The following is a 49571-nucleotide window of genomic DNA, read 5'->3' on the forward strand; positions in this document are numbered from 1 at the left end:
GGATCCCGAGCTCGTCGGCAACCTCGAGCACAGCACGGCGGGTGACCGACGCGAGGATGCCGAGCCCGAGCTCGGGGGTCTCGAACACGCCGTCGGTGACCCAGGCGATCGTGTTCGTCGGGCCCTCCAACACCGTGCCGCTGCGTCCGATCAGCAGCGCGTCGCCGTAGCCCTCCTCGATCGCTCGGCGCCGGGCGGCGATGTTCGGGCCGTAGGAGATCGTCTTGGCACCGGTCAGCTCGGAGACCTCGCCGTCCGGGTGCCACGGTGCATCGACCGGGAGCAGCGTGATGGTCGCCGGCACCTCCGGGAGCGGCTCGGCGAACACGATGAAGCTCGCATCGGTGCCGGCTGCGTCGAGGCCGCCGGTCATCACGACGCGCACCGTGCTGTCGCCGACCGAGGCCCGGTCCGACACCCACCGCTCCATGTCGTTGCGATCGGGGAGCGTGATGCCGAGCGCGGCGGCCGATCGCTCGAGCCGATCGAGGTGCTCGCGCTGGCGGAACGCAACGCCGGCGTACGAGCGGAGTGCCTCGAAGCAGCCGAAGCCTCGCAGGAGTGCGAGATCGAAGACCGAGATGGTCGCACTCGCCGGATCGGTCGGTCGTCCGTCGACGAGGACGTCGCCGAGCACCCTCATGGCGACGCGGTGTCGACGCTCGTGGCGTGGTTCATCGGTTCGATCGTACGTGGCGACGTCGCATCGCGTCCGGGTACGGGCCGCGGAATATCCGTGGCGTAGGCATTCGGGGCTGGGATACCGTCGCGGTGCTGATCGGCGCGGGTGTCCGGCGGGTGCTTGCACCACGGGTTGACGGGGGTTCCTGATGCGGCATCATGTTCAGCGAGGCGGGAAGCGACGGACGGCTGCAGCTCGAGTTGCGTCGATGGCGGCACTGGCGGCGGCGTGCTCGCTCGTGCTGAGCGGGTGCTTCTTCCGTTCGATCGTCGGCTTCGTCGACGAGCGCGGCGGCGTCTCCCTGAGCGGTAACGTCCAGGCCGGGTTCTGCGACTTCGGCACCGCGATCCCCGAGTTCTTCGGCTGCACCTACACGATCCGCGACGAGGACGGCCGGGTGATCGAGATCATCAGCTCGTTCGAGCTGGTCACCGAGAGCGGGTTCCTCGGGTTGCTCATCGATCCGCTCGTCCTCCAGGTGCCCGCCGACGCGACCAACGTCGTCGCCGTGTACAACAACGCCGGCAGCGATGAGCCCCTGGTCGTCACCGAGACCACGTCGTTCGCGGTGACGCCGGGCGTGACGGTGCAGTCGGAGGCGGGCACGAAGCTCCTGATCCTCGAGTTGCCGGACGCCGTCGTCGCGGCGCTGCCCCCGGGAACCACCGACTTCGACTTCAGCCTCGAGTTCGACGTCGCCGACCCGGTCGACCTGCGCGTGAAGCCCATGCTCACCGCCCGTGTGGACGACGGGGGGATGAGCTACTACGTGCCGGTGTTCCCGTGCGTCACCGACTTCGCCCAGGTGCCCGAGGTCCAGATCCCGATCGGCAGCTTCTTCGGCGACCTGCGGCCGCAGCTGTACGGGATCCCCGACGCGCAGCAGCTGGCATGCGATCAGGTCACCTACGACTTCACCGAGGGAATGACGCCGACCACGACGACCTCGACATCGACCACGACCACGTCGACGACCACCATCACGGTGCCGGCGACGACCGCGGCGCCGACGACCAGCCAGGTGGCTGCGGTGCCGACGACCGTCGGGACGCCGGTCTCGGTGCTCCCCGAGACCGGGTCGTCGACGACCGAGCAGTCGCTGATCGCCGCACTCGTCGTGCTGGCGGGCATCGCACTCGTGGTCGTGACCCGTCGCCGCGTCGTCGGCTGACGAGCCGGCGGACCGTCCAAACCCCGTCACACCCCTCCGTCACCATGGGCGGCATGCTGTTTCAGTCTCGTTGTGCAGGGTGTGGCCGGTCCGGCGGGGTGCTGTGTCGCACGTGCCGGTTCGCGTTGGCGGCGCCGCCGGCGCTGCCGACCACGAGCGACGTCGTCGCTGCGGTGCCGTTCGTCGGCCGTGCCCGCGACGTGCTGCTCGGCTTCAAGTACGGCAACCGGCGCCAGCTGGCTCACCACCTCGCCGGCCTGGTGGTGAACCGGCTGCTCGCCGCCGGGGTCGGGCCTGCCGACGTCGACGTCGTGACGTGGGCGCCGACCAGCCGGCGCCGGCGGCACGAGCGGGGGTTCGACCAGGCCGAGCTCGTCGCTCGTCGTGTCGCGGCCCAGTTGGGTCTGCCCTGCGGGCGGCTGCTCGAGCGCGACGGGCGCAGCGGCGCGCAGACCGGGCTCGACCGTGCGGCACGGCTGCACGGGCCGATCTTCAGGGCGAGCCCGGCCGTCGCCGGGCGGCGCGTGCTTGTCGTCGACGACGTGGTCACCACCGGTTCGACGTTGCGCTCCGCCGGCGCTGCACTGCGCCGGGCCGGTGCCGCGGCGGTGCGACGGGCCGCGGTCGCGACGACACCGGCGCTCGCGGCGAGCTCGCCCAGCACTCGCCCGCGCCCACGGCCCACGGCGTCCCGAACGGTCGTCCAGGGGCCGTGGGCAGCGTGATCCACCGCCTGTGATGGCTCGGCGTCATGTGGTGATCTCGAACAGCCGTGTGGTGCCGCTGACCTCGAACGACACGCCGCAGCCCCGCGGCCCGATCCCATTCCTGATGCTCATGGCGGGCAAGCCCACCACGACCAGATGTCGCGCACCGAGCCGGTATGTGTCGTGCCGCTGAGCCTCGGGTGATGCTCCAGTGGTCGTCGCGCGAACGCAGGGTGGCGGTGCGGCTGCGGCGCGTCGGAATCGGCGACGTGTCGGCGAACCGACCACGACTCGGCGGCGTTGCGACCGGCGGCCGCGGACCAGCGCCTCCCGCCCCCGGTAGGCTGGGCAGCCGCATGGGCATCCTCGATCGCATCCTCCGCGCGGGAGAAGGCAAGAAACTCAAGGCGCTCCAGGGCATCGTGCCCGACATCAACGCGCTCGAGGACGAATACCGTCGGCTCTCCGACGCCGAGCTGCAGGGCAAGACCGGCGAGTTCCGGCAGCGGCTCGACAACGGCGCGTCCCTCGACGACCTGCTCGTCGAGGCGTTCGCGGTGACGCGCGAGGCCGCCGACCGCGTCATCGGCCAGCGGCACTACGACGTGCAGATGATGGGCGGCGCCGCCCTGCACTTCGGCTGGGTCGCCGAGATGAAGACCGGCGAGGGCAAGACGCTCGTCTCGACGCTTCCCGCCTACCTCAACGGTGTCGGTGGCAAGGGCGTCCACCTCGTCACCGTCAACGACTACCTCGCCCGCCGCGACGCCGAGTGGATGGGTCGCATCCACAAGTGGCTCGGTCTCGATGTCGGCTTGATCATCCCGGGGTTCAAGGACCGCCCCGACGACAAGCGCCGCAACTACAACGCCGACATCACCTACGCCACCAACAACGAGGTCGGCTTCGACTACCTCCGCGACAACATGGCGCCTCGCCTCGACGCCAAGGTGCAGCGCGGCCACAACTTCTGCATCGTCGACGAGGTCGACTCGATCCTCATCGACGAGGCCCGCACACCGCTCATCATCTCGGGCCGCGTCGGCGACGCCGCCAAGCTGTACTACCGCTTCGCCTCGATCGTCCGGTCGCTCCAGCGCGACGTCGACTACGAGGTCGAGGAGGACAAGCGCGTCGTCGTCCCGATCGAAGCCGGCATCGAGAAGGTCGAGTCCGCGCTCGGTGTCGACAACCTGTACGACGACGTGTCGGCCAACCTCGTGCACCAGTTCCAGGTCGCGCTGAAGGCGAAGGAGCTGTACAAGCGCGACAAGGACTACATCGTGCAGGGCGGCGAGGTGAAGATCGTCGACGAGTTCACGGGCCGCATCCTCGACGGGCGGCGCTGGTCCGAGGGCATCCACCAGGCGGTCGAGGCCAAGGAGGGCGTGAAGATCAAGGAGGAGAACCAGACCCTCGCCACGATCACGCTCCAGAACTACTTCCGCATGTACGACAAGCTCGCCGGCATGACCGGTACCGCCCAGACCGAGGCGGCCGAGCTGATGAACACCTACGGGCTCGGCGTCGTGCCGGTGCCCACCAACAAGCCGGTCGCCCGCGCCGACCAGGCCGACCTGATCTACAAGGGCGAGATCGGCAAGTTCGGCGCCATCATCGAAGACATCGAGGACCGGCACCGACGGGGTCAGCCGATCCTGGTCGGCACGATCAGCGTCGAGAAGTCCGAGTTGCTCTCGAGGATGATGCAGCAGCGCGGCATCCCCCACGAGGTGCTCAACGCCAAGCAGCACACACGCGAGGCCGAGGTCGTCGCTCAGGCCGGTCGGCTGGGCGGGGTGACGGTCGCGACCAACATGGCGGGTCGCGGCGTCGACATCAAGCTCGGCGGTGATCCCGAGCTGATGGCTCGTCACGAGGTGTTGAAGGAGGGCTTCGCCGCCGAGTTGCTCGTCGACGACTTCGCGCTGCCGCGCCCGCTGAAGGAGATGCCCGACGACTTCCGTGAAGAGCGCGCCAAGGCGATGGCGCGGCTCGACGAGCTCACGCACGTGTTCGAGCGCGAGTGCTCGGCCGAGGGCAAGAAGGTCCTCGAGACGGGCGGGCTGTACGTCATCGGGTCCGAGCGCCACGACTCGCGGCGGATCGACAACCAGCTGCGTGGTCGCTCCGGCCGTCAGGGCGACCCCGGCGAGAGCCGCTTCTACCTGAGCCTCGACGACGAGCTGATGCGGCTGTTCGCGACCGGTGCCCTCCAGTGGGCGATGGGGCGCTTCGACGAGGACGAGGCGATCGAGGCGAAGATGGTCACGAAGGCGATCGAACGTGCGCAGACCACCGTCGAGACCAAGAACGCCGAGATCCGCAAGAACGTCCTCAAGTACGACGAGGTGATGAACGAGCAGCGCAAGGTCATCTACATGCGCCGCGACCAGATCCTCGAGGGCGAGGATCTCAAGTCGGCTGCGATGGAGTACCTCGCCGAGGCCGCCGACGCCCTGATCGAGACGCACTGCCAGTCGGTCGCCACGGACGAGTGGGACGTCGACGGGCTCGCCAAGGAGCTGACGTTGTTCTGGCCGACGACGCTCACAGCCGACTCGCTCGCCGAGACCAACACCAGCGACGAGCTCTACGACGTGATCATGGCCGAGGCCATGAACCACTACGAGGGCCGCGAGGCCGAGATGGGCGAGGACGTCATGCGCGAGGTCGAGCGCCAGGTCATGCTGCGCATCATCGACCAGCGCTGGCGCGAGCACCTCGAGGAGATGGACTACCTCAAGGAGGGCATCAACCTCCGCGCGATGGGCCAGAAGGACCCGCTGACCGAGTGGCAGCGCGAAGGCTTCGAGATGTTCGGCGGGATGATGAAGGGCATCGCGCAGGACTTCGTGCGCTACGTGATGCACGTCCAGGTCAAGGAGCAAGAGGAAGAGAAGCCGCAGCTCGCGCCGCAGGTCTTCAACATGCAGACCTCGTCGAGCGACGACGAGCCGGTCGCCAGCGGCTTCCAGGGGGCCGCCCGGCAGGCCGTCGCCGACGGCGACGTCGCGGCGGCCGCACCCGCTGCCGCGCCTCAGCCCGCCGCCACCGCCAAGCCGAAGACGGTGCACAAGGACGCCTTCGACAAGACCCCCCGCAACGCGCCGTGCCCGTGCGGGTCGGGGAAGAAGTTCAAGCAGTGCCACGGCGCTGCGTGATGTCCGGGCCGCGCCGACCGGCCGAGCCGGTTCGGCTCCGCCTGCCGAGCTCGCCGCCTCCGCTGCGCCGGCGCTGCGAGCCCTCCGGGCTCGGCCCGCTTCGGCGCTCGCCCGCACGCACGACCGGTCTCGGGCGAACCGTGGTGCCCGTCGGTCAGTAGGGGATTGCCGTGCGCGATTTCACCGATGACCTGCGCGAGCTGCGCCGCCGCCTCGACGAGGCTGCCGGCTACCTGAGGATCGACGAGGGTCGCGACCGCGTCGTCGAGCTCGAGGCCGAGATGCAACGGCCCGACCTCTGGGACGACGCCGAGCTCGCCAAGCGGGTCAACACCGAGTACGCGAACGTGAAGGACGACCTCGATCACTACGACGGGCTGTCGGGCCAGTTCGACGACGCCGAGGTGCTCCACGAGCTGGCGCGCGAAGAGGGCGACGAGTCGCAAGAAGCCGACATCGCCGAGCAGGTCGCGTCGATCTCCCACGCGCTCGACCAGCTCGAGCTGCGCAGCCTGTTCACGGGTGAGCACGACGACGCGCCGTGCATCGTCCAGATCAACGCGAAGGACGGCGGCGTCGACGCCCAGGACTTCGCCGAGATGCTGTTGCGGATGTACGCGCGCTGGGCGGAGAACCGGGGCTTCGACATCACGTTGAACTACGCGTCCGAGGGCGTCGAGGCGGGCATCAACTCGTGCGAGTTCACGCTGAAGGGCCGGTACGCCTACGGGCTGATGACCGGCGAGCGGGGCACGCACCGGCTCGTGCGCATCAGCCCCTTCGACAACCAGGGCCGCCGCCAGACGAGCTTCGCCGCCGTGCAGGTGTGGCCCGAGCTCGACGCGCCGGACGTCGACGTCAACGAGGCCGACATCCGGATGGAGGTCTTCCGGGCGTCGGGCGCCGGTGGTCAGCACGTCAACAAGACGTCGTCGGCCGTGCGGTTGATCCACGAACCGACCGGCATGGTCGCCAGCTCTCAGGAGGAGCGCAGCCAGCTGCAGAACCGTGAGCGGGCGATGACCCGGCTGAAGTCGCTGATCGCGGCCAAGATCGAGGAGGAGCACCAGGCCGAGCTCGACGCGATCGGCGGCAAGCAGGCCCAGGTGGGGTGGGGCAGCCAGATCCGTTCCTATGTGATGCAGCCGTACCAGATGGTGAAGGACCTCCGCACCGAGATCGAGACCGCCAACGTCGACGGCGTGCTGAGCGGCGAGCTCGACCAGTTCATGGAGGGCTTCCTCCGCTGGCGCCGAGCCGAAGCGGCCGCGGACGCTTGACGATCCGACCTCGGACCCGTCCGCCGCCCACACGGTCTGCGGGCGGCGGGGCGGGTCCGGTCGGTGGGTCAGCCGTAGCGTCGGACCGGCACGTAGCGCCACTCGCTGTCGACCGTCGACGACGGTGTCGACGCTGACGGCGATGCCTGGACCGAGCCGGGCTGGATGGGTTCGATCGGTTGCGATGGCGGCTCGTAGGTGTACCCACCGCCGATGACCGGCGCGACGACCACCGGATCCTCGGCGAGCGGATCGGGCACGGCGTCGCACCTCGCCGGCTCGGGTGCGCTCGACGGTGGCGGCGGCGAGCCGAACACGATGTCGTCGACAGGCTCGGGCGTCGTCTCCCAGCCGCAGCTGTTCGGGTGCACGAGGGTCTGCTCGTCGAGCGCGGCCGCCTCGAGCCATGAGACCCACTCCCAGCCGGCGGCGTCGCCGGCGGGATCGATCGTCGGGTCGTAGCCGTCGGCCGTGCGTGCATAAACATCGTGGAAGTTGAGCGGCAGCCCGCGGACCCGGTGGCTCGGCACGTCGTGGCCGCCGTCCTGGACGTGGATGTGCAGGTGCGGTTCGTGGGCGCCGCTGCTGCCGGCGTAGCCGAGGAACTGGCCTTCTTCGACCTCGACCGGCACGTGGTCAGCGACGGCGCCGCTACCGGGCGTCTCGACCGGGCAGAGCTCGGCCGGGATGGAGAGCTCCTGGAGGTGCCCGTAGGCGGCGTAGTCACCGTTGTCGTGCACGATGCCGAGCACGTTCGACGCGGTCTCGTCGCCCTTGGGCGGGTCCTGATCGGGGAGCGATCGACGGCACTTCACGATGACGCCATCGGCCATCGAGAACACCGGCTGCCCGAAGATCAGGAAGTGCTCGTCGAGGCTGCCGGGATCCTCGTGCTGCCAGCCCTCCTCCGTGAGGCGGGTCCAACGTCCCAGATCCTCGTCCCAACGAACCACGTCGAGGTCGTAGGCGTAGCGCTGCGACCGGCTGTGGCTGTGGAAGCCGAACGGCGACCAGAACGCGCCGGATGGCAGGTACTCGGCCCGAGCGGGGAAGCGATAGCCGCCCGTCGCCGTCGGATTGTCGCCGACCTGCAGGTCGTAGCTCGCCTGCGCGGGATACGGCGCGGAGGCGGGCGCGTAGACGTTGACGGTGAACATTGACGGCGGTGTCCCGTCGCCGGTCACGTCGTGCACGTTGAACGTGTAGGTCTCATCCGGCTCGACGAGCTGCGCCGGCACACCCGAGACGTTCAGTGCGCTCACGTCGGTCGTGATGCCGAGCGCCGTCACGGTGACCGGCTCGTCGCCGGTGTTGCGAACCCGCACGTCGAGGCGCAACCACCACCCGGGCGGCTCGAACGCGTCGTCGGCGAGCGTCTCCGCGAGCAACACGGTGCCCTGTGTGGTCAGATCCGCAAAGCTCGTGTCGGACTCGACGTGGATGACCTCGATGGTCGGCGTTTCACCGACCGCGATCACGCCTCGATCCGGCGGATCCGGCCGCTTGCCGGTCGTGATGTCGCCGGGAGGCGGCTGTGGCGAGTCGGCGCGCACGTGGCCGAGCGATGGCACGAGCGCCGCAGCGGCTGCCGTGGCGATGGCGAGATGACGTCGATGGAACATGATGGGACCTCCAGTGGTGTGTGACACCTGTCCAGAGCCCGTTCCGGCCGCGATCTCGCGCTTCCGCGCGTGGTCCAAGGGTGCCGTTCGATGACGGTCGCGTGACGATACGCTCGGGTCGGCCCTCCGTCGGGAGTGCGGCCAGGTTCCCCTCATGATCCGTCTCGAGAACGTCACCAAGAGCTACTCCGCGGAGGTCGTCGCGTTGCGCGACGCCAGCTTCGACGTGGCCAAGGGCGAGTTCGTCTTCCTCGTCGGCCCGTCGGGGTCGGGCAAGAGCACGATGCTGCGCCTGCTCAACCGTCAGGAGCGCCCCGAGCGGGGCGCCGTCTGGGTCGCCGGCCGCAACATCATCGACATGCCGCCGTCGCGGGTCCCCCATCTGCGCCGCAACATCGGCAACATCTTCCAGGACTACAAGCTGCTGTCCAACAAGACGGTCTTCGAGAACGTCGCGTTCGCGCAGGAGGTCATCGGCAAGCCGAAGCACGTCATCCGTCAGCAGGTGCCGGCGGTCCTCGACCTCGTCGGCCTGGCCGGCAAGGAGGACCGCTTCCCGCATCAGCTCTCGGGCGGCGAGCAGCAGCGCGTGTCGATCGCACGTGCGTTCGTCAACCGTCCGCTGATCCTGATCGCCGACGAGCCGACCGGCAACCTCGACCCCGGCACCGGCGAGGGCATCATGCGGCTGCTCGACCGGATCAACAAGACCGGCACCACCGTGGTGATGGCCACCCACGACCAGCGCATCGTCAACACCATGCGCAAGCGCGTCATCCAGCTCGATCGCGGCGTCATCGTCCGCGACCAGGCCCGCGGCGTGTACGAGTGACGCTCTGATGGTCGCACGCTGATGTTCTCGCGCCTCGCCTACACGCTTCGAGAGACGTTCGCCGGGTTCCAGCGCAACGTCACGCTCACGGTCGCCGCCATCATCACCTCGGCCGTCTCGCTCCTGATCTTCGGCCTCACGCTGCTGATCCAGCACGGCTTCGACAACCTGCTCGAGCGTTGGGAGGGCGGTGTCGAGATGATCGTCTTCGTCAGCCCCGGCACGCAGCCCGACGGGCTGCAGTTCATCGAGGACCAGCTCACCGAGCAGATCGGCACGACGATCGAACGGTTCGAGTACTGCGACGTGGAGTGCTCGCTGGCCGACGCCGACATCGTGCTCGCCGGCGACCCGACGACCCGCGAGCTGCTCGACGAGTCCAACATCCCGACCCTGTACAAGGTCGTGCCCACCGACTCGACAGAGGTGGCGTTCCTGCGGGGACTCAAGCAGGAGTACCAGACGTTCCCGAGCGTGCTCACCGTGACGTTGGCCGAGGACCAGCTCGATCTGATCAGCCGGCTCCAGAGCTTCGTCAGCACGTACACGACCGCGCTGTGGATCGCCCTGATGCTGGCCTCCGGGCTGCTGATCTGGAACACGATCCGCACCGCGATGTTCGCCCGCCGACGCGAGATCGAGGTGATGAAGCTGGTCGGCGCCACCGACTGGTTCATCCGGATCCCGTTCATGCTCGAAGGGCTGATCCAGGGGTTGCTGGGCGGCACCGCTGCGGTCGGCGCGATGCTGTTCATCAACTGGCGATGGTCCGAGGGTGTGAAGGACTTCCCCGACGAATCGGGCATGACGGCGCTCGTCGTGGTCGACGGGTACCAGTGGACCGTCGCACTCGTGATCCTCGCGTTCGGCGCGCTGGTCGGGATGATCGGCTCGGGTATCGCCGCCTCCCGCTTCTTGGACGTCTGAGCCGGGCCGATCGTCGCCGTGGCTGCGTTCCGTCTCGCCGCTCGCTGAGCAAACTCAGCTCGGGCTCGTCGCGCCTCGCCACGACGACGATCGGCTCCGGCTCAGGGGCAAAGGATGCGTCCGTGGTGGCATGGTCCGTTGGGCGGGTCTGCGGCTGGCGTGGGCCGTGCACCGTGTTGCGAGTGCAGTTTGGGCGGGCGCCTCGAGGCGGGGGTACGTTCGGCTCATGGCTGAGTTCTCGCAGGTGTTGTACGAGGTGTCCGATCACATCGCCACGATCACGATGCATCGCCCCGACAAGATGAACGCGTTCACGGGCACGATGATGCGCGAGATGATCGAGGCGTTCGACCTGGCCGACGCCGACGACGAGGTCAGGGCCGTGATCGTGACGGGCGACGGGAGGGCGTTCTGCGCCGGTGCCGATCTGTCGGCGGGCGGTGACACGTTCGCCCGCGGCGGCAGCGGTTTCGACACCGAGGCCGGCGTCCCTCGCGACGGCGGCGGCATGCTGGCGCTGCGGATCTTCGACTCGAAGAAGCCGGTCATCGGCGCGGTCAACGGTGCCGCCGTCGGTGTCGGCGTGACGATGACGTTGCCGATGGACATCAGGCTTGCGAGCACGGCTGCTCGGTTCGGGTTCGTGTTCGCCCGCCGTGGCATCGTTCCCGAAGCGGCCTCGAGCTGGTTCCTCCCGCGCGTGGTCGGGATCAGCCAGGCGCTGGAGTGGGCCTTCCGCGGGGACGTCTTCGACGCCCACGAAGCACTCGACGGCGGGCTGGTGAGAAGCGTTCACGAACCGACCGACCTGCTGCCCGCGGCTCGGGAGATCGCCACCGACATCGCTGCGCACGCCGCGCCGGTCTCGGTGGCGTTGACCCGCCAGATGATGTGGCGCATGCTCGGTGCCGACCACCCGATGGCCGCGCACCGGGCCGACAGCCGGGCCATCGCGAGCCGGGGCCGGAGCGCCGACACGCGAGAAGGCGTCGAGAGCTTCCTCGACAAGCGCGTCGCGGTCTTCACCGATCTCGTCAGCGCCGATCTCCCCGACGTCTTCCCGAACTGGGTCGAACCCGAGTTCGAGTGACGTATCAACGGGGCGGCACCGACCGGCCGACCCGGATCGGCGCCGCCTGCCGTGCTCGCCGTCTCCACAACGGCGCCTCCGGCGCCGCCGCTTCGAAGCTCGCCCACCGCGAGTTGGTGGTGCCGGCATCGACCGGCCGGGGTGTGGCATGCGACACACCGGCGTTCAGGAATGTCTCAAGCTCTGCGCGGTTGTTACCGATAGCAATCGTGAAGAGACGGCAAGGCGCCGTGAGACGGAGCACCACCATGACCACCCTGTTGAACGAGAAGATCGAAACCGGCGATGTGATCGAGATCGTCCGCGGCGACGACGTCGTCACGGCGCTCGTGCTCCTCGCCGCCGATCAGGCCGTCATCCTCGACGCCTGTGACGGTTCGACGCCGTTCGTCGTCAAGCACGACGAGCTCGTCGAGTACCGCAAGTTCGTCCCCACTGCCTGAGCAGCCCTTCCCTTCCCCCTAGGCTGAGCGCCGTGTCCGTCACGGCGCTCAGCCTGTTTTCGCGTGCCGGTGGCATGCCGTTCTTCGAACGGCTGGTGGCGGCGTTCTACGACGGCGTGGCCGGCGATGACGTCCTCGGCCCGCTCTACCCGGATTTCCCCGACTTCGAGCCCGCCAAGCACCGGCTGACCTTGTTCCTCGCGCAGTACTGGGGTGGGCCGCACACGTACATGGAAGAGCGTGGGCACCCTCGGCTCCGGATGCGCCACTTCCCGTTCCACGTCGGCCCCCTCGAGCGCGACCGTTGGCTCACGCACATGGCCGCGGCAGTCGAGCTGACGTGCGCCGAGGTCGACGACGGCGAGGCGATCGCCGGCGAACTGATGGCCTACTTCGTCCCGGCTGCCGAGCACTTGCGCAACGACACCGGGCTGCCGATCACGAGCGCCGGCTACGGGAAGGACTGACGATGGCAGTCGTCGAGGTACGGGACCTGGTGAAACGGTACGGCGAGCTCGCTGCTGTCGACGGCGTGTCGTTCGAGATCCACGAGGGTGAGGTGTACGGGCTGCTCGGGCACAACGGCGCCGGGAAGTCGACCACCGTCGAGATCCTCGAGGGGCATCGCGAACGCAGCGCCGGGGCGGTGACGGTGCTCGGCGTCGATCCGGCCGCAGGGGGGCGCGAGTTGCGCGATCGGATCGGCATCGTGCTGCAGACCTCGGGTGTCGAGACCGAGCTCACCGTCGTCGAAGCGATCGGCCTCTACGGCTCGGCGTACCGCCGCCGGCGGCCGACCGACGAGTTGCTCGACCTCGTCGGACTGGAGGACAAGGCCGGTGCACGGATCGGCACGCTGTCGGGTGGCCAGAAGCGACGGCTCGATCTTGCGCTCGGCATCGTCGGCTACCCCGAGCTCGTCTTCCTCGACGAGCCGACCACCGGGTTCGACCCGGCCGCGCGGCGCAAGTCGTGGGACATGATCCAGGGCCTCTGCTCGCTCGGCACGACGGTGTTGCTGACCACGCACTACCTCGACGAGGCAGAACGGCTGGCCGACCGGGTCGGCGTCCTCACCGATGGTCGCCTGGTGGCCGAGGGCACGCCGGCCGAACTGATCGGAAGGATCGCAGACACCGTGGTCTCGTTCTCTGCCGGCGATGACCTCTCCGGCCTGCGCGAGTTGCTCCCGCCGGATGCGATCGTCAACGGCTCCGCCGTCGAGTTCGCCACGTCGACGCCGACCGCTGACGTCCACGCCGTGACCAACTGGGCGATCGATCGCGGTGTCGAGCTGCACGGCCTGTCGGTCACCCGCCCGTCCCTCGAGGACGTCTTCCTGGGGCTCGCCCGCGACGAGGTCGAGCCGAGCACTGCCCGGGATGGTGCGGCATGAGCTGGCCCTCGACGTGGCGCCTCGTGCTCGGCCAGGTCCGCTACCAGCTCCTCACGTTCTGGCGGACGCCGGTCGCTCTGTTCTTCACGATCATGCTGCCGCTGATCATGCTGCTGCTGTTCAACTCGCTGTTCGGCGACGCAGAGGTCGACATCGAGGGCGGCGGGCAGTGGCCGGCCCGCCAGTTCTACACCGGTGGTCTCGCCGTGTTCACCGCGGTCTCGGCGACCTACACCAACCTGTCGAACCAGGTACCGATCCGGCGCGAGGAGGGTGTGCTGAAGCGTTGGCGCGGCACGCCGTTGCCCACGAGTGCCTACATCGCCGGGTTCATCGGGTCGGCGATCGTGCTGGCGTTCGCCGGCACGCTGCTGATGCTCGGCATCGGCGTGGTCGCGTACGACCTCGAGGTCGACGCGGCCAAGATGCCCGCCGCCGCGGTCACGTTCGTCATCGGCGTCGCCACGTTCGCTGCCTGGGGCATGGCGGTCGCAGCGCTCGTGCCGTCGGCGAGCTCGGCGGCCGCCGTCGCCAATGCGACCATCCTGCCGCTGGCCTTCGTGTCGAACGTCTTCATCGTCACCGACGACGCGCCCGAGTGGATCACGACGGTCGGCGACATCTTCCCGCTGAAGCCGTTCGTCGTGAGCTTCCAGGATGCCTTCAACCCGTTCATCGACGCCCCCGCGTTCCAATGGACGAAGCTCGGCTACATCGCGCTCTGGGGCCTCGTCGGCCTCGTGATCGCCATCAAGAACTTCACGTGGGAGCCGACGCCCGGCGGGCAGTCGACGCGCGGTCGGCGGGCCGCGCGCCAGGCAGCGATGTCCGAAACCGGGTGACCGTCGCTCAGGCGAGTGCGTAGCACGCGACCGCCGCAGCAGCTGCCGCGTTCAGCGAGTCGACACCGCCCGCCATGGGGATCCGGACCGGACGTGCCAGGTCGAGCAGCTCGGCGCTCAGCCCCGCCCGTTCCGAGCCGATCAGCACCGCGCGCCGCCCGTCGACGCGCACGTCGCGGATGTCCTCGGCGTGCTCACCGGGCGTGAGCGCCAGCAACGTCAGTCCGCGGGCGTCGGCGAGGACGCTCGACAGGGAGGCCGTGCGGGCGTGGGGGAGGCTGAACGCGGTCCCCATGGCCACCCGCAGTGCACGCCGGGCCAGCGGGTCGGCGCTGGTGTGGTCGAGGAGGAGCCCGTCCCACCCGAGCGCTGCCGCGTTGCGCACGACCGAGCCGACGTTCGCAGGATTGTCGACGCCCTCGATCACCACGAGGCGTTCGACGTCGGCGACCAGCGCAGCGGCTGACGGGCGTCGAGGTCGATGGAACAGTGCCACGATCGGGTGTGGCATCCCCAGGCCGGTCACGAGCCGGCGTACCTCGTCGCCGCCGACGAACACGTCGACGCCGGCGTCGCGGAGCCGCTGCGCGACTGCGGTGGGCCGGTCGGCGTCGGCGAGCGCACGGTAGGGCAGACAACCCGCCTCGAGCGCCCGTTCGACCACCAGGTCGCCCTCGGCGAGGAACAGCCCGGCGCCGGCGTCGTCGCGCCGGTCGGTGCGGCTCGCGAGTCCCCGCTCGTTGAGCCGGAACTCGGCCAACCGCGGGTCGCCCACCCGCTCGATCGAGATGAACCCGCTCATGCTCGACCGGTATCTCGCACCAACACCGTCCGATCGGAGTTGGTGTCGATGTGCTGTTCTGCGGCGTCGTGCCGGTCGGCGGCGGTCAGCGACCGCCAGGGAGCCCCGCCGCACGCGGCGCGAGGAGCGAGCGAAGCGAGCGACGAACGCGCCATCAGTAGTAGTACGGGAACGGCGACCAGTCGGGCGGTCGCTTCTCGAGGAACGAGTCGCGTCCCTCGGCGGCCTCGTCGGTGCCGTACGCCAGCCTGGTCGACTCGCCGGCGAAGAGCTGCTGGCCGACGAGGCCGTCGTCGACGAGGTTGAAGGCGTACTTGAGCATCCGCTGCGCGGTCGGGCTCTTGGCGCAGATCTCGGCGGCCCACTCGAGCGCCGTCGCCTCGAGCTCGGCGTGCGGGACCACGGCGTTCACGGCGCCCATCTCGTGCATCTGCTGCGCCGTGTACTCGCGGCCGAGGAAGAAGATCTCACGGGCGAACTTCTGGCCGACGAAGCGGGCGAGGTAGGCCGAACCGAAGCCGCCGTCGAAGCTGGCGACGTCGGCGTCGGTCTGCTTGAAGCGGGCGTGCTCCGCGCTCGCCAACGTCAGGTCGCACACCACGTGCAGGCTGTGCCCGCCACCGGCCGCCCATCCCGGCACCACGCAGATCACGACCTTCGGCATGAAGCGGATCAGCCGCTGGCACTCGAGGATGTGCAGCCGCCCGGCCCGCGCGGCGTCGATCGTCTCGGCGGTCTCACCCTCCGCGTACCTGTAGCCGTCCCTGCCGCGAATGCGCTGGTCGCCGCCCGAGCAGAACGCCCAGCCACCGTCGCGAGGGGAGGGTCCGTTGCCGGTGAGCAGCACGCAGCCGACGTCGGGCGACCTTCTGGCGTGGTCGAGGGCGCTGTAGAGCTCGTCGACGGTGTGGGGCCGGAACGCATTGCGGATCTCGGGCCGGTCGAACGCGATCCGGACCGCGGCGACGTCGTTGGCCCGGTGGTAGGTGATGTCGGTGAAGTCGAAACCAGCGACCTCGGTCCAGGCCGACGGGTCGAAGATCTCGGAGACGTCGCTGCTCATCACCCCATGTTGGCCCGCGCGTCGCGATCAGGCGGCAACCGCGCACACGGTGGCGCTGCGCAACCGGGCCCGCAGCGCCCAGGCGAGCAAGAGCAGCGATGCGGCGGCGAGGAGGGGCTGAGCCGGGGCGAACCAGTCGAGCGCGCCGGTCGAGCCGAGCGCGACGACCACCAGCTTGTTGCAGGTCGGGCACCCCACTGCGAAGAACGAGAGGAGACCGCCGGCGCCACCGGTGCGACCCGGTCGGTCGAGCTCGTCGACCGCATCGCCACCGGGTTCGCTCCGAACGTACGTGGCGATCAGCAGGCCGCCGAGCACTGCGGTCGCGACGAGCACCGGGTACGACCACCAGGTGACGTCGATCGGACGCCCGAACACGGGGTTGGGGATCACGTCGGTGGGGACGCCCACTGCTACGGCGACGAGGACGCCGGCCGCGAACGCGACGAGCCAGCGGCGGAGTGGCCAGGTCGCGAGGTCGTGCACGGGTGCGAGCGTACCGCCGGCGCCGAGGGCCGCTCGGTCACGAGCGGGCCGGGCCGTGCGGAGTCGATCGGGTGGCGCTACCGTGCCGCCGTGCCGAACGCGGTGACGATCATGCCGGTCGAGGGCTTGCCCGAGATCGTGGTCGACGACGACATCGCGTCGATGGTCGCCGATCGGGCGGAGCTCGTCGACGGCGACGTCGTCCTGATCACGTCCAAGATCGTGTCGAAGGCCGAGGGCTGCGCGATCGACCTGGTCGACATCGAGCCGTCCCGGTTCGCCGTCGACTGGGCGAGCCGCTGGGACAAGGATCCGCGCCTCGTCGAGGTCGTGCTCTGCCAGTCGGCGAGGATCGTCCGCCAGATCGGCCCGGTGCTCATCACCGAGACCCACCACGGCTTCGTCTGTGCCAACGCCGGCGTCGACCAGTCGTCGAGCGGTGCGCACGAACGGGTGCTGGTCCTGCCGGAGGACCCCGACGCCTCGGCGGTCCGCACACGGCAGCGATTCGGCCAGCTCGGCGTCGACGTCGCGGTCGTGATCACCGACACGTTCGGCCGACCGTGGCGCGAGGGCCAGACCGACGTGGCGATCGGCGTGGCCGGCATCAACCCGCTGTTCAGCTACATCGGCGAGCGCGATCCGCACGGTCACGAGTACCGGGTGCAAGAGCTGTGCATCGCCGACGAGCTGGCGGCGGCGGGCGAGCTCGTCAAGGGCAACACCAGCCGGGTGCCGGTCGCAGTCGTGCGCGGCTACGAGTGGACCCGCGACGACGAGTCGACGATGGCGCCGGTGCTCCGCGACACGTCGCGCGACCTGTTCCGCTGATCAGGCGAGCGGGTCGGGCCGGCCGATGGCCGTGACGACGGTCTGCCAGGCGAGATCGACCTGGGCGTCCGTCAGGTTGTCCTGCGGCAGCCCGGCCACCCAGTCCGTGATGGACCGCCCGGCGACGGCGGTCAAGCCGGGGAGGACGTCCAGCGCGTTCGGGCCACCCTCGACCGGCACGCCCCAGTGGATCCGGACGAGCCGATCGCTGGTCATCGCGCACCGCGCCAGCGCATCGTCGAGGCCGCCGCGCGCGATCGCCGGCTCGGCGATGGCACGGGCATCCGGGTCGGGGTCGGGTGCGCCCGGGAGCACGTCCATCGAGGTCTGTAGCGCGAAGATCCCGCCGGGCCCGATCAGCACGTGCTCGATGTCGCCCAGCTTGTCGTCGCCGATCTCGTAGACGACCCGCCACGGCGGCGACGGCACGTCGCGCAGGGCGTTGCTCGTGAGCCGGCCCCCGGGCGCCTCGACGGGTTCGATGGGCGAGGTGCCGGCGTCCTTCAGGTTGCTGCGGGCCCACAGGAACGCGAGCGGCATGATGACCGCAAGGATGACGACGGGGATGATGATGTCGAGGCCCATGAGACCGCCATGTTCGCAGTTCGATGATCGAGCAGGGTTGATCTGGGATCGGCGTCAGACGTCCGCGACTTGAACGATGGCCTGCATCCCGTGCACCGTCAGATGGTCGTCGACCGAGCAGTGCAGCCGGTAGAAGCCGGGCTCCTCGAAGAAGACGGTCAGGTCCAGTTCGTCGCCGGGCTGCACGGCGTCCGCCGCTGCGACGGTGCGCCCGTCCTCGTCGAGCACGCGCAGGTCGTGGTCGAGGGTGCCGGTGTTGCGCATCACGAACGTCACCTCGTCGCCGGCACGGAGGTCGATCACGTCCTCCGCGATGTACATGTACTCGTCGGTGCTGTCGTCGACCCGGAGCGGCAACTCGTACGAGCGCGTCGGTTCGGAGGTCGTGTTCCCGCCACATGCGGCGGCGAGGAGGGCGGCGCACGCGGCCAGGACTCGGCGCCGGCGTGCGGCGATCAGGTGCATGGTGATCAGGGTCGTCGCGCCTCGAGCGGCGGTTCCGCGATCAGCGCGGCACCGACGAACCGCCGAGGTCGCGCAGCAGCTCGAGGTTGGCGCTCTCGTCGTCCTCGCTGGGTCGGCCGCTGCCGGCGATGATCCGGCGACGAGCGAAACCCGAGATCGTGTCGATGATCAACACCATCGCGATGACCATGATGAGCACGGCGCCGGTCTCGGGGAAGTTGCGGAAGTTGAGCTGCGAGACCAGCTCGCCGCCGATGCCGCCGGCACCGATCAGGCCGAGCACGGCCGACGCCCGCACGTTGATCTCGAACCGGAACAGCCAGTAGCCGATGACCGTCGGCAGTACCTGCGGGATCATGCCCCACCGCATCTTCGACACCCACTGGCCGCCCGCTGCCGAGATGGCCTCGAGCGGACCCTCGTCGGAGGTCTCGATGACCTCGGTCGAGAGCTTGCCGAGCGTGCCGATCGAGTGCAGCCCGATCGCCAGCGCACCGGCCCACGGGCCGAGCCCCGTGACGGTCAGGAGCAACATGGCGACGATCAGCTCGGGGACGGCCCGGATCGCGTTGAACAGCTGCCGGATGGGTACGCGGACCGCGATCGGTGCGACGTTCGTGGCGGCGAGGAACGACAGCGGGAACGAGAGCAGCGCCCCGATGATCGTCCCGATCCATGCGACGTAGAGCGACTCGAAGATCTTGCCGACCGCACCGCGGTCGTAGACCGTGCGGAAGTCGGGGGGCCACATCTGCCTGACGATGTCCCAGCCCTTGCCGGGGGCCCGGACGACGTCGCCGAGGCTGGCATCGAGACCGGAGAACGACCAGACGGCGCCGACGATGAGCAGCACGGTGATGCCCCACCGCCAGTTCCTGGCCGCGACGGGGCGCTCCGGGCGGACGTTCGCCCCGTCTTCGTCGGGGATGATGTCGGGTTCGGTGACGGTGGCCATCAGACGAGCCGCTTCCGGATCGCGACGCTCACCTGCTCGATCGTGAACACGATGACGAACATGATGACGAGGATCCCCAGGAGCCGGTCGAAGTTGAACGTCGATCGCTGGGTCTCGACGACGCGGCCGATGCCGCCTGCGCCCACGAGGCCGAGCACGAGAGATGCCCGGATGTTGAGCTCGAACACGTAGAGCGCGTACGCGACGTATGCGGGGAAGACGTCGGGCAGCACGCCGGACCGAACGGCGGCGGTGTGTCGGCCGCCGGCCGCCCTCGCCGCTTCGAGCGGCCGCGGGTCGGCGGCGTCGACCGTCTCGCTGAAGAGCTTGACCATCACGGCCAGCGAGAAGATCGTCAGCGCCCACGCGCCGGCGAACGCCCCGATGCCGATCGCCGTCACGAGCAGCTTGCCCCACAGCAGGTCGGGGATCGCACGCACGACGCTCATCACCGTCCGGCTGAACCAGAACACCGGCGCGTTGGGACTGGTCAGCTTGGACATCGCGAACCCCACGGGCAACGCCAGGCCGCAGCCGATGATCGTCGAGAGGATTGCGATCTGGAAGGTCTCGACGAGTGGGCTCAGGACGTTGTCTCGGTCGAGCACCCAGTCCCACGGGATCGGCCAGAACCGGTCCCAGAGCGGGTTCGTCCACATGTCGACGAAGGAGCTCCACTTGAAGCCGATCTCCTGCGCCGAGAAGATCGTGAAGGCGATGAGCCCGGCTGTGATCACGTAGGACGTGGCATGCGGCCGCGGCTTGCGGGGCCTCGCGACCTGGTTGGCGGTGATCTCGCTCACGCGTCGGCGGACTCGTTGAGGAGGTCGTCGGGCGTGATCGCCCGGCCGTAGATGTCGCGGAAGGTGTCGTCGTCGACTTCGGCGATGTCGCCGTCGAACACCAACTCGCCGCCTCGCAGTCCGACCAACCGCCGGCCGTAGTGGCGGGCGAGGTCGAGGAAGTGGAGGTTGATCAGGGTCGTGATGCCGAGCTCGCGGTTGATCCGCTGCAGGTCGCCCATCACCTGGTGTGTGGTGACCGGGTCGAGCGCGGCGACCGGCTCGTCGGCCAGCATGATCGACGGCTCCTGGGCGAGCGCCCTGGCGATGCCGACGCGCTGCTGCTGGCCGCCCGACAGGTTGGAGGCGCGCACGTACGCCTTGTCGACGATGCCGACCCGCTCGAGCGCCTGGAACGCGGCTTCACGGTCCTCGCCGCCCCAGATGCCGAGCGTCGAGCGCCAGGCGGGCACCTTCGCCAGCCGGCCCATCAACACGTTGTTCATCACCGTGGTGCGATGCACGAGGTTGAAGGTCTGGAAGATCATGCCGATGCCCGAGCGGATCTCGCGCATCGTCTTGGGTGAGGCGCCGACGACCTCGGTGCCGTCGACCGTGATCGAGCCCGATGTCGCCGGCACCAGCCCGTTCAGCGCTCGCAGCAGGGTCGACTTGCCGGCGCCAGAGAGCCCGACGACGACGACCAACTCGCCGTCGTCGATGGTCAGGCTCACGTTCTTGAGTGCTTGCACCCCTCCCCGGTAGGTGACCGACACGTCGTCGAAGACGATCATCGATCGCCTCCGTTCGGTCGCGGTGCGGAGTGGGGTCCTCGAGACATGGCGAGATGCTGCACTGGTCGATGGGCGAGTGTCGAAGCGGAGCAGAGCCGCGGTGCAGCGGGGACACGAGCCCGGTGGGCGACGCCGATCCGGCCTGACCGGTCGGCGTCGCCCACGAGGGACGGATCAGTCGATCGGTTCGGTGATGCCGAGCGTGTTCGCAGCGGTGCGCACGATGTCGAAGTCGCTCTCCTCGGCGCGACGGACGTCGGTCCAGCCGTAGATCTCGTCGAAGATCGCCTCACCCTCCTCGGTCTCGAGGAAGCTCGACACGGTGTCGTAGATCGCGTCCTTGAGGTCCTGCGGGAGGTCGGAGCTGACGGCGACGACGTCGTTCGGGATCTCGTCGGTGATGCTGAACACGATCAGCTTCTCGCCGACGTCGGGCTGCTCGCCGCGGATCGTCCGACGGGCGTCGTCGAACGACAGGCCGATGTCGGCGTCGCCGTTGTACACGGCGGTGATCGCCGCGTCGTGGCCACCGGCGAAGACCGGGGTGATGTCGGCATCGGGGTCGATGCCCATCTCGGTCAGCTCGAGCGCCGGGAACAGGTAGCCCGACGTCGACGTCTCGGTCGTGAAGGCGACCGTCTTGCCGACGACGCTGTCGAGGCTGCCGATGCACGACGAGCCGGGGCTGATCTCGGCGCCGTCGTCGGTCGTCTCGCCCAGCTCGGGCCCGGCGTCGCCGAAGAACACGCCGACCTGCAGCGCAACGGCGTCGGTGGCTGCGACCTGCACGATCTCGCCGTCCTGGTTCTCGAGCGCCGTGGCGGCCACGGGCGGCTCGGTGCAGATGCTCGGGTCGTTGGTGTACCACTGGCCGTGATACGTGGCCGAGCCGAATCGGATCGACTGGATGAGTGCCTCGATGTTGCCGAAGTTGTCCTTGCCCAGCACGTAGCCGAACGGCCCGAACGCGCCGAGCTGCGCCTGCCCGGAGCCCATCGCGGTGACGAGGCCGGTGTAGTCGGTGGTCACGACGCCCTCGACGTCGATGCCGAGGCCCGCTTCGAGCACCTCGATGAACGGCTGGATGTCGTCTTGGAGGTCCTCCTGCTCCTGCGACGGCACGAATCCGAACACGATCGACTCGGGCCAGCCCTCGGGCACGCCGGTGTCGGGAGCCTCGGTCGTCTCGGTCTCGTCCTCGGCCGGCGCCTCGGTGGTCTCGGTCTCGTCCTCCGCCGGGGCCTCGGTGTCCTCGGTCTCGTCCTCGGCCGGCGCCTCGGTGGTCTCGGTCTCGTCCTCCGCCGGGGCCTCGGTGTCCTCGGTGGCGTCGCCGTCGTCGTCGTCACCGCACGCAGCGGCTACCAGACTGAGCGCGATGAGTGCGCCGGCGAATCGTCGTGATCGCATGGATCCTCCCATTTGGTGTGTTCACGTGCTGCCGCACGCATGACGTGCGGCTCGACCCGAGACTACTCGGCGGTAACAGCGAGGTGATAGTGATCGAGCTGCGCCTCGAAGTCCGACCAACCCGCGACATCGACCGCACCGGCGTGCGAGCGTGCCCACGGGCGGACGTACCGGCACACGAGCGCGTCGGGGCGCGCCGCCACCAGCGCCTCGATGTTGTGGTCGGCGTCGTCGAGGTACACGTCGCAATCGACCGTGGTCTTGTCGTCCACGATGTGCACCTCGCGGGTCGGGATCCGGTGTTCGGCGAGCCACTCGAACGTGTCGTGCACGGCGAACCGGGGCTTGGTGGTGACGATCACGATGTGGTGGCGGCGGTCGAGCCGCTCGAGGGCCTCGACGGCGCCCTGGTAGGGCTGCAGGATGCGGAAGATCGACGCGCCACCACCCGCGGTGCGCGCCCACGACCAGAACTCGCGCATGTTCGTGAAGTGGGTGAGCATCGTGGGCGCATCCCAGATGTCGACGTGCTCGGGCAGCAGCGACGCGCCGAAGTGTGCGTTGTAGCGCTCGATCCAGCCGGCGTTGAAGTCCGCGACGACACCGTCGAGGTCGATGCCGAGACGCAGCCGGTCACGTGGGCTCATGGGTCCAACTCTGGCAGGCTGGACCCGTGGCCACCGCTTCCGACACGTTCATCCTCGGCGTCGACCTCGACGGCGTCGTCGGCAACCACACCGTCCGGTTCCGCGAGATCATGGCCGAGTTGCGCGGCATCGACCCCGAGTCGTTGCCGCTCGACCGCTCATGGGACTTCCACGAGTGGGGCTTCGCGCCGAACGAGTACTCGCGTTACCACCGCATCGCCGTCATGGAGCACGATCTGTTCCGCACGATGCCGGTGATCGAGGGTGCCGCCGACGCGCTCTGGCGTCTCTCCGATGCCGGGATCTGGATCCGGATCATCACGCACCGCCTCTACGTTCACTGGGGTCACGAGAAGGCCGTCGGCGACACCGCGGCGTGGTTGGACACCAACAAGATCCCGTACCGCGACCTGTGCTTCCTCGGTGCCAAGCCGCAGGTCGAGGCCGACGCCTACGTCGACGACGCGCCGCACAACATCGAGGAGCTGCGGGCGGCGGGCAACACCGTGATCGCGTTCGAGCAGCCGTACAACCGGTCGATCGGTGGCCTTCGTGCGTCGTCGTGGCCCGACGTCGAGGAGATCGTCACCGAGCTCGCAGCCGCTCGCCTCGGGCGGTACGAGGCGCAGCTCCCCGGCATCGACGCGGGCGCCGACCGCATCGAACGCCGTCGAGGCTGACTGCGCCCGATCCGGCCTGTGCTCTTTCCTGGTGCGCTCGTACCATGAATAGTGCCGTAGAACACCGGCTCCGAGGGCGCGAAGCCGTTCTGCTACGGTGCTACCAATCGAGAACCGGTCGTGCGCGCCCGGTTGGGGGAGAACAGCATTGAGCGACAAGATCGAGCTCAAGGGCGTCTACAAGATCTTCGGAGACCAGCCACGCGGGCGAGCTCTCGAGCTCGCCAAGGCGGGCGTCCCGAAGGACGAGGTGCAGCTCCGTACGAACCACGTCGTCGGGCTCACCGACGTCAACTTCAGCGTGAGGGAAGGTGAGATCTTCGTCGTCATGGGCTTGTCGGGCTCCGGCAAGTCGACGGCGATCCGCACCGTGAACAAGCTGCACGACGTGACCGACGGCGAGGTGCTCGTCGACGGCGAGGACGTCCAGCAGATGACCGGCACGACGCTGCAGGCCTTCCGCCGAGAGAAGATGGGGATGGTCTTCCAGCACTTCGCGCTGTTCCCGCATCACACCGTCATCGACAACGTCGGGTACGGCTTGAAGGTCCAGAAGGTCGACCGCCACGTCCGGGACCAGGCGGCGCTCAAGGCGCTCGGCCTCGTCGGGCTCGAGCGGTACGCCGGGAGCTACCCGAGTGAGCTCTCGGGCGGCATGCAGCAGCGCGTCGGCCTCGCCCGGGCGCTGGCGAGCGACCCCGACATCCTCCTGATGGACGAGGCCTTCAGCGCCCTCGACCCGCTCATCCGCCGCCAGATGCAGGACGAGATGATGGCCATCCAGGACGACCTCAAGAAGACGATCCTGTTCATCACGCACGATCTGAACGAGGCGCTGCGGATCGGCGACCGGGTGTGCATCATGAAGGACGGCGCCGTCGTCCAGATCGGCACCCCCGAGGAGATCCTCACGCAGCCGGCGACCGGGTACGTCGCCGAGTTCGTGCAGGACGTCGACCAGGGCCGCGTCATCCAGGTCCACGAGATCATGGTCGAGCCGAGGCCGCTCAGTGCGACCGAGACGCTGCAGGAGGGCCTGCAGCACCTGGGTGATCGGGCCGGCGCCTTCGTGCTCGACGAGCGCGGCGCCCCGGTGGCCGTGCTGACCACCGGTGACGGCATCCGCGCCAGCGGGATGGGCAGCACCAACCTCCAGGACGGCCTGCGCTCGGACTTCGCGACGTGCAACCCGCACCAGACCCTGAACGAGGTCTATGCCGCCGCCGGGCGCGGCATCCCGATCGCCGTCGTGGACGAGGACGGCCGCTTGGTCGGCAACCTCGATCCACGCCACATCATGGAGGAGATGGGCCGAGTGGAATCACTCATCGACGATTTCGAGCGCGAGGTGTTCATGTGATGTTCGTGCAGGCACCTGACGATCCCGGCTTCGGCGACAACGAGGTCCTCGACGAGTTCACCATCCCGTTCGGCAGCTGGATCGAGCAGGCGGTCAACTGGGTCACGCTCAACCTCGACTGGCTGCTCGATGCGATCGCCTGGCCGTTCGAGTTCCTGCTCAAGAACATCGTCGACCGATTCCTGCTCGAGATCCCGTGGGTCTGGCTGGTCCTGATCATGTTCCTGCTCGCCTGGCTCGTCCGGAACCTGACGGTGGCGGTCGGTGCCGGCATCGGCCTGGTGATCTGCGGCCTGCTCGGCAACGAGTACTGGATCCAGACCGCGCGGACGATCGGCTTCATCGTCGTCGCGGTGGTGATCTGCGTGATCATCGGCATACCCGTCGGCATCCTCGCGGGACGGATCGACGGCGTCTGGTCGGTGATCAGACCGACGCTCGACGCGATGCAGGTCATCCACTCGTTCGTGTACCTCCTGCCCTTCATCTACTTCTGGGGGGTCGGCCGCATCGGGGCGACGATGGCCACGATGGTGTTCGCGCTCCCGCCCTTGATCCGCCTGACCAACCTCGGCATCAGACAGGTGCCGGAGGACGTGGTCGAGGCTGCGCGCGCCTACGGCGCACCCGAGCGACGCGTCCTCATCGACGTCCAGCTCCCGCTGGCCCGCGCCGCGATCCTCACCGGCATCAACCAGACGCTGCTCCTCGCGTTCTCGATGCTTGGTGTCGCTGCGATCATGGGCGCCGGTGGTCTCGGCCAGCTGCTGTTCCGGGCGCTCGGCCAGCAGGACGTGTCGCTCGCTGCGTCGAGCGGACTCGCGTTCTTCCTGCTCGCCGTCATCCTCGACCGCATCGCCCAGCCGACCGGCGCCGCCCAGGCCAACCTGTTCTCGCGCATCGTCGGTGCGTGGCGGGCGCGGCGCACGCCCGAGATGCTGCTCGACGATCCGACGTTCAACCCCGAGGCGCACCTGATCGAGCCGCCCGCCGAAGAGCCGGAGGACGAGCACGAGGGCCATATCGCCCCGGTCGCAGGGCGTGAGCGGCAGGCGATCATGGGTGTGATCGCCGGTGCCGTGCTCACGCTGGTGTCGGTGTTCCTCACGTGGAGCCAGGACTCGGGCCTCGTGACGGGCTACTCGCGACGCGACGACCAGGACCTCGCTGGCGAGTCGTTCAACGGCCTGGCGGCTTCCGGTGGGTCGTGGTTCGGCATCTTCATCGTGCTGCTCGCGCTCGTCGCGCTGGCGGGGGCGATCACGATGCTCGTCCGGCCCGGCGCCGGCGGTCGCTGGCTCGCACCCGACGGTGTGCTGTTCGCCGCGCTCGGGGCGCTCGGCACCGCTGTCGCGTACTGGCTGATCCAGCCGCCGGACCTCGCCGTCGGCCACAGCCACGGGCTCGGCGTGTACGTGGCGATCGTCGGCGGGCTCGGAATGACGGTCGCCGCTGCGCTGTGGGTGGCCGCCGCCCCGTACGGTCCGCGTCGACCGTTGAAGCCGAAGGTGGTCGCCGCGCCGATCGTGCTCGCCGTCGTCGCCGTCCTGCTGTCCGTGATCGCCATCTTCTCCTCGTGGACGCTCGACGAGCGCCAGGACGCCGTCATCACGCCCGAGATCCAGGCCGAGCTCGACGAGATCATCCGGCAGGAAGCGGCCGGCGAGATCGAGAGCGGCGTCGCCGCGTCGCGCATCCAGACCATCCGTGCATCCGCCGTCGCCGACGAGGCGATCGTCATCGACGGCATGTCGTCGGAGGGGTCGGGGCTCGGGATCTGGGCCCTGATCTTCACGGTGCTGGCCGCGGCCGGTGCGCTCGTCACGGCGGGTGCGGCCGGCCTCGACGACCGCCGGCAATGGATCGGCGGGATCGTCGCGATGGGTCTCGGCATGGCCGTCGTGGGCATCTTCGTCGGCTGGACCGGGTCCCTCGCCCGCGCCACCGATCCGAACTTCGCGAGCGGTGTCGGCACGATGGTCGCCGGTCTCGGAGGCGTGTTCGCGTTCCTCGCCGGCCGTCTGGTCGTCGGCGGCTTCGAACGGTCGCGGGTGTACGCGGACAGCCACGTCGACGCCGCCGCGCCCACTGGCGGATCAGGCGCTCCGCGCAGTATCGCCATCGAAGATCCCGTATCCTCAACGATCGCGCCGTGAGCAGCGTGAACTGCCGCAGCGTGAGCACACCACCCAGGGAGGGGTAACCAACACCATGATCAGGAACCACAAAGCGCTGGTCGCCACCGTGGTCGCGTTCGGGCTCGTCGCCGCAGCGTGCGGTGACGACGACGACAGCGCGACCGACGACGCCGCGACCGACGACGCCGCGACCGACGACGCCGCCACCGACGACGCCGCCACCGACGACGCGGCCACCGACGACGCCGGCGCCCTGCCTGGCACGGGCGTGTCGATCACGATGGCCAAGGCCGACTGGAGCACCGAGGACCCGAACGCCTACGTGGCGCGGGCGGTCCTCCAGGAGTTGGGGTACGAGGTCACCGATCCGAAGGAGCTCGAGCTCGGCCCGAGCAACGCCTACATCGCGATGGCGCAAGGCGACGCCGACTTCTGGATCAACTCCTGGTACCCGGGCCACAACAGCTGGCTCGAGAACGAGCTGCCGGACGGCTCGAAGGTGGGCGACCACCTGACCGTCGTCGGCGAGATGATGATGGCGGGCGGCCTGCAGGGCTACCTGATGACGAAGTCGTTCGCCGAGGAGTTCGGCATCTCGTCGATCGACGAGCTCAACTCGAACCCGGACGCACTGGCGGCCTACGACGCCAGCGACCCGGTCCCGGGCAACGGCGTCGCCGACATCTACGGCTGCCAGGAGAGCTGGACGTGTGACGACATCATCACGAGCCAGATCGCCTTCTCCGGTTGGGAGAACATCGAGCAGACGATCGCCGGCTACGACGCGATGTTCGCCGAGGCCGTCACGAAGGCCGACGCCGGCGAGCCGATGTTGATCTACACCTGGACGCCGAGTGCCTACATCACCCAGCTGCGTCCCGGCGACAACGTCGTCTGGGCGACGGTGAACGAGGTGGTGGACGACTCGAACCCGACGGGGGTCGAGGGCGGCGAGGAGCACGACCAGCGTCCCGGCATCGCCGGCATCGGGCCCGAGGAGTGCCCGGGTTCGACCGGCACCGACTGCCAGCTCGGTTGGGTCGCCGCCGACATCCAGGCCACGGCCAACTCCGAGTTCCTCGATGCCAACCCGGCCGTTCGCCAGTTCCTCGAGGACTTCCAGATGTCCGTCCTGCAGGTCTCGCTGATGAACGTCGAGATGGGCGACGGCACCGACGTCGAGCAGCTCGCCGCCACCTGGATCGAGGACAACCGCGCGACCGTCGACGGCTGGATCGCCAGCGCAGTCGCAGCCGCCGGCTGATCCACCCGATCACATCCGACTACTCACTGAACGGAACGGCCGGCCCGAACGGGCCGGCCGTTCCGCGTCCCCGGTCAGGGCAAGGGTTGTAGCGAGACGATCATGTCGCCGACCGATCGCGTCGCAAGCCGGAGGTGGGCGAGCGCCGAAGCGAAGCGGCGGCGGCGAGCGCGGGAGGCGAAGCAGCGCCGGTCTGGTCAGTCGAGTCTGCCGCGCTGGCCGCGCCCGGCGAGGAGCACAGCGCAGCGAGCCCGCAGCTCCCGGAGGCGAGGGCTGCTAGCCCGAGCCCGGCGAAGCCCGGACATTCGGAGCACCACAGCTCGGGAGGCGTCGAGCCATCAGCTCGACCCCGGCGAAGCCCGATCAGAACGGTTCTGCACGTGCTGGTAGCCGAAGCGACCCTTGATGCACAGGTTGCCGTGGGTGATCGGGCTGTCGGGCGGCGAGGAGACCTTGACGATCTCGTTGTCCTGCACGTGCAGGGTCAGGTTGCAGCCGACCCCGCAGAACCCGCAGACCGTGTCGGTCGTGGTCTGTCGCTGCTCGTCCCAGGTGCCGGCGGCGCGCATGTCGAACTCGCTCGTGAACATCAGCGCCCCTGTCGGGCAGACCTGGATGCAGTTGCCGCAGTACACGCAGGCCGAATCCGGGAGGGAGACGTCGTGCTCGGTGGAGACGTGCGCGTCGAAACCGCGCCCGGCGATCTCGATCACGAAGCTGTTCTGCCACTGCTCACCGCAGGCGTCGACGCACTGGTAGCACAGGATGCACTTGGCGTAGTCCCGCACGTACAGGTCGTTGTCGACCTTGACGGGCTGCGACACCGTCGCCGCTCGATCGCCGTAGCGATCCGGATCGGCGCCGTACTCGGCGTTCCACTCGTCGACTCGTTCGGTGAGCGAGAGGTCGACGGACGAGCCGAGGAACTCGAGCACCATCTTGCGGGCGTGGTCGACGCGCTCGCTGCGGGTCCGGACCGTCATCCCGTCCTCGACCGGGCGTGAGCACGACGGCACGAGCACCCGTGACCCCTCGACCTCCACCATGCACACCCGGCAGGCGTTCTTGGGCGTGATGGTCTCGCCGTAGCAGAGCGTCGGGATGTCGCATCCCCGCCCGCCGCACGCGTCGAGGATCGTCGTGCCCTCGGGCACGACGACCTCGGCCCCGTCGATCGTGAGGCGCACGTCGCGAGTTGTGCCTGACACGAGTCGCGACAGGTCGTCACCCATCGGCGAACACCCCCAGGCGATCGATGGCGGTTTCGATCGCGTTGAACGCGGTCTGGCCGAGGCCGCAGATGCTGGCGTCCTGCATGGCGGCGCCGATGTCGCGGAGCAGGTCGATGTCGCCGTCGCGGGCGCCCGCTGCGAGCCGCTCGACCGCCTCCTCCTGCCTGACCGTGCCGACCCGGCAGGGAACGCACTGCCCGCACGACTCGTCGCGGAAGAACGCCGCGATGCGGCGGATCTGGTCGACGAGATCGACGTGCTGGTCGTGCACCATCACGACGCCGGAGCCGAGCGTCAGCCCCGCCGCCCGGGTCGATTCGTGATCGAGCACCAGGTCGAGGTCGGCCGGGCCGGCGAAGCCGCCTGCGGCGCCGCCGAGCAGCACGGCCTGCAACTCGGCACCCGTGCGAAGCCCACCGGCGAGGTCGATCAGCTCGCCGAGGGTCAGCCCCAGCTCGACCTCGTACACACCGGGTCGCACGACAGCGCCGGAGAGGCAGAACAGCCGCCGGTTGGCCGCTGCGCGGTCGCGGATGATCGGCGGGACGTTCATCAACGTCTCGACGTTGTTGACGACGGTCGGCTTGCCGAACAGCCCGACCTCGAACGGGAACGGTGGCTTGTTGCGTGGCTCGCCCCGGTAGCCCTCGATCGAGTTGAAGATCGCGGTCTCCTCGCCGCAGATGTACGCGCCGGCGCCGCGCACGATGGTGATCTCGAAGCCGGAGCCGAGGTGGCCGACGTCGCGGCACCGTGCGATCGCCGTCTCGAGCATCTGCTCGGCACGGGGATACTCGCCGCGCAGGTAGATGTACCCGTGTTCGCAGCCGGTGGCCAGCGCCGCGATGCACATCGACTCGACGAGTGCATACGGGTCGTTCTCGATCAGCGTCCGGTCCTTGAACGTGCCCGGCTCGGACTCGTCGGCGTTGCAGACGAGGTAGTGCGGTGTCGCCGGCTGCGTGCGGACGGCTTCCCACTTTCGGCCGGTGGGGAACGCCGCGCCGCCTCGCCCGGTCAGGCCCGAGTTGCCGACCGCTTCGACCACGGCCTCTGGTCCCATCTCGCGAGCGGCGTGCAGCGCCTCGAACCCGCCATCGGCGACGTAGGCGTCGAGGTCGAGCGGATCGCTGCGGCCGGCGCGCCGGAGGAGCACCAGGGAGGGATCGCCCGCCTGGGGCACCGACGCCGCCGGGTCGACCTCGGGCGGTGGCGTGCCGCCACCGGCGAGCCCGCGCAGCTCGTCGGCGGTCGTCGAGCCCGCCGGCCGGCGGTCGGCCGGCGCGCCGGCGACGGTCACGTACGCGGCCGGCGCCTGCTCGCAGAGCCCGAGACACGGCGCCGGATGGGTGCCGTCGGGCAGGTCGTCACGCGGGCCTCCCTGCGCCCGGCACGCCAGGTCGACGCAGACGTGGGTCTGGTGAGCCGGGCGTTCCGTCGTCGAGAACAGTGCGTAGAACGTCGTGACCCCGTAGATCTCGGCCGGGGAGACGTCGAGCCGCTCGGCGATCGCATCGATCGCCTCGGGGCTGATCCAGCCGACACGGTCGTTGACGGCGTGCAGCGTCGGCAACAGGAGGTGCCGCCTGGCGCGCCGACCGCCGGTCCCGTCGTGCGCCCGATGCCCGGTCTCGGCGCTGAGCACGGAATCGATCGCGTGGTTCTCCTGCGCGGTGGCCGGTCGCCCACGGGTGACGATGTCGGCCATCAGGCGATGCCGTCCATCAGCCGCGTCTCGTCACTCACCGGTCACGACTCGCGGGTCATCAGTCGCCGGCCACGGGTGCCGGGAGCTTGTCGACACGCACCGCCGCGGCCTTGAACTCGGCGGTGCCGGCCTTGGGGTCGGTGGCGTCGATCGTCAGGCGGTTGACGTCCACGTCGTCGGGGAAGTGGAACGTCATGAAGACCAGCCCGGGGCGGAGACCGGGGTCGACGCGCGCCGGGGCCTCGACCGCGCCGCGAGCCGAGGCCACGCGGACGATCTCGCCGTCGGCGATGCCCAGCCGGCCGGCATCGGCGGGCGAGATGTCGAGCGTCTCGCCGATCCGGTTGGGGCTCGAGTAGCCGCCCGACTGCACCCCGGTGTTGTACGAGTCGAGGCGGCGTCCGGTGGTGAGGCGCAGCGGGTAGTCCTCGCTGAGGTGCTCGACCGGCGGTTCGTCGACGACGACGCTGAACGGCGCCCGCCGCCCCCGTTCGGCCGGGTCGTCGGCCCAGAGCCGGCCGTGCAGGAACGGCGGCTCGAGCGAGTCCTCCGAGAAGCACGGCCACTGGATGCCGCCGAGCTCGTCGAGCCGCTGCCAGGACATGCCGGCGTGCATCGGGGACAGCCGGCGCAGCTCGTCCCAGATCCCCTCGTGGTCCTCGTAGTGCCAGTCGTGGCCGAGCTCACGTGCGAGCCCCGTGATGATGTCGATGTCGTCGCAGGCATCACCGGGCGGCTCGAGCGCCTTGCGAACGCGTTGCACGCGACGCTCGGAGTTCGTGACCGTGCCGTCGGACTCGCACCACGACGCACTGCCCGGCAGGACCACGTCGGCCATCTCGGCCGTCTTGGTCAGATGGATGTCCTGGACGACGAGGTGATCGAGACCGGCCAGCAGCTCGACCGCGCGCCGGCCGTCGGCTTCGGACTGGGCCGGGTTCTCGCCGATCACGAACACCGAGCGGAGCTCGCCGCGCTCCATCGCGTCGAACATCTGCGTGAGGTGCCAGCCGTTCTCGGGCGGCACTGCGACGCCCCACTCGGCGTCGAACTTCGCGCGGGCGGCGTCGTCGGTGACGTCCTGGAACCCCGGCAGCTTGTTCGGGAGGGCCCCCATGTCGCCGCCGCCCTGCACGTTGTTCTGCCCTCGCAGCGGTGTCAGCCCCGCCCCGTATCGGCCCACCTGACCCGTGAGCAGCGCCAGGTTGCACAGTGACAGCACGTTGTCGACGCCGTTGTGGTGCTCGGTGATGCCGAGTGTCCAGCACAGCTGCGCGGCATCGGCCGTGGCGTAGGCGTGGGCCAGTTCGCGAATCGCGTCGGCGGGGACGCCGGTGACCGCCTCGCCCCGCTCGAGCGTCCACTCCTGCACCGACGCGGCGTACTCGTCGAAGCCGGTGGTCGCGCGATCGACGAACGTGGTGTCGACGAGGCCGGCCTCGATGATCTCGCGGGCGATCGTGTTCGACAGGGCGATGTCCGAGCCGACGTCGAGGCCCAACCAGCGGTCGGCGAAGCGGGCGGTCTCGGATCGGCGTGGATCGACGACGTAGAGCTTTGCGCCGGCGTTGAGCGCGGTGAGGACGTGGTGGAAGAAGATCGGGTGTGCGCTGCGGGCGTTCGACCCCCACATGACGATGACGTCGGCGGCCTCGGCCTCCTGGTAGGACGACGTGCCACCTCCCGCTCCGAAGACCGTGGCCAGACCGACCACCGACGGCGCGTGTCAAGTTCGGTTGCAGGAGTCGATGTTGTTGGTGCCGAAGACCGATCGCGCCAGCTTCTGGGCGAGGAAGTTCATCTCGTTCGTCGATTTCGAGCACGAGAACACGCCGATCGACCGGCCGCCGTGGACATCGCGGGAGGTCCGGAAGCCGTCGGCGGCACGGGTCAACGCTTCACCCCAGGTGGCCGGCCTGAGCTCGCCACGCTCGCGGACGAGCGGCTCGGTCAGCCGTGCCTTCGGCCGGTGTCGATGGCGCCCCATGACCCCGGATCGTACCGCACCCCCGTCGTCGTGTTCCACCATGCAGAACGATTCCGTATTGTGGAACAGATACGCTTGTGGCACACTCGACGCCGTTCGACACAGTTCGACACGGCACACAGTTCGACACGCAGGGGGCTCGAACGCACCATGTCCTTTCCGACCGATCTCGACATCGCTCGCGCCGCGACGCCCAAGCCGCTCCCCGAGATCGCGGCGTCGATGGGCATCGGCGAGCACCTGTTGCGGCCGTACGGGAGCGATCTGGCCAAGATCGATCTCGGTGCCGTCGACGAGCTGTCCGACCGCCCGAAGGCCAAGTACGTCGTCGTGACGGCGATCACGCCGACCCCGCTGGGCGAGGGCAAGACCACCACGACGGTCGGTCTCGGGCAGGCGATGAAGCACGTCGGCAAGAACGCCGTGATCTCGCTGCGTCAACCATCGATGGGTCCGACCTTCGGCATCAAGGGTGGCGCCGCAGGTGGGGGCTACAGCCAGGTGATCCCGATGGAGTTGCTCAACCTGCACCTCACCGGCGACTTCCACGCCGTGACGGCCGCGCACAACCTCCTCGCGGCCATGGTCGACAACCATCTGCACCACGGCAACGACTTCGGTCTCGACATCGACAACATCACGTGGCGGCGGGTGCTCGACGTCAACGACCGGGCGCTGCGCAACATCGTGATCGGTCTCGGTGGTCGCATGGACGGTGTGACCCGCCAGTCGGGCTTCGACATCACCGCCGCCTCCGAGGTCATGGCGATCCTCGCCCTCGCCGTCTCGGCCGACGACCTCCGCGCACGCCTGGGGCGCATCGTCGTGGGATACACCCGCGACGGCGAGCCCGTGACCGCCGAGCAGCTGCAGGGTGCGGGATCGATGGCGGTCATCATGCGCGAGGCCTTGGCCCCCAACCTGCTCCAGACGCTCGAGCACACCCCGGTGATCGTGCACGCCGGCCCGTTCGGCAACATCGCGCACGGCAACTCGTCGGTCATCGGCGACCTGATCGGGATCAGGGGCGGCGACTACCTCCTCACCGAGGCGGGGTTCGGTGCCGACATGGGCGCCGAGCGCTTCTTCAACATCAAGTGCCGTGCGTCCGGGTTGACGCCCGATGCCGCCGTGCTCGTGGCGACGGTCCGGGCGCTCAAGGCGCACTCGGGCAAGTACAAGATCGTCGCCGGCCGGCCGCTGCCCGACGAGCTGCTCGAGGAGAACCCCGACGACGTGCTGGCCGGAGCCGCCAACCTGCGCAAGCAGATCCAGAACGTGATGGCGCACGGCGTCACGCCCGTCGTCGCGATCAACGGGTTCCCAACCGACCACGAGTCCGAGCACGACGCGATCCGGCAGGTGGCCGACCAGTTCGGCGTGCGGGTCGCCGTGTGCACCCACTTCTCCGACGGGGGCGCGGGCGCGACCGAACTCGCCCAGGCCGTCATCGACGCCTGCGAGGAGCCGAACGACTTCGCGTACCTCTACGACGACGCCGACTCGCTCAAGACGAAGATCGAGAAGGTCGCGACCACGATCTACGGGGCCGAGCGTGTCGAGTACACACTGGCCGCGAACCGGCAGCTGCAGACCTACGAGGACAACGGCTTCGGCCGGATGCCGGTGTGCATCGCCAAGACGCACCTGTCGATCTCGGGCGACGCGTCCCTGAAGGGCGCGCCGACCGGCCACACCCTGTCGGTCCGCGAAGCCCGCGCGTCGGTCGGTGCCGGCTTCGTCTACCCGATCTGCGGCGCGATGAGCACGATGCCGGGTCTCGCCAAGGCGCCGGCCGCGTCGCGCATCGACGTCGACGGCGAGGGCGAGATCGTCGGGCTCTCCTGATGGTCGGGACTGCCCTCCGCTGCGCTTCGGCTGCTCCCTCCTGCCGGCAGCGCCTCCCTGGCGGTCGTGTCGCTGCGGCCGCGCTTTCGTCGTCGACCGGCACTCGATGCCGATGATCGCGACGTGTCGCCGGATGGCGATGCCCGACGGAGTCAGGGGTCATGATGGTGCTCATGGCTGACTTCGAGCGGACTCCGGGTGGGGCGGTGTTGATGGACGGCAACCGGTTGCGCGACGAGATCGTCGTCCGGTTGCGTGACGAGATCGAGTCGCTCGGCTCACCGGCCGTGTGCCTCGCGACGGTGCTCGTCGGCTCCGACAAGCCGAGCCAGATCTACGTGCGGATGAAGCATCGCAAGGCCGAGGAGGCCGGCATGGTGTCCCGTCAGGTCGAGCTGCCCGAGGACACGTCCCAGCAGCAGGTCGAGCAGGCGGTCGCCGAGCTGGTCGCCGACCCGTCGGTCCACGGCATCCTCGTCCAGCTGCCGCTCCCCGAACATCTCGACGCCGAGCCGGTGCTCGCGCTCGTGCCGCCCGAGAAGGACGTCGACGGTCTGACCGAGCGGTCGATGGGCCGCCTGGTGAGGGGCATCCCCGGCCACGTGCCGTGCACCCCACTCGGTGTGATGCGCCTGCTCGAACGGTACGGCGTCGAGACATCGAGGCGGCGCGCCGTGGTCGTCGGTCGCTCGACGCTCGTCGGCCTGCCCCAACTGCTGCTCCTCGGCCGGAAGGGCATCGACACCACGGTGACGCTGGCCCACTCGCGCACCGCCGACATGGTGGCGGTCTGTCGCGAGGCCGACATCCTGGTCGCGGCCGCCGGGCAGGCCCACATGATCACCGCGGATCACGTGAAGCCGGGCGCCGCGGTCATCGACGTCGGTGTGTCGCGCACCGAGGACGGCATCGTCGGCGACGTCGACTTCGACGCCGTCGAGTCGATCGCCGGCGCCATCACGCCGATGCCCGGAGGCACCGGGCCCATGACCATCGGGTGCCTGCTCGAGAACACGATGTCGGCGGCCAGGATGCTCGGCGCCGCCTGAGCGTCCGATCGAGCTCCGTCCCCCCGAGCTGGCGCCCCCTGGTGTTCGGTGGACCGTCCGAGCCCCGCACGGCCGGGGGCCGACGGTGTTCGGAGGTTGGGACGGTAGTCCCTGGTCACGGGGCGTGGCCGGGCGCACGATCGGTGGTGGACAGCAAGGAGACCCAAACATGGCAGTCACCAAGATCATCGAAGTGGTCGGCCGCTCGAGCGAGAGCTCGGACGCCGCCGTGAAGAGCGCATTGGCCGAGGCGACCAAGAACCTCCACGGCGTCAAGGCGCTCGACGTCGTCTCGATCGGGCTGCGCGGCGAGAACCTGGACGAGTGGGGCGCACACGTGCGCATCTCGTTCCTCGTCGACAGCGTCGACGGCTGACACGACCGGGCCACGCCGCACCCACCGAGCCGGACCGAGCTCGGGGCACCGGGCTCGGCACCTGCCGAGCTCGCTGACGATGTCGCGGCGCCCGCGCGCCGTCGCGTCGGCGCTCGCCTGCGTCGGGGACGCGGCGCGTCCGGTCGGTCCGATGACCGCGCGGTGACCGGCCGGGACGGAGCCGGATCGTCGCGCCCGCTGGCGCTCAGTGTGTGCCGGGCGGTCGCCGCCGGCGCCGCATCGGCCGGAGACGTCGCCCCATCGCCACGGCGGTCGCCGGTAGGTAGTGCAGCCTGCCGGCGGTCGGCACCGCGTTCCACGGCTTGGCGCGGACCGCGGCCGGATGCTGCAGGATGCGGACCGTGAGGAACAGGGCGATCGTGGCGTGGGACCCGATCGTCATCCACACGAAACCGTCCGCGCCGACGGCTCCCATCACCAGCGCGCCGATGACGGGGCCGAGCAGCGCGCCCGTACCGAACATCAACACCAGCTGACTCGACGCGGCCGTCAGCTTGGCGGTCGGGACCCAGTCGTTGGTGTAGGCCCCCGCGATCGAGTACAGCGGATAGGTCGTTCCCCCGATGACGACCATGCAGAGCAGGCCCGGCCAGCCCTCGGGGCCGACCTGCAGCAGCACGGCCGCGGCGCCGCCCGCGACCGCAGCCGCCAGCGCACCGACCAGACGCCGGTCGACGCCGTCCGACGCGGACGAGATCGGCACGCTCAGGATCAGGCTGCCGAGCGTCGGCATGGCGACGAACAGGCCGATCTCGGGGACCGACAGGCCCGATCGGGTCGCGTAGACCGCGCCGAGACCCAAGAACGCGCCGTGGGTGACGCCCACCAGCTGCGACGTGACGAGTCCGGTCGGCACGATGCTCCAGAGCTCGCGAAGGGTCATCCGTTCCGGCGCCGCGACCACGGGCGGCGCCGCTGCGGCGGAGAGCGCGACCGGCGCAACCGCGACCGAGATCAGGATCGCCGCCGCGCCGAAGCCGGCGAGCGCGTTGGGATCGAGCCTCGTGAAGCTGAACTGCCCGACGCCGTAGGCGACGACCGTGACGAGCGTGTAGATCGACAAGAGCCGCCCCCGCTGCTGGTTCGACACGAGCTGGTTGAGCCATGACTCCGCCACGACGAACTGGCCGGCGAGGCAGGCGCCGGCCAGGAACCGCAGCCCGATCCACGCCACCGGATGGGTCGCGAACCCGGCGGTCATGATCGCGGCGGACAGCAGCGAGGCGAGCGCGGCGTACACGCGGATGTGGCCGACGTTGCCGAGTGAGTGCAACGTGACGCGCGAGCCGGCGAGGAACCCGGCGTAGTACGCGCCGCTGACGAATCCGATCGAGAGGGAGCTGAAGCCGTCGAGCTCGGAGCGGACGGCGATGAGGGTGCCGAACAACCCGGCGCCCGTGAGCATCAGACCGAGACCGAGGAAGAGCGCCCACGTGGCCCACACGAGCGACTCGATCGCCGGTCCCGGTGCCGGGTCGGACGGCGATCGGGCGGGCGGCTCGGTCGCCGGTTCGAGGTCGGCGTCCGGGGCGGCCGGCGCCGGTTCGACATCGGTGGTCTGCTCGGTTGGTCCGTCGCCACCGGCGACCGGCACCGTGCTCACGGCGCGGCACGATATCGCACCCGACGGCGAGCCCGCGTGGCGGATTCGTGCCGGGGCCGGTTTGGCGACCGTTCCGCATTGTGGAATGCTGAGCGGCCGGAGTTGATGACATGTCCACGGTGCAATCAGTCGAGCGAGCGTTCTCCATCCTGCGATGCCTCGCGAGCGGACCGTTGGGTGTCAGCGAGATCGCCGACCGAACCGACCTCCCGAAGAGCACGGTCTCGCGGCTGTTGGGCACGCTCGTCGAGACCGGAGCGGTCGAGCAGAGCGATCTGCTGGGTGTGTACGGCCTCGGCGAGCTGATCATCGAGCTGTCGTCGTCGGCGAGCCCGGGGAGCAACCTCGTGTCGATCGCTCGCCCCTTCCTGGTCGAGCTCGTCGAGCAGATCGGCGAAGCGGCCGGGCTCGGCATGCTCGACGGCGCGCAGGTGTACTACCTCGACCAGGTCGACGGCGATCACGAGGTGCAGGTCCGGGACTGGACGGGCGAGAGCGTCGACGCCCACGTCGTGTCGTCCGGGTTGATCCTGATGGCCCATGTGCCACGTGAGCTGCGCGTCGAGTGGCTCGCGGGCCCGCTCGAGCCGCAGACCGAGCACTCGGTGACCGATCCTGCCGTGCTGGCACGCCGGCTCGACGAGGTCAGGCGCGCCGGCTTCGCGTGGGTCTACGAGGAGATGTCCGAGGGACTGAACTCGGTCGCGGCCCCGATCGTCAACCCGGCCGGTTCGGTGATCGCCGCGGTGCATGCGCACGGCCCGTCGTACCGATTCCCCGAGCCCGGGGGTGCGGCGTCCGTGGCGGCGGCCGTGGTCGACACGGCACAGCGGATCTCCGACCGGCTGTCCGGCCGGCACCGCCCCGAGTCCGCCGCCTGAGGCGCGCCGCCCGGCGCCCCGGTCCGATCGGTGGTCACCGTGGCGCGGCCGCGCTCGGACTGGCGCCGACGGCGACCGGGAGTGCTAGTGTTCCACGATGCGGATGCGTTCCGTATCGTGGGCCGGATGAGGAGCCGGTCGAGCACCTCGTGGGGGATGACGTGAGCGACGACGACTACGAAGAGATCGATCTGGCGACGCTGCCCGACGACGAGCTCGTCAAGCAGATGCACGACGACCTCTACGACGGGCTGGCCGACGAGATCGTCGAAGGCACCACGATCCTGCTCGATCGCGGGTGGACGGCTGATCGGACGCTGAACGACGCCCTCGTCGAGGGCATGCGCATCGTCGGCATCGACTTCCGCGACGGCATCCTGTTCGTGCCCGAGGTGCTCTTGGCTGCCAACGCCATGAAGGCGGGGATGGAGATCCTCCGCCCGCTGCTGGCCGAGACCGGTGCCGAACCGATCGGCAAGATCGTCATCGGGACGGTCAAGGGCGACATCCACGACATCGGCAAGAACCTGACCGCGATGATGATGGAGGGCGCCGGGTTCGAGGTGATCGACCTCGGCATCAACTGCGACGTCGACAAGTACGTCGCCGCGCTCGACGAGCACCAGCCCGACATCCTCGGCATGTCGGCCCTCCTCACGACCACGATGCCGTACATGAAGGTCGTCATCGACACCCTCGAAGAGCGGGAGCGGCGCCAGGACTACATCGTGCTGGTCGGCGGCGCACCGTTGAACGAGGAGTTCGGCGAGGCGGTCGGTGCCGATGCGTACTGCCGTGACGCCGCGGTCGCCGCCGAGACGGCCAAGGAGCTGGTGAGCGCCCGGCGCATGCGCACCGCCGAACCGTCGGGACCCTCGGTCCCGTGACCAGGCCGCTGATCCTGGCGTGTGGTGCGCTGGTCAGCGAGCTACGTGCCGTGCTCGGCCAGGCCGGGCTCTCCGATGCCGTCGAGGTCTCGTTCCTGCCGGCCCCGCTGCACAACCATCCCGATCGGATCGTGCCGGAACTGGCCGATCGGCTCACCGACGTCGACACCGACCGTCCGATCTTCCTCGGCTACGCCGACTGCGGCACCGGCGGGCTGCTCGACGCCTTCATCGAATCGGCCGAGCACTCGATCACCCGGCTGCCCGGCGCTCACTGCTACGAGTTCTTCGCCGGCGGCTCCCAGTTCGCCGAACTCCACGAGGAGGAGCTCGGCACCTTCTACCTGACCGACTTCCTGGCCAAGCACTTCGATGCGCTGATCTGGAGGGGGTTCGGGATCGAGGAGCATCCCGAGCTGCGCGACCTCTACTTCGCGCACTACCGGCGGGTCGTCCTCCTCTCGCAGCGCGAGGACGCCGCCGTCGTCGACGCCGCTCGTACGGCCGCCGACCGGCTCGGGCTGGAGTTCCACCACGTGCACACGGGCCTCGACACGTTCGCGACGCCGGTCACGCTCGCACTCGCCGGGGCGTCGAGCTGATGGGGCGCCGTGGCGCTGCTGCACCGGTGGTCGTCACGATCTACTGGCGCGACATCCCCGCTCAGGTCAACGGACAGTCCGGCCGCGACCGCCACCAGTTCGTGCTGTCGTCGAAGTTCCAGCGGGCGATCGACCGCGCCAAGCGGAAGGCCGACATCTACACCGCTGACGACGACATCGCCCAGTGGCGGCGCGACACCGTCGCGCTCGACACCGTGGCGTGGGGCGATGACGTGGCGGCCGCCGCCGAAGCCGAGGCCACCCGGCTGGAACAGGCCTACAGCCGCGAGCACCTCGGCAAGTTGGCCTTCGCCGGCGGTTTCGTCGCCGACCTCGGCGACGGCGCAGTCGACCGGGCCGAGCTGCTGGCACTGGAAGAACTCGACGGAACGGAGACCATCGATGACTGACACCCTGGTGAGCTCGGCGACCAAGGAGGTCGCGATCGGGTTCGAGCGGCCCTTCGTCATGATCGGCGAGCGGATCAACCCCACCGGCCGCAAGCTGCTCGCCGAGGAGATGAAGAACGGCGACTTCAGCCGCGTCGAGGCCGACGCCGTGGCCCAGGTCGAGGCCGGCGCACACATGCTCGACGTCAACGCCGGCATCCCGCTGGCCGACGAGCCGGCCCTGCTGGCCCAGGCGGTCAAGCTCGTCCAGAGCGTCACCGACGTGCCGCTCTCGATCGACTCGTCGATCGTCGAGGCGCTCGAAGCCGGCCTCGGCGTCTACGAGGGCAAGGCGCTGGTGAACTCGGTCACCGGCGAGGACGAGGTGCTCGAGCGGGTGCTCCCGCTCGTCGCCCGCCACGGCGCCGCCGTCGTCGCCATCTCCAACGACGAGACCGGCATCTCCGAGGATCCCGACGTCCGGTTCGCGGTGGCCGAGAAGATCGTGCACCGCGCCGCCGACCACGGCATCGCCGCCAGCGACGTGGTCGTCGACCCGCTGGTGATGCCGATCGGTGCGATGGGGGGTGCCGGTCAGCAGGCGTTCCGCCTGCTCCGGCGCCTTCGCGACGAGCTGCACGTCAACACCACCTGTGGCGCGTCGAACGTGAGCTTCGGGCTCCCCAACCGCCACCACGTCACGGGGGCGTTCCTCTCGATGGCGATCGCCTCGGGCATGACGTCGGCGATCATGAACCCGATGCACGCCGAGGTGAAGACGGCGGTGATGGCCGCCGACGTGCTGATGGGCACCGACCGCGACTGCGCAGCGTGGATCCGCGCCAACCGCGAGCCCGGCGCGCCGGAGGGCGGCCGCGGCCGTGAAGGCCGACGTCGGAGGCGCCCCGCCGGGTGACCCATGCCGCAGGTGGTCTTCACCCCGTCCGGCCTGAGCGGCACGATCGAGCGCGGCTCGACCGTGCTCGACGCCGCGCGCCGGCTGGGGGCCGATCTCGACACGGTGTGCGGGGGTCGGGGGATCTGCGGGCGATGCCAGATCGACCTGTCGGTCGGCACGTTCGCGAAGTGGGGCGTCACGGTCACCGACGAGGCGCTGGGTCCACGACGCCCGATCGAGACCGACTACCGGGGCAACCGGCCGCTGATCGACGGACGTCGCCTCGGGTGCGCGGCGACCATCCTCGACGACGTCGTGGTCGACGTGCCGCCCGACAGCCAGCGCCACCGCCAGGTCGTCCGCAAGGACCTCGACCTGCCGCCGATCGAGATCGATGCGCTCTTCACGCTCCGGTACGTCGAGGTGCCCACGAGCCGGCTCGGTGACGAGGCGACGTTCGCCGACGTCGTCGCCGCCTCGGTCGCGCAGCAGCACGGCCGACCGGCGCCGACCGTCCCCGCACGCCTGTTGCCGGCGCTCCAACCGGCGATCTCGGCCGGTGGCGGTTCGGTGACCGTGGCGATCGACGACGGCGACGCGATCGTCGCGGTGTGGCCCGGCTACGTCGGTGCCGCCTACGGCGTCGCGGTCGACGTCGGATCGACGACGATCGCCGGGCATCTCTGCGAGCTCTCGACCGGGACGGTCGTCGCGACCGCCGGATCGATGAACCCGCAGATCAAGTACGGCGAGGACCTGATGAGCCGGGTGTCCTACGTGATGATGAACCCGGGCGGCGAGCGCGAGCTCACCGACGCGGTGCGCCGCGCGCTCGACGAGCTCGTGGGCTCCCTGGCCATCGCGGCCGAGGTCGACCGCGACCACATCCTCGAGCTGGTCATCGTGGGCAACCCGATCATGCACCACCTCGTCCTCGGCATCGACCCGACGCCGCTCGGCCAGGCGCCGTTCACGTTGGCCACCGACCAGCCGGTCCGCGCCACGGCCGGTGAGCTCGGCCTGACGTTGCCGTACGCGCGCTGCTACGTCGGGCCGTGCATCGCCGGGCACGTGGGCGCCGACACCGCAGGCGCGATCCTCGCCGAGGGGCCCCACCGGTCCGCGGAGATGCAGCTCCTCGTCGACGTCGGCACCAACGCCGAGATCGTGCTCGGCGACAGCGACCGCCAGTTCGCGGCGTCGAGCCCGACCGGTCCCGCCTTCGAGGGAGCGCAGATCAGCTGTGGCCAACGGGCGACGGCCGGGGCGATCGAGCGCGTCCGCATCGATCCCGCGACGCTCGAACCCCGCCTCAAGGTGATCGGCGTCGAGGCCTGGTCCGATGCGCAGGGGTTCGGCGACGCCGCGGCTCGGACCGGCGTCACCGGCATCTGCGGCTCGGGCATCATCGACGTCGTCGCGGAGATGTTCCTCAGCGGCGTCATCGATCGCGACGGCGTGATCCGCGGCGAGCTCGCGGATCGGACCGACCGCGTGGTGGCCGACGGGCGAACCTTCTCGTACGTGCTCTGGTCCGGCGGCGACGAGCGGCTGGCGATCACCCAGAACGACGTGCGCGCGATCCAGCTCGCGAAGGCCGCGCTGCGCGCTGGGATCGATCTCCTGGTCGAGCACGCCGGGCATCCACCGATCGGCGAGATCCGGCTCGCCGGCGCGTTCGGCGCGCACATCGACCCCGTCAGGGCGATGGTGCTCGGCCTGGTGCCGGACTGCCCCGTCGACCGCGTGGTGTCGGTCGGCAACGCCGCCGGCACCGGGGCGGTGCAGGCGTTGCTGTCCGCATCGCTCAGAGCGGAGATGGAACGTGCGGTGCGCGACGTCGTGAAGATCGAGACAGCAACCGAGCCCAGGTTCCAGGAGCTGTTCGTCGCAGCGATGGCGATGCCCCACGCATCCGCCGAGACACCACACCTCGCCCAGGTCGTCGCACTGCCGGCGAGCGATCCGGGTTCGGCGTCGACCGGACGAAGCCGCCGACGGCGAGGAGCAAACGCGTGACCGACACCCAGCCGACGCGCCGCGGGCGCCGGGGCGGCGGTCGCGAAGGCCGTCGCAACCTCCGGAGCGCACCGGTCGCGACCACCGAGACGTACGTCGTGCGGGCGATGAAGCCGTTCGAGCTCGTGTCCGACGAGGGCCTCGAGCTGATCGAGCACGACGCCGACACCGTGCTCGAGGAGGTCGGCGTCGAGATCCGCGACTATCCGTCCGCGATCGAGCGCTTCCGGGCCGCAGGCGCTGACGTCGACGACACACGCGTTCGCTTCCCGCGTGGTCTGCTTCGCGAGCTGGTCCAGGCGTCGGCTCCAGCCGTCTACACCCAGCACGCCCGCAACCCGGCGCGCAACGTGCAGATCGGTGGTGACGCCACGGTCTTCGTGCCGAACTACGGATCTCCGTTCGTGCACGATCTCGACCGTGGCCGGCGTTACGCCACGCTCCAGGACTTCGAGAACTTCGTGAAGCTCGCCCATCTGACGCCGCACATCCACCACAGCGGTGGCACGGTCTGCGAGCCGGTCGACGTGCCGGTCAGCAAGCGCCACCTCGACATGGTGTACGCCCACATCCGCTACAGCGACCAGCCGTTCATGGGTTCGGTCACCGCTGGTGAGCGTGCGGAGGACTCGGTCGAGATGGCGCGGATCGCGTTCGGTGGCGATCTCGGCGACCGCACCGTGCTGACCAGCCTGATCAACGCGTCGTCGCCGCTGGTGTGGGACGAGACGATGCTCGCCGCCGCCGAGGTGTACGCCAGCCACAACCAGGCGTGCGTCATCTCGCCGTTCATCCTCGCCGGGGCGATGGCGCCCGCGACCTCGGCCGGCGTGGCGGTGCAGACGTTGGCGGAAGCCCTGGTCGGGATCGCGTTCACCCAGCTGGTCAGGCCGGGCGCGCCGGTCGTGTTCGGCTCGTTCGCCAGCTCGATGTCGATGCAGACCGGTGCGCCGACCTTCGGCACACCCGAACCGGCGATGGTGCTGTACACGGTCGCCGCGCTCGCACGTCGGCTCGGCGTCCCGTTCCGGTCCGGCGGATCGCTGTGCGCGTCGAAGCTGCCCGACGCCCAGGCCGCCTACGAATCGCTCGCAACGCTCTACCCGACCATGCTCGGCGGCACGAACTTCGTGCTGCACGCCGCCGGCTGGCTCGAGGGCGGTCTGGCCATCGGGTACGAGAAGTTCATCCTCGACAGCGACCAGCTGGGCGCCATGGCCACGTTCGCGAAGGGCCTCGACATCTCCGACAACGGCCGGGCCGTCGATGCCATCCGCAACAACCCGCCCGGCAACCACTTCCTCGGCACCGAGCACACGCTGGCCAACTTCGAGACCGCGTTCTACCGGTCGTCGACCGCCGACAACGCCAGCTACGAGCAATGGGCCGAGGAGGGCAGCCTCGACGCCGCCCAACGCGCCAACACCATCTGGAAGGAGCAGCTCGCGTCGTACGAGCCGCCGCCGATCGACGACGCGATCGACGCCGAGCTGCGTGACTACGTCGCCCGCCGCAAGGCAGAGCTACCTGACTCGTTCGAATAGGAGTGTGATGCTGACCAGATCGAGGAGACGCGGCGACATCGACCGGCGACCGACGTCGCCGGCGATGGCCCGCCTGGTGTCCAACCTGCACTACGAGATCGTGCCGATGGCGTCGGTCGAGCAAGCCATCGCCCAGCTGCCGCCACGCTCGCACGTGTCGGTCACGTGCTCGCCGGCCAAGGGCATCGATGCCACGCTCGAGCTCACCGAACGGCTCATCGACGCCGGTCACATGCCCATCCCGCACCTGTCCGCGCGGCTGGTCGAGGACCACGACCACGTCGAGAAGCTCGCGGCGTGGCTGCGAGAGCACGACCTTCGCGAGGTGTTCGTGATCGCGGGTGATGCGCCCGAACCCGTCGGTCCGTACGAGGGTGCGCTCCCGTTCATCCGTGATCTGCTGGCGACCGACCCCGGCCTCGACCGGGTCGGCGTCACGGGCTACCCCGACGGGCACGCCTTCATCGACCAGGCGGCCATCACCGAACAGCTGCGCGCCAAGCAAGCGGCGCTCGCGGCGGCCGGCGTCGGCGGCTGGATCTCGACGCAGATGTGCTTCGACGTCGGGAGGATCCGAAGCTGGTTGGAGGTCGAGCGTCGCGCCGGGATCACGCTGCCCGTGCGACTCGGCGTGCCGGGTGTCGTCGACCGGGCCCGCCTGATGAAGATGGGCACGCGGCTCGGGATCGGCGCCTCGATGCGCTACCTGAGCAAGAACCGCTCGACGGTGATGAAGCTGGTGGCGCCCGGCGGCTACGACCCGACCGAGCTGGTCGAGGAGTTCGCCGATGACGCCGAGGCGCTCGGTATCGAGGCGTTGCACTCGTTCACGTTCAATGCGGTCGCCGACACCAGGCGCTGGCGGGAGGCCATCGCCGGAGGCTGCGACGCCGGCCACGGCAACGCGTGAGGAAGTTGCGGGGATAGTGCGCAACTACCTCACGCGAACGAGATCGGGGGACGGTCGTGACGGCGTGTGACGCGGTCGTGATCGGCGCCGGGGTGATCGGCTCGTCGGTCGCGTTCGAGCTCGCCCGCGGCGGTCGGCGTGTCGTCGTGGTCGACAAGGGCCCCGGCCCCGGCGCCGGGTCGACCAGTGCATCGTCGGCGATCATCCGGTTCAGCTACTCGACCCGCGATCCGATCCTCACCGCCTGGGAGGCGGCTCCGCTCTGGGCCAACTGGGCCGACCACCTCGGTTGTGTCGACCCCGACGGGATGATCACGTTCACGCAGACCGGCACGCTCGTGTTCCGGACGACCGGCTACGACGGTGAACGGATGCGGGCGCTTTGGATCGAGCTCGGCATCGAGCACGAGCTGCTCGGCCCCGACCAGATCACCGAGCGGTTCCCGCACCTCGACGTCGGCAAGTACCACCCACCCAAGCCGGTCGACGACCCCGCCTTCGCCGACGAGGCGACCGAGCGGCTTTCGGCGTTCTACGAGCCGACCGCCGGGTTCGTCGACGACCCGATGCTCGCCGCCCGCAACCTCGCGTACGCAGCGCGCCGCCACGGCGCCGAGTTCCTGTTCAATCGCGCGGTGGTCTCGGTCGAGCGCGCCGGCGACGGCGAGGCCGTCACGGGTGTCACATTGGCCGACGGCACCGTGGTCGAGGCGCCGGTGGTGGTCAACGTCGGTGGCCCTCACGCGGGCCGGATCAACCGCCTCGCCGGCGTCACCGACGACATGAACATCGGGCATCGAGCACTCCGCGCCGAGGTGTTCATGGCGCCCGCCCCGCCCGGTGCGGCGATCGAGGACGGTGCGCCGCTCGTCGCCGACCTCGACATCGGGCAGTACTTCCGGCCCGCCCCCGGCCGGCAGATCTGGATCGGCGGCACCGAACCCGAGTGCGACGAGCTGCACTGGGTCGACGACCCCGACGCCAACTCCGAGCATCCCACCGTCGAGGTGTGGGAGACCTCGATGATGCGCATGGCCAGACGGATGCCCGAGTTCGGCGTGCCGAGTCAGCCGAACGGCATCGCGTCGATGTACGACGCCTCCGACGATTGGGTGCCGATCTACGACCGCTCGTCGCTGTACGGCTTCTTCATGGCGTGCGGCACCAGCGGCAACCAGTTCAAGAACGCGCCGATGGCGGGCCAGTACCTGCGCGAGATCATCGACGCGACGATGTCCGGCCACGACCACGACCGGGACCCCGTCCAGTTCACGGGGCCGCGCACGGGTCAGACGATCGACCTCGGCTCGTTCTCGCGACGACGCGAGCAGGCCGACACGACACACAGCGTCATGGGCTGACGAGCGGGGGAGCGAAGGGGGCACGATGGCACGTCGAGGGGGCGGACGGGCAGCGCGGGTGACCGAGCGGTCGGCGGCGCGCCCGCAGGCGCCCGCGTACATCCGCCGGACGCTGATGCCGCACGACCTGGTGACGCCTGACGGCCTCGATCTGATCGAGGCCAAGGCCGATCAGATCCTCGCCGAGGTCGGCATCGACATCAACGAGGACGTCGATCGCGAGCTGTTCCGTGCCGCCGGTGCGGCCGTCGACGGACAGCGCGTCCGGTTCGAGCCGGGGCACGTGAAGGAGCTGGTCGCCACTGCGCCGAGCGAGTTCGTGCAGCACGCCCGCAACCCCGACAAGTCGGTGGTGCTCGGTGGGAGCAACGTCGTGTTCGCGCCGGCGTACGGTTCGCCGTTCGTCCGCGACCTCGCCGCGGGTCGCCGGTACGCATCGCTCGAGGACTTCGAGAACTTCGTCAAGCTCACACATGCCTCGCCGTGGCTCCATCACTCGGGCGGCACGATCTGCGAGCCGGTCGACGTGCCGGTCAACAAGCGCCACCTCGACATGGTGTACGCCCACATCCGCTACAACGACCAGGCGTTCCTCGGGTCGGTGACGGCGCCCGAGCGTGCGCGCGACTCCGTCGAGATGGCGCGGATCCTGTTCGGCCGCGAGTTCGCCGACGAGCACTGCGTGATCATGGGCAACGTCAACGTCAACTCTCCGCTCGTCTGGGACAACGCCATGACCGGCGCGATCAGGGCGTACGCCGAGGCGAACCAGGGTGCGGTGATCGTGCCGTTCATCCTCGGCGGTGCGATGGGTCCGGTCACACTGGCGGGCGACATCGCCCAGGCGCACGCCGAGACGCTCGTCGGCGTGGCGCTCGCGCAGCTGGTGCGACCCGGTGCACCCGTGATCTACGGCAACTTCCTGTCGTCGATGGCGCTCCGCTCCGGCTCGCCGACCTTCGGCACGCCCGAACCGGCGGTCGGGTCGCTGGTCGTCGGGCAGCTCGCCCGGCGGGTCGGGCTGCCGCTCCGCTGCGCCGGCGCGTTCACGGCGTCGAAGGTGCCCGACGGGCAGGCGATGGCCGAGTCGACGATGTCGATGATGTCGGCGATCCTGTGCGGCACGAACTTCCTGCTGCACTCGGCCGGCTGGCTCGAAGGCGGGCTCGCGATGGGCTACGAGAAGTTCATGATGGACGCCGACTTCTGCGGCGCGCTGCACCGTTACCTGCAGGGCGTGTCGCTCGACCCCGACGAGTTCGCGATCGACGGCTTCCACGAGGTCGGCCCCGGGAAGCACTTCTTCGGCTCGCAGCACACGCTGCGCCATTACGAGACGGCGTTCTACGACAGCCCCACGGCCGACAACAACAGCTTCGAGCAGTGGCGCGACGACGGCGAGTCACGTACGGAGGATCGCGCCGCGCAGCGCGTCGCGGAGACGCTCGCGGCCTACGAACCCCCGCCGCTCGACGAGTCGATCGACGACGCGCTGCGCGACTACATCGGTGCGAAGAAGTCGTCGATGGACGACATGTGGTACTGAGCTCCGTTCACGTGCGGGTGAGGCGGATCAGGAGGGTGCCGGTGGTGGCGTCGTCGGGTTCGAGCGTGATCGTGTAGGTGCCGGCGGTCGGCGCCTCGACGGTGCTGGGGCGCCCGGACGTGAGCACGGTGGCGATCTCCGCCCCGTCCGGGCCGCTGACGATCAACCGGCCGCTGATCCGCTCGACGATCTCGATCGACACGCCGTCGCCGGTGGTGAGGTCGATCGTGGTGCTCGCCTGCTGGCCGGGGGTGTTGATGGTGAGGGGGATCTCGGTGTCGGGGGTGGCGGGTGT

46 protein-coding genes are annotated in these 49571 nt (G+C 69.6%); 29 read left to right on the forward strand and 17 right to left on the reverse strand.

Annotated features, from left to right (window positions below; translation table 11 throughout):
• A partial coding sequence (locus QNJ12_RS09735) for an aminotransferase class IV (RefSeq protein WP_300622255.1) occupies nucleotides 1-643 on the reverse strand: 643 nt, incomplete at its 3' end.
• 247 nt (nucleotides 644-890) lie between these two features.
• Here QNJ12_RS09735 and QNJ12_RS09740 point away from each other — a divergent pair.
• The 4 genes from QNJ12_RS09740 (at nucleotide 891) to prfB (ending at nucleotide 7004) form a co-directional block, all read left to right on the forward strand.
• Nucleotides 891-1853, forward strand: coding sequence for an LPXTG cell wall anchor domain-containing protein (locus QNJ12_RS09740; protein ID WP_300622258.1), 963 nt, complete (start codon nucleotides 891-893; stop codon nucleotides 1851-1853).
• A 53-nt stretch (nucleotides 1854-1906) separates the two neighbouring features.
• The gene (locus QNJ12_RS09745) at nucleotides 1907-2578 is read left to right on the forward strand and encodes a ComF family protein (protein WP_300622261.1); all 672 of its coding nucleotides are present in this window, start codon (nucleotides 1907-1909) and stop codon (nucleotides 2576-2578) included.
• A gap of 338 nt (nucleotides 2579-2916) precedes the next feature.
• The gene (gene secA, locus QNJ12_RS09750) at nucleotides 2917-5724 is read left to right on the forward strand and encodes a preprotein translocase subunit SecA (protein ID WP_300622264.1); all 2808 of its coding nucleotides are present in this window, start codon (nucleotides 2917-2919) and stop codon (nucleotides 5722-5724) included.
• A 170-nt stretch (nucleotides 5725-5894) separates the two neighbouring features.
• A complete protein-coding gene (prfB, locus tag QNJ12_RS09755; protein ID WP_300622267.1) occupies nucleotides 5895-7004 on the forward strand; it encodes a peptide chain release factor 2 in 1110 nt (369 codons plus the stop codon).
• 68 nt (nucleotides 7005-7072) lie between these two features.
• Here the strand turns inward: prfB and QNJ12_RS09760 are convergent, their stop codons facing one another.
• A complete protein-coding gene (locus QNJ12_RS09760; protein ID WP_300622270.1) occupies nucleotides 7073-8626 on the reverse strand; it encodes a M23 family metallopeptidase in 1554 nt (517 codons plus the stop codon).
• 154 nt (nucleotides 8627-8780) lie between these two features.
• Between QNJ12_RS09760 and ftsE the strand changes: the two genes are divergently transcribed.
• The 7 genes from ftsE (at nucleotide 8781) to QNJ12_RS09795 (ending at nucleotide 14156) form a co-directional block, all read left to right on the forward strand.
• On the forward strand, nucleotides 8781-9458 hold the full coding sequence (ftsE, locus tag QNJ12_RS09765) for a cell division ATP-binding protein FtsE (RefSeq protein ID WP_300622273.1): 678 nt from the start codon (nucleotides 8781-8783) through the stop codon (nucleotides 9456-9458).
• A gap of 21 nt (nucleotides 9459-9479) precedes the next feature.
• A complete protein-coding gene (locus tag QNJ12_RS09770) occupies nucleotides 9480-10385 on the forward strand; it encodes an FtsX-like permease family protein (protein WP_300622275.1) in 906 nt (301 codons plus the stop codon).
• A 226-nt stretch (nucleotides 10386-10611) separates the two neighbouring features.
• A complete protein-coding gene (locus QNJ12_RS09775) occupies nucleotides 10612-11475 on the forward strand; it encodes a crotonase/enoyl-CoA hydratase family protein (RefSeq protein WP_300622278.1) in 864 nt (287 codons plus the stop codon).
• A 248-nt stretch (nucleotides 11476-11723) separates the two neighbouring features.
• Nucleotides 11724-11918 carry a hypothetical protein gene (locus QNJ12_RS09780; protein WP_300622281.1) on the forward strand — a complete coding sequence of 65 codons (195 nt, stop codon included), beginning with the start codon at nucleotides 11724-11726 and terminating at the stop codon, nucleotides 11916-11918.
• 32 nt (nucleotides 11919-11950) lie between these two features.
• The gene (locus QNJ12_RS09785) at nucleotides 11951-12385 is read left to right on the forward strand and encodes a globin (RefSeq protein WP_300622283.1); all 435 of its coding nucleotides are present in this window, start codon (nucleotides 11951-11953) and stop codon (nucleotides 12383-12385) included.
• A 2-nt stretch (nucleotides 12386-12387) separates the two neighbouring features.
• On the forward strand, nucleotides 12388-13314 hold the full coding sequence (locus tag QNJ12_RS09790; RefSeq protein ID WP_300622286.1) for an ABC transporter ATP-binding protein: 927 nt from the start codon (nucleotides 12388-12390) through the stop codon (nucleotides 13312-13314).
• Nucleotides 13311-14156, forward strand: coding sequence for an ABC transporter permease (locus QNJ12_RS09795; protein ID WP_300622288.1), 846 nt, complete (start codon nucleotides 13311-13313; stop codon nucleotides 14154-14156). The genes QNJ12_RS09790 and QNJ12_RS09795 overlap by 4 nt, the downstream gene beginning before the upstream one ends.
• Nucleotides 14157-14163: 7 nt before the next feature.
• Here QNJ12_RS09795 and QNJ12_RS09800 read toward each other — a convergent pair whose 3' ends face one another.
• From QNJ12_RS09800 to QNJ12_RS09810, 3 genes are all read right to left on the reverse strand, one after another.
• A complete protein-coding gene (locus tag QNJ12_RS09800; protein ID WP_300622291.1) occupies nucleotides 14164-14958 on the reverse strand; it encodes an RNA methyltransferase in 795 nt (264 codons plus the stop codon).
• 154 nt (nucleotides 14959-15112) lie between these two features.
• On the reverse strand, nucleotides 15113-16021 hold the full coding sequence (locus QNJ12_RS09805) for a 1,4-dihydroxy-2-naphthoyl-CoA synthase (protein ID WP_300622293.1): 909 nt from the start codon (nucleotides 16019-16021) through the stop codon (nucleotides 15113-15115).
• Between the two features lie 27 nt (nucleotides 16022-16048).
• Entirely contained in the window at nucleotides 16049-16507 is a 459-nt protein-coding gene (locus QNJ12_RS09810) for a hypothetical protein (RefSeq protein ID WP_300622296.1), read from the reverse strand.
• A gap of 90 nt (nucleotides 16508-16597) precedes the next feature.
• On the opposite strand from QNJ12_RS09810, the gene cofE reads away from it, so the two are divergent.
• A complete protein-coding gene (gene cofE / locus QNJ12_RS09815; protein WP_300622299.1) occupies nucleotides 16598-17338 on the forward strand; it encodes a coenzyme F420-0:L-glutamate ligase in 741 nt (246 codons plus the stop codon).
• Here cofE and QNJ12_RS09820 read toward each other — a convergent pair whose 3' ends face one another.
• The 7 genes from QNJ12_RS09820 to QNJ12_RS09850 all read right to left on the reverse strand — a co-directional run bounded on the left by QNJ12_RS09820 (nucleotide 17339) and on the right by QNJ12_RS09850 (nucleotide 22973).
• Nucleotides 17339-17923 (reverse strand): hypothetical protein, encoded by a 585-nt coding sequence (locus QNJ12_RS09820; protein WP_300622301.1) that lies wholly within the window; start codon nucleotides 17921-17923, stop codon nucleotides 17339-17341. It lies immediately after the preceding gene.
• A gap of 54 nt (nucleotides 17924-17977) precedes the next feature.
• Entirely contained in the window at nucleotides 17978-18388 is a 411-nt protein-coding gene (locus QNJ12_RS09825; protein WP_300622304.1) for a hypothetical protein, read from the reverse strand.
• Between the two features lie 40 nt (nucleotides 18389-18428).
• A complete protein-coding gene (gene phnE / locus QNJ12_RS09830) occupies nucleotides 18429-19343 on the reverse strand; it encodes a phosphonate ABC transporter, permease protein PhnE (protein WP_300622307.1) in 915 nt (304 codons plus the stop codon).
• Nucleotides 19343-20146 carry a phosphonate ABC transporter, permease protein PhnE gene (phnE, locus tag QNJ12_RS09835; protein WP_300622310.1) on the reverse strand — a complete coding sequence of 268 codons (804 nt, stop codon included), beginning with the start codon at nucleotides 20144-20146 and terminating at the stop codon, nucleotides 19343-19345. The genes phnE (QNJ12_RS09830) and phnE (QNJ12_RS09835) overlap by 1 nt, the downstream gene beginning before the upstream one ends.
• Nucleotides 20143-20919 (reverse strand): phosphonate ABC transporter ATP-binding protein, encoded by a 777-nt coding sequence (phnC, locus tag QNJ12_RS09840; RefSeq protein WP_300622313.1) that lies wholly within the window; start codon nucleotides 20917-20919, stop codon nucleotides 20143-20145. Before phnC ends, phnE (QNJ12_RS09835) begins: the two co-directional genes overlap by 4 nt.
• A 174-nt stretch (nucleotides 20920-21093) precedes the next feature.
• On the reverse strand, nucleotides 21094-22326 hold the full coding sequence (locus QNJ12_RS09845) for a PhnD/SsuA/transferrin family substrate-binding protein (protein WP_300622316.1): 1233 nt from the start codon (nucleotides 22324-22326) through the stop codon (nucleotides 21094-21096).
• Nucleotides 22327-22388: 62 nt separating this feature from the next.
• Nucleotides 22389-22973 carry a hypothetical protein gene (locus QNJ12_RS09850; protein ID WP_300622319.1) on the reverse strand — a complete coding sequence of 195 codons (585 nt, stop codon included), beginning with the start codon at nucleotides 22971-22973 and terminating at the stop codon, nucleotides 22389-22391.
• Nucleotides 22974-22999: 26 nt separating this feature from the next.
• Between QNJ12_RS09850 and QNJ12_RS09855 the strand changes: the two genes are divergently transcribed.
• From QNJ12_RS09855 to proX, 4 genes are all read left to right on the forward strand, one after another.
• The gene (locus QNJ12_RS09855; RefSeq protein ID WP_300622322.1) at nucleotides 23000-23653 is read left to right on the forward strand and encodes a hypothetical protein; all 654 of its coding nucleotides are present in this window, start codon (nucleotides 23000-23002) and stop codon (nucleotides 23651-23653) included.
• A gap of 148 nt (nucleotides 23654-23801) precedes the next feature.
• Entirely contained in the window at nucleotides 23802-25013 is a 1212-nt protein-coding gene (locus tag QNJ12_RS09860; RefSeq protein WP_300622325.1) for a glycine betaine/L-proline ABC transporter ATP-binding protein, read from the forward strand.
• Nucleotides 25013-27169: a proline/glycine betaine ABC transporter permease gene (locus QNJ12_RS09865; protein WP_300622328.1), complete on the forward strand. Its 2157-nt coding sequence runs from the start codon at nucleotides 25013-25015 to the stop codon at nucleotides 27167-27169. Before QNJ12_RS09860 ends, QNJ12_RS09865 begins: the two co-directional genes overlap by 1 nt.
• A gap of 55 nt (nucleotides 27170-27224) precedes the next feature.
• Nucleotides 27225-28415, forward strand: coding sequence for a glycine betaine/L-proline ABC transporter substrate-binding protein ProX (gene proX / locus QNJ12_RS09870; RefSeq protein ID WP_300622330.1), 1191 nt, complete (start codon nucleotides 27225-27227; stop codon nucleotides 28413-28415).
• Between the two features lie 338 nt (nucleotides 28416-28753).
• Here proX and QNJ12_RS09875 read toward each other — a convergent pair whose 3' ends face one another.
• From QNJ12_RS09875 to QNJ12_RS09885, 3 genes are read right to left on the reverse strand one after another with little or no spacing between them, the layout of a single operon-like run.
• Nucleotides 28754-29647, reverse strand: a complete 894-nt coding sequence (locus QNJ12_RS09875; RefSeq protein ID WP_300622333.1) for a 2Fe-2S iron-sulfur cluster-binding protein — start codon at nucleotides 29645-29647, stop codon at nucleotides 28754-28756.
• Nucleotides 29640-31355, reverse strand: coding sequence for an NADH-ubiquinone oxidoreductase-F iron-sulfur binding region domain-containing protein (locus QNJ12_RS09880; protein WP_300622336.1), 1716 nt, complete (start codon nucleotides 31353-31355; stop codon nucleotides 29640-29642). Before QNJ12_RS09880 ends, QNJ12_RS09875 begins: the two co-directional genes overlap by 8 nt.
• A gap of 58 nt (nucleotides 31356-31413) precedes the next feature.
• Entirely contained in the window at nucleotides 31414-33342 is a 1929-nt protein-coding gene (locus QNJ12_RS09885; protein ID WP_300622339.1) for a molybdopterin-dependent oxidoreductase, read from the reverse strand.
• Nucleotides 33343-33492: 150 nt separating this feature from the next.
• Between QNJ12_RS09885 and QNJ12_RS09890 the strand changes: the two genes are divergently transcribed.
• The 3 genes from QNJ12_RS09890 to QNJ12_RS09900 all read left to right on the forward strand — a co-directional run bounded on the left by QNJ12_RS09890 (nucleotide 33493) and on the right by QNJ12_RS09900 (nucleotide 36615).
• Nucleotides 33493-35190, forward strand: coding sequence for a formate--tetrahydrofolate ligase (locus QNJ12_RS09890; protein WP_300622342.1), 1698 nt, complete (start codon nucleotides 33493-33495; stop codon nucleotides 35188-35190).
• A 173-nt stretch (nucleotides 35191-35363) separates the two neighbouring features.
• Nucleotides 35364-36239 carry a bifunctional 5,10-methylenetetrahydrofolate dehydrogenase/5,10-methenyltetrahydrofolate cyclohydrolase gene (locus QNJ12_RS09895; RefSeq protein ID WP_300622346.1) on the forward strand — a complete coding sequence of 292 codons (876 nt, stop codon included), beginning with the start codon at nucleotides 35364-35366 and terminating at the stop codon, nucleotides 36237-36239.
• A gap of 169 nt (nucleotides 36240-36408) precedes the next feature.
• Nucleotides 36409-36615, forward strand: coding sequence for a dodecin family protein (locus QNJ12_RS09900; RefSeq protein ID WP_300622348.1), 207 nt, complete (start codon nucleotides 36409-36411; stop codon nucleotides 36613-36615).
• A gap of 205 nt (nucleotides 36616-36820) precedes the next feature.
• Here QNJ12_RS09900 and QNJ12_RS09905 read toward each other — a convergent pair whose 3' ends face one another.
• Nucleotides 36821-38239 (reverse strand): MFS transporter, encoded by a 1419-nt coding sequence (locus QNJ12_RS09905; protein ID WP_300622351.1) that lies wholly within the window; start codon nucleotides 38237-38239, stop codon nucleotides 36821-36823.
• A gap of 110 nt (nucleotides 38240-38349) precedes the next feature.
• Here QNJ12_RS09905 and QNJ12_RS09910 point away from each other — a divergent pair, with 110 nt between their 5' ends.
• From QNJ12_RS09910 to QNJ12_RS09955, 10 genes are all read left to right on the forward strand, one after another.
• Nucleotides 38350-39120 (forward strand): IclR family transcriptional regulator, encoded by a 771-nt coding sequence (locus QNJ12_RS09910; RefSeq protein ID WP_300622354.1) that lies wholly within the window; start codon nucleotides 38350-38352, stop codon nucleotides 39118-39120.
• Nucleotides 39121-39281: 161 nt separating this feature from the next.
• A complete protein-coding gene (locus tag QNJ12_RS09915) occupies nucleotides 39282-40007 on the forward strand; it encodes a B12-binding domain-containing protein (protein ID WP_300622357.1) in 726 nt (241 codons plus the stop codon).
• The gene (locus tag QNJ12_RS09920) at nucleotides 40004-40609 is read left to right on the forward strand and encodes a DUF1638 domain-containing protein (protein ID WP_300622360.1); all 606 of its coding nucleotides are present in this window, start codon (nucleotides 40004-40006) and stop codon (nucleotides 40607-40609) included. The genes QNJ12_RS09915 and QNJ12_RS09920 overlap by 4 nt, the downstream gene beginning before the upstream one ends.
• Complete coding sequence (locus tag QNJ12_RS09925) at nucleotides 40609-41019, forward strand: virulence factor (RefSeq protein WP_300622363.1); 411 nt, start codon at nucleotides 40609-40611, stop codon at nucleotides 41017-41019. The genes QNJ12_RS09920 and QNJ12_RS09925 overlap by 1 nt, the downstream gene beginning before the upstream one ends.
• Nucleotides 41012-41914: a dihydropteroate synthase gene (locus QNJ12_RS09930; RefSeq protein WP_300622366.1), complete on the forward strand. Its 903-nt coding sequence runs from the start codon at nucleotides 41012-41014 to the stop codon at nucleotides 41912-41914. Before QNJ12_RS09925 ends, QNJ12_RS09930 begins: the two co-directional genes overlap by 8 nt.
• A gap of 3 nt (nucleotides 41915-41917) precedes the next feature.
• On the forward strand, nucleotides 41918-43915 hold the full coding sequence (locus tag QNJ12_RS09935; RefSeq protein ID WP_300622368.1) for an ASKHA domain-containing protein: 1998 nt from the start codon (nucleotides 41918-41920) through the stop codon (nucleotides 43913-43915).
• On the forward strand, nucleotides 43912-45459 hold the full coding sequence (locus QNJ12_RS09940) for a trimethylamine methyltransferase family protein (RefSeq protein ID WP_300622371.1): 1548 nt from the start codon (nucleotides 43912-43914) through the stop codon (nucleotides 45457-45459). The genes QNJ12_RS09935 and QNJ12_RS09940 overlap by 4 nt, the downstream gene beginning before the upstream one ends.
• A 64-nt stretch (nucleotides 45460-45523) precedes the next feature.
• Nucleotides 45524-46369: a hypothetical protein gene (locus tag QNJ12_RS09945; protein WP_300622374.1), complete on the forward strand. Its 846-nt coding sequence runs from the start codon at nucleotides 45524-45526 to the stop codon at nucleotides 46367-46369.
• A 56-nt stretch (nucleotides 46370-46425) separates the two neighbouring features.
• A complete protein-coding gene (locus QNJ12_RS09950) occupies nucleotides 46426-47730 on the forward strand; it encodes an FAD-binding oxidoreductase (protein ID WP_300622377.1) in 1305 nt (434 codons plus the stop codon).
• A 25-nt stretch (nucleotides 47731-47755) separates the two neighbouring features.
• Nucleotides 47756-49276 (forward strand): trimethylamine methyltransferase family protein, encoded by a 1521-nt coding sequence (locus QNJ12_RS09955; protein ID WP_300622380.1) that lies wholly within the window; start codon nucleotides 47756-47758, stop codon nucleotides 49274-49276.
• A 7-nt stretch (nucleotides 49277-49283) separates the two neighbouring features.
• Here the strand turns inward: QNJ12_RS09955 and QNJ12_RS09960 are convergent.
• A partial coding sequence (locus QNJ12_RS09960) for a hypothetical protein (protein WP_300622383.1) occupies nucleotides 49284-49571 on the reverse strand: 288 nt, incomplete at its 5' end.

The organism is Ilumatobacter sp. (assembly GCF_030065885.1).
GTDB lineage: Bacteria > Actinomycetota > Acidimicrobiia > Acidimicrobiales > Ilumatobacteraceae > Ilumatobacter.

What these genes read in the sequence shown, in the direction of transcription:
- phnE (WP_300622307.1), bottom strand. Translation starts at nt 19,343, where the DNA reads ATGGCCACCGTCACCGAACCCGACATCATCCCCGACGAAGACGGGGCG.
- QNJ12_RS09895 (WP_300622346.1), top strand. Translation starts at nt 35,364, where the DNA reads ATGGCTGACTTCGAGCGGACTCCGGGTGGGGCGGTGTTGATGGACGGC.
- QNJ12_RS09745 (WP_300622261.1), top strand. Translation starts at nt 1,907, where the DNA reads ATGCTGTTTCAGTCTCGTTGTGCAGGGTGTGGCCGGTCCGGCGGGGTG.
- QNJ12_RS09760 (WP_300622270.1), bottom strand. Translation starts at nt 8,626, where the DNA reads ATGTTCCATCGACGTCATCTCGCCATCGCCACGGCAGCCGCTGCGGCG.
- QNJ12_RS09890 (WP_300622342.1), top strand. Translation starts at nt 33,493, where the DNA reads ATGTCCTTTCCGACCGATCTCGACATCGCTCGCGCCGCGACGCCCAAG.
- secA (WP_300622264.1), top strand. Translation starts at nt 2,917, where the DNA reads ATGGGCATCCTCGATCGCATCCTCCGCGCGGGAGAAGGCAAGAAACTC.
- QNJ12_RS09880 (WP_300622336.1), bottom strand. Translation starts at nt 31,355, where the DNA reads ATGGCCGACATCGTCACCCGTGGGCGACCGGCCACCGCGCAGGAGAAC.
- QNJ12_RS09775 (WP_300622278.1), top strand. Translation starts at nt 10,612, where the DNA reads ATGGCTGAGTTCTCGCAGGTGTTGTACGAGGTGTCCGATCACATCGCC.
- QNJ12_RS09925 (WP_300622363.1), top strand. Translation starts at nt 40,609, where the DNA reads ATGGGGCGCCGTGGCGCTGCTGCACCGGTGGTCGTCACGATCTACTGG.
- QNJ12_RS09900 (WP_300622348.1), top strand. Translation starts at nt 36,409, where the DNA reads ATGGCAGTCACCAAGATCATCGAAGTGGTCGGCCGCTCGAGCGAGAGC.
- QNJ12_RS09800 (WP_300622291.1), bottom strand. Translation starts at nt 14,958, where the DNA reads ATGAGCGGGTTCATCTCGATCGAGCGGGTGGGCGACCCGCGGTTGGCC.
- proX (WP_300622330.1), top strand. Translation starts at nt 27,225, where the DNA reads ATGATCAGGAACCACAAAGCGCTGGTCGCCACCGTGGTCGCGTTCGGG.
- QNJ12_RS09780 (WP_300622281.1), top strand. Translation starts at nt 11,724, where the DNA reads ATGACCACCCTGTTGAACGAGAAGATCGAAACCGGCGATGTGATCGAG.
- QNJ12_RS09955 (WP_300622380.1), top strand. Translation starts at nt 47,756, where the DNA reads ATGGCACGTCGAGGGGGCGGACGGGCAGCGCGGGTGACCGAGCGGTCG.
- QNJ12_RS09795 (WP_300622288.1), top strand. Translation starts at nt 13,311, where the DNA reads ATGAGCTGGCCCTCGACGTGGCGCCTCGTGCTCGGCCAGGTCCGCTAC.
- QNJ12_RS09910 (WP_300622354.1), top strand. Translation starts at nt 38,350, where the DNA reads ATGTCCACGGTGCAATCAGTCGAGCGAGCGTTCTCCATCCTGCGATGC.
- QNJ12_RS09770 (WP_300622275.1), top strand. Translation starts at nt 9,480, where the DNA reads ATGTTCTCGCGCCTCGCCTACACGCTTCGAGAGACGTTCGCCGGGTTC.
- QNJ12_RS09935 (WP_300622368.1), top strand. Translation starts at nt 41,918, where the DNA reads ATGCCGCAGGTGGTCTTCACCCCGTCCGGCCTGAGCGGCACGATCGAG.
- QNJ12_RS09945 (WP_300622374.1), top strand. Translation starts at nt 45,524, where the DNA reads ATGGCCCGCCTGGTGTCCAACCTGCACTACGAGATCGTGCCGATGGCG.
- QNJ12_RS09820 (WP_300622301.1), bottom strand. Translation starts at nt 17,923, where the DNA reads ATGGGCCTCGACATCATCATCCCCGTCGTCATCCTTGCGGTCATCATG.
- QNJ12_RS09805 (WP_300622293.1), bottom strand. Translation starts at nt 16,021, where the DNA reads ATGAGCAGCGACGTCTCCGAGATCTTCGACCCGTCGGCCTGGACCGAG.
- QNJ12_RS09845 (WP_300622316.1), bottom strand. Translation starts at nt 22,326, where the DNA reads ATGCGATCACGACGATTCGCCGGCGCACTCATCGCGCTCAGTCTGGTA.
- QNJ12_RS09825 (WP_300622304.1), bottom strand. Translation starts at nt 18,388, where the DNA reads ATGCACCTGATCGCCGCACGCCGGCGCCGAGTCCTGGCCGCGTGCGCC.
- ftsE (WP_300622273.1), top strand. Translation starts at nt 8,781, where the DNA reads ATGATCCGTCTCGAGAACGTCACCAAGAGCTACTCCGCGGAGGTCGTC.
- phnC (WP_300622313.1), bottom strand. Translation starts at nt 20,919, where the DNA reads ATGATCGTCTTCGACGACGTGTCGGTCACCTACCGGGGAGGGGTGCAA.
- QNJ12_RS09865 (WP_300622328.1), top strand. Translation starts at nt 25,013, where the DNA reads ATGTTCGTGCAGGCACCTGACGATCCCGGCTTCGGCGACAACGAGGTC.
- QNJ12_RS09740 (WP_300622258.1), top strand. Translation starts at nt 891, where the DNA reads ATGGCGGCACTGGCGGCGGCGTGCTCGCTCGTGCTGAGCGGGTGCTTC.
- QNJ12_RS09790 (WP_300622286.1), top strand. Translation starts at nt 12,388, where the DNA reads ATGGCAGTCGTCGAGGTACGGGACCTGGTGAAACGGTACGGCGAGCTC.
- QNJ12_RS09930 (WP_300622366.1), top strand. Translation starts at nt 41,012, where the DNA reads ATGACTGACACCCTGGTGAGCTCGGCGACCAAGGAGGTCGCGATCGGG.
- QNJ12_RS09875 (WP_300622333.1), bottom strand. Translation starts at nt 29,647, where the DNA reads ATGGGTGACGACCTGTCGCGACTCGTGTCAGGCACAACTCGCGACGTG.
- QNJ12_RS09850 (WP_300622319.1), bottom strand. Translation starts at nt 22,973, where the DNA reads ATGAGCCCACGTGACCGGCTGCGTCTCGGCATCGACCTCGACGGTGTC.